Origin of the sequence: Streptococcus alactolyticus (assembly GCF_012277075.1) — a bacterium.
GTDB lineage: Bacteria > Bacillota > Bacilli > Lactobacillales > Streptococcaceae > Streptococcus > Streptococcus alactolyticus.
Map to the genome: position 1 here is coordinate 1 of NZ_JAAXMT010000004.1, position 57,671 is coordinate 57,671.

At 41.4% G+C, this 57,671-nt stretch carries 49 protein-coding genes and 7 pseudogenes (1 of these 56 running past the window's edge); 35 read left to right on the top strand and 21 right to left on the bottom strand.

Annotation, left to right across the window (positions count from 1 at the left end):
* The 4 genes from smc to ftsY (HFK82_RS01185) form a co-directional block, all read left to right on the top strand.
* Positions 1-1,990: chromosome segregation protein SMC (gene smc / locus HFK82_RS01170; protein WP_168260504.1), on the top strand; the 1,990-nt coding region annotated here is incomplete at its 5' end.
* A gap of 161 nt (positions 1,991-2,151) precedes the next feature.
* Positions 2,152-2,952, top strand: coding sequence for a Cof-type HAD-IIB family hydrolase (locus tag HFK82_RS01175; RefSeq protein WP_168260505.1), 801 nt, complete (start codon positions 2,152-2,154; stop codon positions 2,950-2,952).
* A complete protein-coding gene (locus HFK82_RS01180; protein WP_168260506.1) occupies positions 2,949-3,767 on the top strand; it encodes a Cof-type HAD-IIB family hydrolase in 819 nt (272 codons plus the stop codon). Before HFK82_RS01175 ends, HFK82_RS01180 begins: the two co-directional genes overlap by 4 nt.
* Positions 3,768-3,817: 50 nt before the next feature.
* Positions 3,818-5,338, top strand: a complete 1,521-nt coding sequence (gene ftsY, locus HFK82_RS01185) for a signal recognition particle-docking protein FtsY (RefSeq protein WP_168260507.1) — start codon at positions 3,818-3,820, stop codon at positions 5,336-5,338.
* 46 nt (positions 5,339-5,384) lie between these two features.
* Here ftsY (HFK82_RS01185) and HFK82_RS01190 read toward each other — a convergent pair.
* A pseudogene (locus tag HFK82_RS01190) lies at positions 5,385-5,798 on the bottom strand (TIGR03943 family putative permease subunit); the annotation flags it as partial.
* 36 nt (positions 5,799-5,834) lie between these two features.
* On the opposite strand from HFK82_RS01190, the pseudogene ftsY (HFK82_RS01195) reads away from it, so the two are divergent.
* Positions 5,835-6,611: pseudogene (gene ftsY / locus HFK82_RS01195) on the top strand (signal recognition particle-docking protein FtsY); the annotation flags it as partial.
* A 46-nt stretch (positions 6,612-6,657) separates the two neighbouring features.
* On the opposite strand, the pseudogene HFK82_RS01200 reads toward ftsY (HFK82_RS01195), so the two are convergent.
* Positions 6,658-7,071: pseudogene (locus HFK82_RS01200) on the bottom strand (TIGR03943 family putative permease subunit); the annotation flags it as partial.
* A gap of 43 nt (positions 7,072-7,114) precedes the next feature.
* Here HFK82_RS01200 and HFK82_RS01205 point away from each other — a divergent pair.
* Positions 7,115-7,405 (top strand): annotated as a pseudogene (locus HFK82_RS01205) (signal recognition particle-docking protein FtsY); the annotation flags it as partial.
* Between the two features lie 46 nt (positions 7,406-7,451).
* On the opposite strand, the gene HFK82_RS01210 reads toward HFK82_RS01205, so the two are convergent.
* From HFK82_RS01210 to HFK82_RS01220, 3 genes are read right to left on the bottom strand one after another with little or no spacing between them, the layout of a single operon-like run.
* Positions 7,452-8,264, bottom strand: a complete 813-nt coding sequence (locus HFK82_RS01210; protein ID WP_168260508.1) for a TIGR03943 family putative permease subunit — start codon at positions 8,262-8,264, stop codon at positions 7,452-7,454.
* Complete coding sequence (locus HFK82_RS01215; RefSeq protein ID WP_154455025.1) at positions 8,261-9,166, bottom strand: permease; 906 nt, start codon at positions 9,164-9,166, stop codon at positions 8,261-8,263. The genes HFK82_RS01210 and HFK82_RS01215 overlap by 4 nt, the downstream gene beginning before the upstream one ends.
* A gap of 4 nt (positions 9,167-9,170) precedes the next feature.
* Complete coding sequence (locus HFK82_RS01220; RefSeq protein WP_154455026.1) at positions 9,171-9,305, bottom strand: SPJ_0845 family protein; 135 nt, start codon at positions 9,303-9,305, stop codon at positions 9,171-9,173.
* Positions 9,306-9,442: 137 nt separating this feature from the next.
* Between HFK82_RS01220 and HFK82_RS01225 the strand changes: the two genes are divergently transcribed.
* From HFK82_RS01225 to HFK82_RS01260, 8 genes and pseudogenes are all read left to right on the top strand, one after another.
* Positions 9,443-11,575, top strand: a complete 2,133-nt coding sequence (locus tag HFK82_RS01225) for a Tex family protein (protein ID WP_154455027.1) — start codon at positions 9,443-9,445, stop codon at positions 11,573-11,575.
* On the top strand, positions 11,562-11,993 hold the full coding sequence (locus HFK82_RS01230) for a SprT family protein (RefSeq protein WP_167829299.1): 432 nt from the start codon (positions 11,562-11,564) through the stop codon (positions 11,991-11,993). The genes HFK82_RS01225 and HFK82_RS01230 overlap by 14 nt, the downstream gene beginning before the upstream one ends.
* Before the next feature lie 106 nt (positions 11,994-12,099).
* Positions 12,100-12,585 carry a hypothetical protein gene (locus HFK82_RS01235; protein WP_168260509.1) on the top strand — a complete coding sequence of 162 codons (486 nt, stop codon included), beginning with the start codon at positions 12,100-12,102 and terminating at the stop codon, positions 12,583-12,585.
* A 124-nt stretch (positions 12,586-12,709) separates the two neighbouring features.
* Positions 12,710-12,985: a PspC domain-containing protein gene (locus HFK82_RS01240; protein ID WP_168260510.1), complete on the top strand. Its 276-nt coding sequence runs from the start codon at positions 12,710-12,712 to the stop codon at positions 12,983-12,985.
* 242 nt (positions 12,986-13,227) lie between these two features.
* The gene (gene hprK, locus HFK82_RS01245; RefSeq protein WP_168260511.1) at positions 13,228-14,160 is read left to right on the top strand and encodes an HPr(Ser) kinase/phosphatase; all 933 of its coding nucleotides are present in this window, start codon (positions 13,228-13,230) and stop codon (positions 14,158-14,160) included.
* Positions 14,157-14,945 (top strand): prolipoprotein diacylglyceryl transferase, encoded by a 789-nt coding sequence (gene lgt / locus HFK82_RS01250; RefSeq protein WP_168260512.1) that lies wholly within the window; start codon positions 14,157-14,159, stop codon positions 14,943-14,945. The genes hprK and lgt overlap by 4 nt, the downstream gene beginning before the upstream one ends.
* A gap of 20 nt (positions 14,946-14,965) precedes the next feature.
* The gene (locus HFK82_RS01255; RefSeq protein ID WP_154455032.1) at positions 14,966-15,385 is read left to right on the top strand and encodes a DUF948 domain-containing protein; all 420 of its coding nucleotides are present in this window, start codon (positions 14,966-14,968) and stop codon (positions 15,383-15,385) included.
* A pseudogene (locus tag HFK82_RS01260) lies at positions 15,382-15,807 on the top strand (YtxH domain-containing protein); the annotation flags it as partial. The gene HFK82_RS01255 and the pseudogene HFK82_RS01260, both read left to right, overlap by 4 nt.
* 199 nt (positions 15,808-16,006) lie before the next feature.
* Here HFK82_RS01260 and HFK82_RS01265 read toward each other — a convergent pair.
* Positions 16,007-16,306, bottom strand: a complete 300-nt coding sequence (locus tag HFK82_RS01265) for a DUF3270 domain-containing protein (protein WP_168260514.1) — start codon at positions 16,304-16,306, stop codon at positions 16,007-16,009.
* 228 nt (positions 16,307-16,534) lie between these two features.
* Here HFK82_RS01265 and HFK82_RS01270 point away from each other — a divergent pair, with 228 nt between their 5' ends.
* Both HFK82_RS01270 and HFK82_RS01275 read left to right on the top strand, forming a co-directional pair.
* Positions 16,535-17,461: a peptidase U32 family protein gene (locus HFK82_RS01270; RefSeq protein ID WP_154455035.1), complete on the top strand. Its 927-nt coding sequence runs from the start codon at positions 16,535-16,537 to the stop codon at positions 17,459-17,461.
* A 137-nt stretch (positions 17,462-17,598) separates the two neighbouring features.
* A complete protein-coding gene (locus HFK82_RS01275) occupies positions 17,599-18,888 on the top strand; it encodes a peptidase U32 family protein (protein ID WP_154455036.1) in 1,290 nt (429 codons plus the stop codon).
* Between the two features lie 20 nt (positions 18,889-18,908).
* Here HFK82_RS01275 and HFK82_RS01280 read toward each other — a convergent pair whose 3' ends face one another.
* Positions 18,909-19,250, bottom strand: coding sequence for a hypothetical protein (locus HFK82_RS01280; protein ID WP_154454163.1), 342 nt, complete (start codon positions 19,248-19,250; stop codon positions 18,909-18,911).
* A gap of 105 nt (positions 19,251-19,355) precedes the next feature.
* Here HFK82_RS01280 and HFK82_RS01285 point away from each other — a divergent pair, with 105 nt between their 5' ends.
* A complete protein-coding gene (locus HFK82_RS01285) occupies positions 19,356-19,568 on the top strand; it encodes a YdbC family protein (RefSeq protein WP_168260515.1) in 213 nt (70 codons plus the stop codon).
* Between the two features lie 39 nt (positions 19,569-19,607).
* Here HFK82_RS01285 and HFK82_RS01290 read toward each other — a convergent pair whose 3' ends face one another.
* Positions 19,608-20,162, bottom strand: a complete 555-nt coding sequence (locus tag HFK82_RS01290) for a biotin transporter BioY (RefSeq protein ID WP_168260516.1) — start codon at positions 20,160-20,162, stop codon at positions 19,608-19,610.
* Between the two features lie 98 nt (positions 20,163-20,260).
* Positions 20,261-20,422, bottom strand: coding sequence for a hypothetical protein (locus HFK82_RS01295; RefSeq protein WP_168260517.1), 162 nt, complete (start codon positions 20,420-20,422; stop codon positions 20,261-20,263).
* 147 nt (positions 20,423-20,569) lie between these two features.
* Between HFK82_RS01295 and HFK82_RS01300 the strand changes: the two genes are divergently transcribed.
* The 3 genes and pseudogenes from HFK82_RS01300 to HFK82_RS09245 form a co-directional block, all read left to right on the top strand.
* Positions 20,570-21,208, top strand: coding sequence for a type ISP restriction/modification enzyme (locus tag HFK82_RS01300; RefSeq protein ID WP_206148142.1), 639 nt, complete (start codon positions 20,570-20,572; stop codon positions 21,206-21,208).
* 69 nt (positions 21,209-21,277) lie between these two features.
* The gene (locus HFK82_RS01305; RefSeq protein ID WP_168260518.1) at positions 21,278-22,060 is read left to right on the top strand and encodes a TspO/MBR family protein; all 783 of its coding nucleotides are present in this window, start codon (positions 21,278-21,280) and stop codon (positions 22,058-22,060) included.
* Positions 22,061-22,101: 41 nt separating this feature from the next.
* Positions 22,102-22,519 (top strand): annotated as a pseudogene (locus HFK82_RS09245) (nucleotide-binding domain-containing protein); the annotation flags it as partial.
* Between the two features lie 261 nt (positions 22,520-22,780).
* Here HFK82_RS09245 and lysS read toward each other — a convergent pair.
* Positions 22,781-24,271 carry a lysine--tRNA ligase gene (gene lysS / locus HFK82_RS01315; protein WP_168260519.1) on the bottom strand — a complete coding sequence of 497 codons (1,491 nt, stop codon included), beginning with the start codon at positions 24,269-24,271 and terminating at the stop codon, positions 22,781-22,783.
* Positions 24,272-24,436: 165 nt separating this feature from the next.
* On the opposite strand from lysS, the gene HFK82_RS01320 reads away from it, so the two are divergent.
* Positions 24,437-25,339: an HAD family hydrolase gene (locus HFK82_RS01320; protein WP_168260520.1), complete on the top strand. Its 903-nt coding sequence runs from the start codon at positions 24,437-24,439 to the stop codon at positions 25,337-25,339.
* A 42-nt stretch (positions 25,340-25,381) separates the two neighbouring features.
* Here HFK82_RS01320 and HFK82_RS01325 read toward each other — a convergent pair whose 3' ends face one another.
* The 4 genes from HFK82_RS01325 to pepF form a co-directional block, all read right to left on the bottom strand.
* Complete coding sequence (locus HFK82_RS01325; RefSeq protein WP_154454182.1) at positions 25,382-25,999, bottom strand: histidine phosphatase family protein; 618 nt, start codon at positions 25,997-25,999, stop codon at positions 25,382-25,384.
* Between the two features lie 32 nt (positions 26,000-26,031).
* Positions 26,032-26,505, bottom strand: coding sequence for an aminoacyl-tRNA deacylase (locus HFK82_RS01330; protein ID WP_168260521.1), 474 nt, complete (start codon positions 26,503-26,505; stop codon positions 26,032-26,034).
* 128 nt (positions 26,506-26,633) lie between these two features.
* Entirely contained in the window at positions 26,634-27,515 is an 882-nt protein-coding gene (locus tag HFK82_RS01335; protein WP_168260522.1) for a glycoside hydrolase family 25 protein, read from the bottom strand.
* Between the two features lie 100 nt (positions 27,516-27,615).
* Positions 27,616-29,412, bottom strand: coding sequence for an oligoendopeptidase F (gene pepF, locus HFK82_RS01340; RefSeq protein ID WP_168260523.1), 1,797 nt, complete (start codon positions 29,410-29,412; stop codon positions 27,616-27,618).
* A 227-nt stretch (positions 29,413-29,639) separates the two neighbouring features.
* Here pepF and ppc point away from each other — a divergent pair, with 227 nt between their 5' ends.
* The 4 genes from ppc (at position 29,640) to tpiA (ending at position 36,298) form a co-directional block, all read left to right on the top strand.
* On the top strand, positions 29,640-32,465 hold the full coding sequence (gene ppc, locus HFK82_RS01345) for a phosphoenolpyruvate carboxylase (protein ID WP_168260524.1): 2,826 nt from the start codon (positions 29,640-29,642) through the stop codon (positions 32,463-32,465).
* A gap of 172 nt (positions 32,466-32,637) precedes the next feature.
* A complete protein-coding gene (ftsW, locus tag HFK82_RS01350) occupies positions 32,638-33,927 on the top strand; it encodes a cell division peptidoglycan polymerase FtsW (protein ID WP_168260525.1) in 1,290 nt (429 codons plus the stop codon).
* 237 nt (positions 33,928-34,164) lie between these two features.
* Positions 34,165-35,361, top strand: coding sequence for an elongation factor Tu (gene tuf, locus HFK82_RS01355; protein WP_154454187.1), 1,197 nt, complete (start codon positions 34,165-34,167; stop codon positions 35,359-35,361).
* Between the two features lie 178 nt (positions 35,362-35,539).
* Positions 35,540-36,298, top strand: a complete 759-nt coding sequence (tpiA, locus tag HFK82_RS01360; RefSeq protein ID WP_154454188.1) for a triose-phosphate isomerase — start codon at positions 35,540-35,542, stop codon at positions 36,296-36,298.
* Between the two features lie 93 nt (positions 36,299-36,391).
* On the opposite strand, the gene HFK82_RS01365 is transcribed toward tpiA, so the two are convergent.
* From HFK82_RS01365 to HFK82_RS01380, 4 genes are all read right to left on the bottom strand, one after another.
* Positions 36,392-37,627, bottom strand: a complete 1,236-nt coding sequence (locus HFK82_RS01365) for an aminoacyltransferase (protein ID WP_168260526.1) — start codon at positions 37,625-37,627, stop codon at positions 36,392-36,394.
* Positions 37,627-38,841 carry an aminoacyltransferase gene (locus HFK82_RS01370; protein WP_154454190.1) on the bottom strand — a complete coding sequence of 405 codons (1,215 nt, stop codon included), beginning with the start codon at positions 38,839-38,841 and terminating at the stop codon, positions 37,627-37,629. Before HFK82_RS01370 ends, HFK82_RS01365 begins: the two co-directional genes overlap by 1 nt.
* The gene (yidA, locus tag HFK82_RS01375; protein WP_168260527.1) at positions 38,841-39,650 is read right to left on the bottom strand and encodes a sugar-phosphatase; all 810 of its coding nucleotides are present in this window, start codon (positions 39,648-39,650) and stop codon (positions 38,841-38,843) included. Before yidA ends, HFK82_RS01370 begins: the two co-directional genes overlap by 1 nt.
* A gap of 116 nt (positions 39,651-39,766) precedes the next feature.
* Positions 39,767-41,065, bottom strand: a complete 1,299-nt coding sequence (locus HFK82_RS01380) for an HD domain-containing protein (RefSeq protein ID WP_168260528.1) — start codon at positions 41,063-41,065, stop codon at positions 39,767-39,769.
* A gap of 177 nt (positions 41,066-41,242) precedes the next feature.
* On the opposite strand from HFK82_RS01380, the gene HFK82_RS01385 reads away from it, so the two are divergent.
* The 5 genes from HFK82_RS01385 to ftsX all read left to right on the top strand — a co-directional run bounded on the left by HFK82_RS01385 (position 41,243) and on the right by ftsX (position 47,604).
* A complete protein-coding gene (locus tag HFK82_RS01385) occupies positions 41,243-41,629 on the top strand; it encodes a YwiB family protein (RefSeq protein ID WP_154454193.1) in 387 nt (128 codons plus the stop codon).
* A gap of 203 nt (positions 41,630-41,832) precedes the next feature.
* The gene (locus HFK82_RS01390; RefSeq protein WP_168260529.1) at positions 41,833-44,514 is read left to right on the top strand and encodes a cation-translocating P-type ATPase; all 2,682 of its coding nucleotides are present in this window, start codon (positions 41,833-41,835) and stop codon (positions 44,512-44,514) included.
* 331 nt (positions 44,515-44,845) lie between these two features.
* Positions 44,846-45,941, top strand: a protein-coding gene (gene prfB, locus HFK82_RS01395; RefSeq protein WP_154454195.1) for a peptide chain release factor 2 whose coding sequence is annotated in 2 segments (ribosomal slippage) — positions 44,846-44,917 and positions 44,919-45,941 — 1,095 coding nt in all. Because the reading frame shifts where the segments join, the coding sequence is not laid out codon by codon here.
* A 48-nt stretch (positions 45,942-45,989) separates the two neighbouring features.
* Positions 45,990-46,682 (top strand): cell division ATP-binding protein FtsE, encoded by a 693-nt coding sequence (gene ftsE / locus HFK82_RS01400; RefSeq protein ID WP_154454196.1) that lies wholly within the window; start codon positions 45,990-45,992, stop codon positions 46,680-46,682.
* On the top strand, positions 46,675-47,604 hold the full coding sequence (ftsX, locus tag HFK82_RS01405) for a permease-like cell division protein FtsX (protein ID WP_168260530.1): 930 nt from the start codon (positions 46,675-46,677) through the stop codon (positions 47,602-47,604). The genes ftsE and ftsX overlap by 8 nt, the downstream gene beginning before the upstream one ends.
* Positions 47,605-47,646: 42 nt before the next feature.
* Here ftsX and HFK82_RS01410 read toward each other — a convergent pair whose 3' ends face one another.
* Positions 47,647-48,282: an MBL fold metallo-hydrolase gene (locus HFK82_RS01410; protein WP_168260531.1), complete on the bottom strand. Its 636-nt coding sequence runs from the start codon at positions 48,280-48,282 to the stop codon at positions 47,647-47,649.
* Between the two features lie 115 nt (positions 48,283-48,397).
* Between HFK82_RS01410 and HFK82_RS01415 the strand changes: the two genes are divergently transcribed.
* From HFK82_RS01415 to HFK82_RS01435, 5 genes are all read left to right on the top strand, one after another.
* Positions 48,398-50,881: a bifunctional DnaQ family exonuclease/ATP-dependent helicase gene (locus HFK82_RS01415; RefSeq protein ID WP_168260532.1), complete on the top strand. Its 2,484-nt coding sequence runs from the start codon at positions 48,398-48,400 to the stop codon at positions 50,879-50,881.
* Positions 50,882-50,911: 30 nt separating this feature from the next.
* Positions 50,912-51,382: a cell wall elongation regulator TseB-like domain-containing protein gene (locus tag HFK82_RS01420; protein WP_168260533.1), complete on the top strand. Its 471-nt coding sequence runs from the start codon at positions 50,912-50,914 to the stop codon at positions 51,380-51,382.
* On the top strand, positions 51,379-52,572 hold the full coding sequence (locus HFK82_RS01425) for a pyridoxal phosphate-dependent aminotransferase (RefSeq protein WP_168260534.1): 1,194 nt from the start codon (positions 51,379-51,381) through the stop codon (positions 52,570-52,572). The genes HFK82_RS01420 and HFK82_RS01425 overlap by 4 nt, the downstream gene beginning before the upstream one ends.
* 53 nt (positions 52,573-52,625) lie before the next feature.
* Entirely contained in the window at positions 52,626-53,972 is a 1,347-nt protein-coding gene (gene asnS / locus HFK82_RS01430; protein WP_154454202.1) for an asparagine--tRNA ligase, read from the top strand.
* 134 nt (positions 53,973-54,106) lie between these two features.
* Positions 54,107-54,487 (top strand): RidA family protein, encoded by a 381-nt coding sequence (locus HFK82_RS01435; protein ID WP_154454203.1) that lies wholly within the window; start codon positions 54,107-54,109, stop codon positions 54,485-54,487.
* 46 nt (positions 54,488-54,533) lie between these two features.
* Here HFK82_RS01435 and HFK82_RS08805 read toward each other — a convergent pair.
* Positions 54,534-57,077, bottom strand: a pseudogene (locus HFK82_RS08805) (acyl-CoA dehydratase activase-related protein); the annotation flags it as partial.
* Between the two features lie 63 nt (positions 57,078-57,140).
* Positions 57,141-57,671: the final stretch of an acyl-CoA dehydratase activase gene (locus HFK82_RS08810; RefSeq protein ID WP_239472475.1), read on the bottom strand. 1,242 nt of this gene lie beyond the right edge of the window; only the last 531 of its 1,773 coding nucleotides appear in the window; its start codon lies off the right edge, out of view; it ends in the stop codon at positions 57,141-57,143.

Consider the following 57,671-nt stretch of genomic DNA (forward strand, 5'->3'; position numbering starts at 1 on the left):
AGGTGGCATTATTGGTGCGGTGAGTGAGCACTTGACCTTTGACAAACATTACCAGACGGCACTTGAAATTGCCCTTGGAGGAGCAAGCCAGCACGTCATTGTAGAAGATGAGGCATCTGCGAAACGTTCCATTGATTTTCTGAAGAAAAAACGTCAAGGGCGGGCAACTTTCTTACCACTCACAACCATTAAGCCAAGACACCTATCTGCTCAAAACCGTTCACTACTAAAAGGTAGTCAAGGCTTTTTAGGTGTAGCCAGCGACTTGGTTGCTGTGGAGTCACGTCTAGATACCATTTTCCAGAATTTACTGGGAACGACGGCTATTTTTGATACAGTAGACCACGCCAATCAAGCAGCCCGCCGTTTGCATTATCAGGTGCGTTTGGTAACCCTAGATGGAACCGAAATCCGTCCAGGCGGTTCTTTTTCAGGTGGTGCCAATCGTCAAAATAACACGATGTTCATCAAGCCTGAATTGGATTACCTTGTGGTTGAATTGGGAGAATTGCGAAGCTTGCAGTTGCAACAAGAAAAGCAGGTTCAATCCTTGCAAGAACGCTTGAAAGCTCAACAAGAACGCCTGAAACAATTAAAAGCAGACAGCGAACAGACACGATTTGCAGAGCAAAAGGCAGAGCTGGAATACCAGCAATTGGCAGAACGTTTGACTGATGTTAAGCAACTTTACCAACGTTTGCAAGCCTCAGAAGGTGCGCAAGACGATGTGGCCTTGCAGGAACAAAAAGCCAAACTGGAAGCTGATTTGCAGGCTATTGCTGAACGTAAAGAAGCCTTGAACCTTGAAATTGAGCAGATTAAAGAAAACAAGCAAGCCACCACGCAAAAAGTAGCCAGCCTGCGTCAGCAATTGTCACAGGAAACCTTAACAGAGCGTGATTTATTGAGTGAGCGAAAATTTGAGTCTGCCAATAAAACTCGCCTCGAAGTGACTTTGGTTGAAAAGAAAGAAGAAATTGAGCGCTTGGAGCAATTTTTGGCAACGACCAAAGACGACAATCAGTTGGAACGCTTGCCTATTTTGCAAAAGCAACAAGAAGCTGCTCAGGCCAAAAAATCAGAGCTTGACAAACAACTGGTTAGCCAACGCTTCGAATTGGAAGACTGCGAGGCACAGCTGGAAGAATTGGCTAATTTGATGACGCGTGAAAATCAGAAAAACGAGGATTTGATTCGTCAGCAAGCTAGCCTAGAAGCTCAAATCAGCCAAGTATCTAGCCGCCTGCGTCAATTTGCTCAAGACTTATCTGAGGATTACCAATTTACCTTGGAGGACGCCAAACAAGCCAGCCAAGCCATTGAGGACATGCCACGTGCTCGCCAATGCTTGCAAGATTTGCATCGTCAAATCAAGGCTTTGGGGCCTGTCAATCTGGATTCTATTGAGCAATATCAAGGAGTCAAGGAACGTCTGACCTTCCTAAACACGCAAAAAGACGACTTGATTCATTCCAAAGATTTGCTTTTGGGAACCATCAACGATATGGATGACGAAGTGAAAACGCGTTTCCAAACAACTTTCAATGCCATTCGTGAGTCCTTCAAACTAACCTTCCGCCAAATGTTTGGTGGTGGTTCGGCTGAATTGTCTTTGACGGATGACAATGTGTTGACCGCTGGGGTTGAGATTTCAGTGCAACCACCCGGCAAAAAAATCCAATCTTTGAATTTGATGTCAGGGGGAGAAAAAGCCCTGTCTGCTTTGGCTCTGCTCTTTTCAATCATCCGCATCAAGACCATTCCGTTTGTGATTTTGGATGAGGTAGAGGCTGCCTTGGACGAAGCCAATGTCAAACGTTTCGGGGATTACCTAAACCGTTTTGACCAATCCAGCCAATTCATCGTGGTAACCCACCGTAAGGGAACCATGGCTGCCGCAGATAGCATTTACGGCGTTACCATGCAAGAATCAGGCATTTCCCGCATCGTTTCGGTCAAATTAAAAGAGGCTGAAAACCTTGTGGACTAGCCTTTACAAAGAGAATAGAATGAATCCCAGCTGCTAACAGTTGGGGTTTTTAGGTCAATAGGGGTGTTAGATGTAAAAGTTTTAAAAGAATGCTGTATTCACAAGAAAATTAGAGTGTTTTTTGATAAAATAGGCTTATACGATTCTTTAGGAGTGTAATAATGATAAAGTTAGTAGCAACAGATATGGACGGTACGTTTTTAAACCGACAAGGTTCTTTTGATAAGGTAAGGTTGTGTGCTGTTTTAGATGATTTTGCTCAAAAAGGGATTTTATTTGCGGCAGCCAGTGGTCGTCCACTTTTGGCTTTGGAAAAAATGTTTGCGGATTACCATCATCAGATGGCTTTCATCGCTGAAAATGGTACCTTGGTCAAGGCTGATGGTTCTATTATCTTTGAATCAGGCCTCAGCAAGCCAGCTTATTTGGACATCATTGATACTTTATTGGAAAATCCCTACCTGTCAGGCTACGATTTTTTGTTATCAGGCGAAAAAGGAGCGTATTTGCACCAAAAAGCGAGCGATGAATACGCTCACTTCATTAGCCACTATTATGAAAATGTTCAACGTGTGCCAAATCTAGCACACATAGAAGATGCTATTTTGAAAGTAACGGCGAATTTTTCAGGTGATACGGTGCGTCAAGGTGAGGCTTGGTTTAATCAACGAGTGGATTTTGCGCGAGCTGTTACCACAGGGTTTAAATCGGTGGATATCATAGATAGTCGTGTCAACAAACGCACGGGTCTGGAAGCCCTTTGCCAAGCTTTTGAGATTGATAGCAGTGAAGTGCTTGCCTTTGGAGATAACCTCAACGATTTTGAAATGATGGGATTTGCTGGCACAGCCATCGCCACACAAAATGCCCGCCCAGAAATCAAAAACATCTCGGATGAAGTCATCGGAGATTGTGATGAAGAGGTTGTCATGACTTACATGGAAAGGTTGGCTAAACCATGACAGAGATAAAATTATTGGCTTTGGACTTGGATGGCACGCTTTTTGACAGTCAAAAGGTGGTGTCAGAGGAAAATAAACAAGCCTTGCGTGCAGCACGTGACAAGGGGGTAAAAGTTGTCATCACAACAGGTCGCCCCTTAAAAGCTGTTGAGGATTTGTTGGACGAATTGGATTTAATATCAGATGAGGATTACATCATCACCTTCAACGGCGGTTTGGTGCAAAAAACCAATGGGAAGATTTTGGATAAAAGCCAACTGACACGCGAGCAATTGCGGCGTTTGCATGGGGCCTTGGAACCTCTAGGTTTGCCTTTTGACGTGCTTAGTGATGGCATCGTGTACAGTCTTCCTAGTCAGGGCAATCATTCTCATTACCCGCAGGCCAACCCAAAACTTACCTTTGTGGAGTTAGATAGTTTTGATGAGATTCCAAAAGATGTTATTTACAACAAGGTGGTCAGCGTGACCGATCCTGAATTTTTGGATAAGCAAATTTTGCAGCTGCCAAAAGACTTGTATGAGGCATTTGAAATCTTTAAATCACGTGAGATTATTTTGGAAATGATGCCAAAAGGCGTTCACAAAGCAGCGGGCTTGCAGCAATTGATTGATCATCTAGGCTTCTTGCCTGAACAAGTGATGGCTATGGGGGATGAGGAAAATGATCTTTCCATGCTTAAATGGGCTGGCCTAGGTGTTGCCATGGCTAATGCTGTTCCTAAAGTCAAAGCCATCGCAAACCACACAACCACCCGCACCAATGAAGAATCAGGTGTTGCAGAAACTATCGAAGAATACATTTTAAAGGCGTAAATAGAAAGGAAGCGATAGGGCATCGGCTCTGTTGCCTTTGGTAATAGAATATGGGATTATTTGACCGTTTATTTAGAAATCGACGAAAAGACGAGGAAGTTGAAGACAAGCAGGTTGAGGAAACTGTTGTGGAAACCGAGGAGGTGACTGACACCCCTGAGGAAGGAAAAACAGAAGAAACAAGCACAGAAGCCTCTGACCTCACCTCAACAACAGAAGACACACAAGACGAAGCAGTGGAAGAAACAGAAGAAACGGATTCTACCCCAGCTGAAACTATCTTAGAAACTGTTGAAATCACGGAAGATGAGGATAATTCAGCAGATTTTGAGGAAACTGTGGAAACCCTTGCGGAAAACGAAGAAATGGTTTCAGAACCTTCTGAGGAACTTTCAGAAACAAAAGAAGTCATTTCTGAATCAACTGAAGAAGTTGCTGAAAAGATGACTTCTGACTTATCAGAAGATCTTTCTGAAAATGCAGCAGAAGCTGACCCGCATTTTTCAAATGTCATGGCGGATTATTACGCTAAAAAAGCTGCAGCTAAGGAAGCCTTGGAACGTGGCGAAAGCATCTCATTTGAGCCAATCAGCACACGTCAAGAAGAGCCAGAAGCAGAACCTGAAGTGGTGGCAGAGCCTGTTGAAACGGAAGAAGAAAAATACAACCGCAGCCTTAAGAAAACCCGTACTGGTTTCAGCGCGCGTTTGAATGCCTTTCTGGCCAATTTCCGCCGAGTGGACGAGGAATTCTTTGAAGAATTGGAAGAAATGCTGATTTTGTCTGACGTGGGTGTCAATGTGGCAACCCAGCTTACGGAAGAGTTGCGTTATGAGGCAAAATTGGAAAATGCCAAGAAAGCTGATGATTTAAAACGTGTCATCATTGAAAAATTGGTTGATATTTACGAAAAAGATGGCGTCTTTAATGAAAAAATCAATTTCCAAGACGGTTTGACCGTTATGCTCTTTGTCGGTGTTAATGGTGTCGGAAAGACCACTTCTATCGGGAAATTAGCTTATAAATACAAGCAAGAAGGCAAAAAAGTCATGCTGGTTGCCGCGGATACGTTCCGTGCAGGTGCGGTGGCTCAGTTGGTTGAGTGGGGACATCGAGTGGACGTGCCAGTTATCACAGGACCTGAAAAAGCTGACCCAGCTTCAGTCGTCTTTGACGGTATGGAAAAAGCTGTCGCTGAAAACGTTGATATTCTTATGATTGACACGGCAGGACGTCTGCAAAACAAAGACAACCTCATGGCTGAGCTTGAAAAAATAGGGCGTATTATCAAGCGTGTGCTTCCTGATGCGCCGCATGAAACCTTGTTGGCTCTTGATGCCTCAACAGGTCCAAATGCTCTCAGCCAAGCCAAAGAATTTTCAAAATTCACACCTTTGACGGGGCTTATCCTTACCATTATTGACGGAACAGCCAAGTGTGTTGTTGTTCTTGCCATTCGTCAAGAATTAGAAATTCCTGTTAAACTCATTGGTTTTGGTGAAAAACTCGATGACATCGGTGAATTTGATTCAGAAGACTTCATGCGTGGTCTTTTGGCAGGCATTATCTAAGAAGAACAAAAAAAATTCCTACAACCTTAGTTGTAGGAATTTTTCGTTAAAAGACGCGGTAAACATAAGGATTCTTAGGTTCGTTTGTCTTTTTCATCTCGGTAATGTGTAAAACAGGCAAGGTCTGCTCAGGCGTTTGATTGTACTCAAGGCTGATAGTACCTGTGGCTGTAATCCACGTGTTATTTGGGTAACTCATGTCGTTACCTGTTGTCAATAAGCCATAAACACCAGAGGCAGCAATACAGTGAATGATACCAAAACGGAATAAGAATTGATACCCCTCGTGTCCAGGCGCGTTGTAAACAAAGCCAGTGTAGGTGATTTCGCGTCCCGTGAAGGCGTCAGGATAGACGTAGATAAGTTCCATGACTTCCATGTAGTTATCCGTCGTGATTTTAACAGGTCCTGTACCCTCGTATTGTTTTAATTCCTTTTGCATTTCTTTTTTATAAGCAGCGTAATAACTTTCGTATAGCATACATTATACGAAGTTATACGAGTGGCAACCCAGCTTACGGAAGAGTTGCGTTATGAGGCAAAAGTGGAAAATGCCAAGAAAGCTGATGATTTAAAACGTGTCATCATTGAAAAATTGGTTGATATTTACGAAAAAGATGGCGTCTTTAATGAAAAAATCAATTTCCAAGACGGTGTGACCGTTATGCTCTTTGTCGGTGTTAATGGTGTCGGAAAGACCACTTCTATCGGGAAATTAGCTTATAAATACAAGCAAGAAGGCAAAAAAGTCATGCTGGTTGCCGCGGATACGTTCCGTGCAGGTGCGGTGGCTCAGTTGGTTGAGAGGGGACATCGAGTGGACGTGCCAGTTATCACAGGACCTGAAAAAGCTGACCCAGCTTCAGTCGTCTTTGTCGGTATGGAAAAAGCTGTCGCTGAAAACGTTGATATTGTTATGATTGACACGGCAGGACGTCTGCAAAACAAAGGCAACCTCATGGCTGAGCTTGAAAAAATAGGGCGTAGTATCAAGCGTGTGCTTCCTGATGCGCCGCATGAAACCTTGTTGGCTCTTGATGCCTCAACAGGTCCAAATGCTCTCAGCCAAGCCAAAGAATTTTCAAAATTCACACCTTTGACGGGGCTTATCCTTACCATTATTGACGGAACAGCCAAGTGTGTTGTTGTTCTTGCCATTCGTCAAGAATTAGAAATTCCTGTTAAACTCATTGGTTTTGGTGAAAAACTCGATGACATCGGTGAATTTGATTCAGAAGACTTCATGCGTGGTCTTTTGGCAGGCATTATCTAAGAAGAACAAAAAAAATTCCTACAACCTTAGTTGTAGGAATTTTTCGTTAAAAGACGCGGTAAACATAAGGATTCTTAGGTTCGTTTGTCTTTTTCATCTCGGTAATGTGTAAAACAGGCAAGGTCTGCTCAGGCGTTTGATTGTACTCAAGGCTGATAGTACCTGTGGCTGTAATCCACGTGTTATTTGGGTAACTCATGTCGTTACCTGTTGTCAATAAGCCATAAACACCAGAGGCAGCAATACAGTGAATGATACCAAAACGGAATAAGAATTGATACCCCTCGTGTCCAGGCGCGTTGTAAACAAAGCCAGTGTAGGTGATTTCGCGTCCCGTGAAGGCGTCAGGATAGACGTAGATAAGTTCCATGACTTCCATGTAGTTATCCGTCGTGATTTTAACAGGTCCTGTACCCTCGTATTGTTTTAATTCCTTTTGCATTTCTTTTTTATAAGCAGCGTAATAACTTTCGTATAGCATACATTATACGAAGTTATACGAGCGTATTATCAAGCGTGTGCTTCCTGATGCGCCGCATGAAACCTTGTTGGCTCTTGATGCCTCAACAGGTCAAAATGCTCTCAGCCAAGCCAAAGAATTTTCAAAAATCACACCTTTGACGGGGCTTATCCTAACCAAGATTGACGGAACAGCCAAGGGTGGTGTTGTTCTTGCCATTCGTCAAGAATTAGATATTCCTGTTAAACTCATTGGTTTTGGTGAAAAAATCGATGACATCGGTGAATTTGATTCAGAAGACTTCATGCGTGGTCTTTTGGAAGGCATTATCTAAGAAGAACAAAAAAAATTCCTACAACCTTAGTTGTAGGAATTTTTCGTTAAAAGACGCGGTAAACATAAGGATTCTTAGGTTCGTTTGTCTTTTTCATCTCGGTAATGTGTAAAACAGGCAAGGTCTGCTCAAGCGTTTGATTGTACTCAAGGCTGATAGTACCTGTGGCTGTAATCCACGTGTTATTTGGGTAACTCGTGTCGTTACCTGTTGTCAATAAGCCATAAACACCAGAGTCAGCAATACAGTGAATGATACCAAAACGGAATAAGAATTGATACCCCTCGTGTCCAGGCTCGTTGTAAACAAAGCCTGTGTAGGTGATTTCGCGTCCCGTGAAGGCGTCAGGATAGACGTAGATAAGTTCCATGACTTCCATGTAGTTATCCGTCGTGATTTTAACAGGTCCTGTACCCTCGTATTGTTTTAATTCCTTTTGCATTTCTTTTTTATAAGCAGATGAGGTGAAATACAAGCTGGTATCAGGTTTGAGGTATTGAACGGTGGTGCCGTCCTCGCTGACTGTTCCAGTAGAGCCAGCCGCTAGGGGAAAATGGTAACCCTTGGCAGATACCGTTGTCGAATCAAGGGTGACTGTCGGAATCAACAAACCAATCAAAACAGGAATAGCTAAAATAATAGGACTAGCGAATTTGGCCAATTTGCCTTGCAAATGACTGTGGAGCTTCATATTTTTCACCCAAATGACCAGCTGGACAATGGCTAAAACAAAGGAAAGCACCATGGAAATATAGGCTAAATAAGCGTAGTGAGTATTGATGTATTGGTCCAATTTTCCTGAGAGTTGGAGGTACATGGACAATTCAAAATACCCCACAAGAATGATAAAACGAATCATGCTATTACCCCCACCACCAAACAATAAACAATGATAATTGCTGTTGAAACGCTAATAAATTGGATGATAAAAGAGGTTTTGAAAGAATGCAGCATCATCATGAGGTTTTTGATATCCACCATAGGTCCAATCAAGAGAAAGGCTAAAATAGGTGCCGTTCCAAAAGTGGACAGTAGAGATGCTCCGATAAAGGCATCCGCCTCGCTACAAAGGGACAAGATGAAAGCCAGTAGCATCATGACTAAAATTGCCGTCAAAGCATTGCCCCCAATTTGTGTCAACAGACGTGTTGGCAAATAAATTTGCATTCCTGAGGCTACCAAGGTCCCAAAAACCAAGTAGCGCCCAGTGTCGAAAAATTCATCAATCGCGTGAGCTAGGGCGAGGAAAATTTTGCGGTACCAGGTTTCGCCAGAATAATCGTGGAAATGCGTTGGTTTGGCATTGGCTTTGAGGATGTTTTCATCTACCACAAAACCAAGCATGATACCAAGCGTCAAGGCAACGATAATGGCCCCCAGCAACCTCAGCCATAAAAAGCGCCAGCTATTTCCAAAAGCCGAATAAGTGGCAAAGAGGACGATGGGGTTGATGATAGGTGCTGTTGCCAAGAAAGGAACAGCGGTGTAACTCGGTACTTTTTTCTCTAAAAAGCGCGTAATGATGGGCACAATCCCACATTCACACGAGGGAAAAATAAAACCAATAAAGGTTCCAAACAAGATGCGTAAGAAACGATTGCGGGGCAAAAAACGCTGCACCAAATCAGGTGTGATGTAAACTTCAATAAATCCCGACAAAATCGTTCCCAACAAGACAAAAGGCAGCGCCTCAATGATAATGGAGATGAAAATCGCAAACCATTGCAAAACGCTGGTTGGTAACTGATTAAAGATAGCCATAAGATTAATCAGTCACTTTCTTGTCTTTTTTGTCATCTTGTGCCTTGTCTTTTTCAGGGTCACTGGAAACCTTTGGCAAACTAGCAAAGTTGGAAAACATACTTTCCAAATCGTCTTGTCGTTTGTGTGTAATTGCCATAATGAGAAAAACCTCGTTTCTAAAATAATCACCCCCTATTATACTATCAAACCTTAAATAGCACAAAAACGGAGTTGCCCCGCTTGTTCAAAAGTCTTAGGGGCTTTTTTAGGACTTTGTGATATAATAAATCTACTATGAAAAATGAAAACATCACACCTATTGCCCAAGAAATGGGTATCAAGGAAGGGCAAATTGCCAAAGTTTTGGAATTAACTAGCGAAGGCAATACCATTCCTTTTATTGCACGTTACCGTAAAGAAATGACTGGTAACTTAGATGAAGTCCAAATTAAAACCATTATTGATTTGGATAAGAGCATGACGGCTTTAGCAGAACGCAAAGCCACTGTTCTCGCTAAAATTGACGAACAAGGGAAATTAACACCAGAATTGAAAACAGCTATTGAACAGGCTGAAAAATTGGCTGATGTTGAAGAATTGTATCTCCCTTACAAAGAAAAACGCCGTACCAAGGCAACGATTGCGAGAGAAGCAGGGCTATTTCCTTTGGCTCGCTTGATTTTGCAAAACAAACCGTCCTTGGAAGAAGAAGCCAAAGCCTTTTTGACAGAAGGTTTTGACACACCCGCCAAGGCGCTTGCAGGGGCTTGTGATATCCTCATCGAAGCTTTTTCAGAGGACAATCAAGTACGTTCGTGGGTTTACAATGAGATTTGGTCTTATAGTTCGATTGTTTCAAGCGTCAAAGACGAAGCAGCTGACGATAACAAGACTTTCCAAATCTACTATGATTTTTCAGAAAAAGTTGCGAAAATTCAAGGCTACCGCATTCTTGCCCTCAATCGTGGGGAAAAACTTGGTATTTTGAAAGTCGGCTTTGAGCATAATGTTGATAAAATGATTCGTTTCATGGGGGCACGTTTCAAACAAAAAAATGCCTACATTGATGATGTCATTGCCAAAACCATCAAGAAAAAAATCCTTCCAGCCATGGAGCGTCGTGTTCACAATGAGTTAACTGAAGGCGCGGAGGATGGGGCTATCCAACTCTTTTCAGAAAACTTGCGTCACCTCTTACTCGTGTCACCTCTTAAAGGCAAAATGGTGCTTGGGTTTGACCCTGCCTTTCGTACAGGTGCCAAATTAGCCGTGGTGGACCAAACAGGGAAATTGCTGACGACTCAAGTGATTTACCCCGTTCCACCAGCCAGCCAAGCTAAGATTGACCAATCAAAACAGGACTTAGCAGACCTCATTCGCACTTATGGCATTGAAATCATCGCCATTGGAAATGGGACAGCCAGCCGTGAAAGCGAAGCTTTTGTGGCACAAGTTTTGAAAGACTTCCCTGAAGTGTCTTACGTGATTGTCAATGAAAGCGGAGCTTCTGTGTATTCAGCGTCAGAATTGGCTCGCCACGAATTTCCTGATTTGACCGTTGAAAAACGCTCTGCCATTTCCATTGCCCGTCGTCTGCAAGACCCTTTGGCAGAACTGGTGAAAATTGACCCTAAATCTATCGGTGTTGGGCAATACCAGCACGATGTTAGTCAGAAAAAATTGGCTGAAAACCTTGATTTTGTGGTGGATACCGTGGTTAACCAAGTCGGTGTTAACATCAATACTGCAAGCCCAGCCTTGTTGGCCCACGTTTCAGGTTTGAACAAAACCATTTCAGAAAATATCGTGAAATACCGTGACGAACACGGACGTATCACCTCACGTGAGGAAATCAAAAAAGTCCCTCGCTTGGGAGCCAAGGCCTTTGAACAAGCGGCTGGTTTCTTGCGTATCCCGGGGGCTGACAATATCCTTGACAATACAGGGGTTCACCCAGAGTCTTACAAGGCTGTTGAACGTTTGTTGCAAGAACTGAACATTACAGATTTGGATGAGTCAGCCAAAGCCAAACTCCAAGCCGTTTCAGTACCATCAATGGCAGAAACGATTGGCATTGGGCAAGAAACGCTCAAGGACATTATCGCCGACCTCTTAAAACCAGGTCGTGACTTGCGTGATGATTTTGAGGCACCTGTCTTGCGTCAGGACATTTTGGATATTTCTGACCTTGAAATCGGTCAAAAATTAGAAGGAACCGTTCGCAACGTTGTGGATTTCGGGGCCTTTGTGGATATTGGTTTGCACGATGACGGTTTGATTCACATTTCGCAAATGAGCAAATCCTTTGTCAGCCACCCAAGTCAAGTCGTTTCCGTTGGCGATATCGTCACCGTTTGGGTGTCAAAAATCGACAAAGAACGTGGCAAAATCAATCTTTCTTTGGTAGATTTGCGTGAACTTGACTGATTTTGTCAAAGCCGTGTCGCAAGAAGATTTTGGCAAGTCTTTTAACCATGTTGCCGTTTGGAACACCAAGCTCAGAAGCAGTGGCGGCCGCTTTTTCCCCGCTGACGGTCATTTGGACTTTAACCCCAAAATCTACGATACTTTTGGCTTAGATGTTTTTCGGAAAATCGTTCGGCACGAACTTTGCCATTACCACCTGTATTTTGCTGGAAAAGGCTATAAACACGCTGATGCTGATTTCAAAGATTTGCTAAAAGCCGTCGATGGCCTGCGCTATGCCCCCTCCCTCTCACAAAATGCTCCTGCCAACCATTACCGCTGCCAACAGTGTGGACAAGACTACCACCGAAAGCGCCGTATCAACACCCAAAAATACCGCTGCGGCCGTTGTCAAGGCAAGTTGCTTATGATAAAATGAGAATTTCATGTGCAAATAATGAACCACATTAAAAGCTTAAGGAGGATTTAATGGAAGATATTTTTGTTGGGCTGACCCTTATTGGTTTAGTAGCTGCTTGGTGGTTTTGGAAGAAACAACCACAACTCAGACCGTAGCTAGTCAAGTTTCATCTGTTTCTACCACCATTTCAACGTCTTCTAGTTCTTCCACAGTTGAATCTTCAACTTCTTCCTCAAGTTCTAGTAGTACAACCGAAAGTAGTTCTTCGTCTGAAGAATTCAAGAAATTTGATACCGAAGCTGGTAAACAATTTGCTGAATATCTAAAACAACAACTAGATGCTAACTATGCAGATGTAGGTTATACTTTTACAGTAACTGGGGATAACTCTACGGTAAATGTTAATGTGTTACAAGATTTTAAGTACGAACCTGAAAGTGAGATTCAAAGAATGGCAGATGCTCTCTTGAGTTTTAAAAACGGAAAATTCTATACTTGGGCAACTGAAAATGGCTATAATTATAACGATACACCATATTTAATCATGAATGCTGAAGATGGGACACCTCTTGCCTCACAAGGAATTTCTGGATATATGAAAGTAAAATGATATTTCTAAATAAAGATTAATACTTATGTCCAACCGATAAAAAATAAAATCAGTCGTAGGGCTGATTTTATTTTGTTGAAAGTGTTATATAATGATTGTAGTAGAGTAGAGAGGAAGTGAAGAGATGAAATCAGTACTCTATAAAAAGCGCGAAAACAAGATGGTTAGTGGGGTTTGTTCCGGAATTGCCGATAAGTTCGGTTGGGACTTGCCTTTGACACGTGTGTTGACCGCTTTGCTCATTTATTTTTATGGCTTTGGTCTTGTACTATACATCCTTTTAGCCATCTTTCTTCCCTACAAAGAAGACATGACACAAAATGATGTGAGAACGGGTCCACGTCGGCGCAAGGACGCTGAGGTGATTGACGAGGATAATGACGACGATTGGATTTGGTAATCCCCTCACCTGATAAACAGATGGGCTAAGGCGGTTTCTACTAGCGTGGGACTGACTTAGTCCATTTTTGGTAAATATAAGTGTCATCGCTTACTTTTAGAGGTGATTGTGATATAATAAAAAGAAAAGGAAAAAGGGTGGAACACGAACGAAAAGCGCAGCTCCCAGCCCTAACCGTTCAAAATCGCTGGGATTGAAAAAAGTGTTGTGTTTTCGCAAAAAAGTGTTCCAGGTATGAAAACATGACTGTTACTGTCAAAATGTTAGTGGACAAGGTCAAGCTAAAAGTTGTCTATGGTAATGATGAACTCTTGGCCAAGGAAATTACAACGGCTGACATTTCAAGACCAGGTCTTGAAATGACGGGATATTTTGATTACTACTCTCCCGAACGTTTGCAATTGTTGGGGATGAAAGAATGGACCTATCTCATGAAGATGACCTCGCACAACCGTTACCAAGTCTTGACGGAGATGATTAAGCCTGAAACGCCAGCTATCATTGTAGCGCGCAAATTAGAAGTTCCTGAGGAAATGTTAGCTGCTGCTAAGGAAAAAGGCATTGCGATTTTGCAAAGTCACATCCCAACCAGTCGCTTGTCAGGTGAAATGTCTTGGTACTTGGATTCTTGCCTTGCTGAAAGAACCAGCGTTCATGGCGTGCTTATGGATATCTACGGCATGGGTGTCTTGATTCAAGGGGATTCAGGTATTGGAAAAAGTGAAACAGGTCTTGAATTGGTCAAACGTGGTCACCGTTTGGTTGCGGATGACCGTGTGGACGTCTTTGCCAAAGATGAAGAAACCTTGTGGGGTGAGCCAGCTGAGATTTTAAGGCACTTGCTAGAAATCAGAGGTGTTGGTATCATCGACGTGATGAGTCTGTATGGTGCTAGTGCCGTTAAAGGGTCATCACAAGTCCAATTGGTCATCTACCTAGAAAACTTTGAGTCAGGCAAGGTCTTTGACCGTCTTGGTAATGGCAATGAAGAAATTGAATTGTCAGGCGTTAAAATCCCGCGCGTGCGTATTCCTGTTAAAACAGGTCGTAACGTATCAGTTGTTATCGAAGCTGCCGCTATGAATTACCGTGCCAAACAAATGGGATTTGATGCGACCAAGACCTTTGAAGAGCGTTTGAGCAAGCTGATTAGTCAAAATGAGGAGAACGAATGATAAATCCCATTGCTCTTCAGTTAGGACCGTTCAGTATTCATTGGTATGCCATCTGTATCGTTTCAGGAATGCTTCTTGCTGTCTATTTAGCCATGCGAGAGGCACCTAGACGGCATATTTTGCCAGACGCTATCTTGGATTTCATCTTAATCGCCTTTCCTCTAGCCATTATCGGCGCACGACTCTACTACGTTGTTTTTGACTGGTCGTATTATGCCAGCCAGCCGCCAAGTGAAGTGTTTGCCATTTGGCACGGTGGATTAGCGATTTACGGTGGTTTGATTACAGGTGCGATTGTGCTTTTTGTGTTTTCTTACTATCGTGCCATCAATCCGCTGGATTTCTTGGACATTGCCGCTCCTGGTGTTATGATAGCCCAAGCTATAGGGAGGTGGGGAAATTTCGTCAATCAAGAAGCTTACGGAAAGATAGTCAGTCATTTGAATTACCTTCCCAATTTTATCCAACACCAAATGTATATTGATGGGGCTTATCGGGTGCCAACTTTCTTATACGAATCAGTCTGGAACCTGCTTGGCTTTATCCTTATCCTGAGTGTCAGACACCAACCACATTTCTTAAAACGGGGGGACATTACTTTCTTCTATCTGATTTGGTACGGTTGCGGTCGTTTCGTGATAGAAGGCATGCGAACAGATAGTTTGATGTTCTTTGGCATGCGTGTATCGCAGTGGTTGTCTGCTATTTTAGTAATCGTAGGACTCTTTTTCATGGTATGGCGCAGATGTCATCAAAAAGATATTCCTTATTATCAAGAAGCATAGAAAGTCAGTTAGGAGAAGAAATGTTAGAAGTAGCACTTTTAATTATTGCTATTGCATTTGCTATATTAGTTGGTGTTTTGATACCAATTGGCATTAAATTGTATCGGACAGTAGATGCGATTAATGAAACTATTGATGAAACCAAACAAACCATTACTGTCTTGACCAGTGATGTCAATGTGACACTCTATCAGACCAATGAATTGTTGGCTAAAGCTAATGTTTTGGTCGAAGATGTCAATGGTAAGGTAACAACCATCAATCCATTATTTGTAGCGGTTGCTGATTTATCTGAGACGGTGTCTGATTTAAATGGACAAGTTCGCCATTTAACGCAAAGAGCTTCTCAGGCATCATCAACAGTCACAAAAGCCAGTACTGCCCTTGCCATTGGTAGAGCAGCTACCAAATTATTTCAAAGAAGAGGAGAAGAATCATGAGTAAACTATTGAAGAATGTTATTGTCGGTATCGCTTCTGGTGCAGCTGTTGCGTATTTCTTGACATCTGAAAAAGGTAAAGAATTGCAACAAAAATCGAAAAAAGCTTACGATGCTTACAAAGAAGACCCAACAAAATACAACCAAAAAGCAAAAGACAAAGCGACTGAATACACAGATTTGGCCGTTGATACCTTTAACGATTACAAACAAAAATTAGAATCTGGTGAATTGACCACAGAAGATATCTTGGGAGCTGTTAAAGAAAAAGGACGAGCCGTAGCAGAATACACAGGTGAAAAAGTATCAGAAGTCGCTTCTAAAGTATCAAAAGCCGTTGAAGAAACAGAAGCAGCTCATCATGATAAAACAGGTGCTGAAGTCGATGACATCATCATCAACTACGCTCCAAAATCACAAGAAGACACAGATGCTGAAACATCATCTGACGATGAATCTGTAAAAGTGAAAGTGGACCCTGAAGAAGAAGCAAAAGCTGATTCATCAGCTGAAGCAGACGAAGATAAAGCCAACTAAAAAAGGCCTAGGCCTTTTGGTTCATTAAAAAACTCCTGAGATAGCTGGTCAAGAAAACTTGAACATCAGCGCTCAGGGAGTTTTTTTATTCTTTTGTTCTGTTTTTGATAGACCGAATCATGCGCGGAACCCCTACAATGGTCGCTAGGCTAATAAGAGAGGCAAATAAGAATGACCAAAGAGGAGCTAAATGCAAAGCAAGTAAAAAGAATGACACAATAACCGTTAAAACGGCAAAAGATGCGATACGTGCAAAGAAAACCAATTCTTGAAAACGTTCATTCTCATGGTCTATATACTGAAAGGTTTTAAATTTTGGGCTAGAGTTTTGCTTTTGCTGCAAATCCTCTTTCTGCTCATGATGTTGTTTTAATGGTGTCGGCATATCCCTCTCCTCTAATTACCTAGCTATCATAACATAAAATGAAAGCTTTGTCATCTTTTTCCAAAACTTGACTAATGTTTCAAAATATGTTTAAAATAGTTGTTGCTCTTTTTAGGAAGCAATCTTTGATTTATCGACTTTTCAACCGTAAAGAAGGGATTTTTTGCCATTGGGATTTGGATAAATTATTATGACTAATCGTTATAGGAGTGGTATAATTAAAACATTATGGAAAAAATAATTATTACTGCGACGGCAGAATCTATCGAGCAGGTTAAAGAGCTCTTAGAGGCTGGTGTTGACCGCATTTATGTGGGAGAGGAAAATTTTGGCTTACGTCTTCCCCATAATTTCACTTACGATGAATTGCGTGAGATTGCAGGGCTTGTTCACGAGGCAGGTAAAGAAATTGTCATTGCTTGCAATGCCTTGATGCACCAAGACATGATGGTGGCTGTTCGCCCTTATCTTGACTTTTTGAAAGAAATCAAAGTGGATTACTTGGTATCAGGCGACGCTGGGATTTACTACATCAACCAGCACGAAGGCTATCATTTCAAAATGATTTACGATGTGTCCGTCTTTGTTACATCAAGCCGTCAAGCCAATTTCTGGGGTGATCACGGTGCCAGTGAAATCGTGTTAGCAAGGGAAATTCCGTCTGCGGAGTTGTTTAAAATGTCTGAAAACCTCCGTTACCCAGCAGAAATTCTCATGTATGGTGCAACGGTTATTCACCATTCAAAACGCCCTTTGTTGCAAAACTACTACAATTTCACGCATATTGATGATGAAAAAACGCGTGAACGTGGCTTGTTCTTAGCTGAACCAGCTGACCCAGAAAGTCACTATTCGATTTTTGAGGACAAACACGGCACACACATTTTTGATACGGACGATATCGACATGATGCCTAAATTGCCAGAGTTGCTAGAACACGGCTTCACACACTGGAAATTAGATGGTATCTATTGTCCAGGTCATAATTTTGTTGAAATTGCTAAGATTTTTGTTCAAGCGAAAAAACTGGTTGAGGCTGGCGAATTGACACAAGATAAAGCTTTCTTGCTGGATGAAAGCATTCGCCAATGGCATCCAAAAGGACGCAGCCTTGGAACTGGCTTTTACGATTTTGACCCGTCAGAGGTCAAATAATACAAATTCTGTTGTCTTGCCATGATTGAGTTACTATTTCAGGGCGTGACAAGACAACCCAACTACATTTTACGGAGAAATTGGTCTTAGACTAATCTTCTCACTACATTTACTATCTTGAAAATAGGAATTACAGAATGTCACAAAAAAAATTAAAACGTCCAGAGGTGTTAGCACCTGCTGGAACACTTGAAAAATTAAAAGTTGCTGTTGATTACGGTGCCGACGCTGTTTTTGTCGGTGGTCAAGCTTATGGTTTGCGTAGCCGTGCAGGAAATTTCACCATGGATGAACTCCGTGAAGGGATTCAGTACGCTCACGAACGTGGGGTAAACGTCCACGTTGCAGCCAACATGGTCACACACGAAGGCAATGAAGCAGGAGCAGGCGCATGGTTTAGAGAACTCCGCGATATGGGCTTGGATGCGGTAATTGTATCTGACCCTGCCTTGATGGTTATTTGCTTGACAGAAGCACCAGGATTAGAAGTACACGTATCAACTCAAGCGTCAACCACTAACTATGAGTCATTTGCTTTCTGGAAAGAAATTGGCGTGACGCGCGTGGTTTTAGCCCGCGAGGTGTCTATTGCCGAAATCGAAGAAATTCGCCAACACACTGACCTTGAAATTGAAGCCTTTGTTCATGGGGCAATGTGTATCGGTTATTCAGGGCGTTGTGTTTTGTCTAATCACATGAGTCACCGTGACGCTAACCGTGGTGGCTGCTCACAATCTTGCCGCTGGAAATACGACCTTTACGATATGCCATTTGGTCAAGAACGTCGCAGCCTAAAAGGCGAAATTCCAGAAGAATTTTCAATGTCAGCTGTGGATATGTGCATGATTGAGCACATTCCTGATTTGATTGAAAATGGTGTGGATAGCTTCAAAATTGAAGGTCGTATGAAATCAATCCACTATGTATCAACCGTTACAAACTGCTACCGCGCAGCCGTTGATGCTTATTTGGAAAGTCCTGAAAAATTTGAAGCCATCAAAGATGATTTGATTGACGAATTGTGGAAAGTCGCTCAGCGTGAATTGGCAACTGGTTTTTATTACAAAACACCAACAGAAGACGAGCAGTTATTTGGTGCTCGCCGCAAAATCCCACAATACAAATTTGTTGGAGAAGTTGTGTCATTTGATGCCGGAACAATGACAGCAACCATTCGCCAACGTAACGTTATCCTTGAAGGAGATGTGGTCGAATTTTACGGACCAGGTTTCCGTCATTTTGAAAACACCATCAAAGATTTGCATGACGCCGACGGCAATAAAATTGACCGTGCCCCAAATCCAATGGAATTATTAACCATTACCGTCCCACAAGAAGTACGCCCAGGCGATATGATTCGCTCGTGCAAGGAAGGGTTGATTAACCTTTACCAAAAAGATGGGTCTAGCAAAACGATTAGAGCATAATAGATAGCAAAAAAGAACGACTAAAGCGAAGTCGTTCTTTTCTCTTGGTTGTGGTTTTCTTGTGATTGTCTGACTGTTGGCGGCACTAAAGTCAGATGCTTTATCGCATCAATCGGAATAATCGCTGAAATGTTGTGTTTAATATTTTTTAAAATCAATTTATTATGGGCAGTGTCCCATTTGACCAAATCGCCAGTAAAGCTTTTTTCCTCATAAATCGCATGCAAAGCCAAGTGTTTTTCCTGCGCTTCTTGAATGGTTTGAGAGAGCTTGTGGAAAATCAGCTGGTTATCTCTAGGCTGACCTTGAAAGTCCATATAGGTTTTGGTGTATTTTTTTAATGCGTGAATCAGATTTTTCATAGTGCTTTACCTAAAAAATTGTTAAAATGATTATACACCATTTTTGGTGAAAAAGAAACACGCCTTGCTGAAGTTTTTACGAATATCATTAGTAGGAGGTCCTTTATGGCAGAATTTAAATTTAAAATTGTTGAACACTTGCTTACCTTGTCTGAGAGCGATAAGGGATGGACGAAAGAGCTTAATCGCGTGAGTTTTAATGGCGCAGAGCCTAAATTTGATATTCGTTCATGGAGTCCTGACCATCAAAAAATGGGAAAAGGCATTACCCTTACCAATGACGAATTCAAGATTATTCTTGAAGCTTTTCGTCAATAAAATGTGTGATTATGTTTAGAAAAGGCTGGGATTTTTATCCTAGCCTTTTTCGATTGCTTGAAAATATGGTAAGTGTTGCAGTGAGCGTCTTAAAGTTTGGCTGATGAGGCTAATAACGACTATTTTTCCTAATTCAGGAAGAAGGAAAGGCAGGACACCTGTTAGCCAAGCAGCTTTCCAAGTCATGTCAGCTAGAAAATGCAGCCCTATAACGCCACAGACAAATGCCAAGGCATCCCCAAGGAGATTGCTTATGAAAATACCTGCTAAAGACGAGTGTCTTTGACAAAGGTAAGAAGTAACGCAGGCATAAGCAATAAATCCCCACAAAAAGCCAGCTGTCGGAGTGACAAAAGCACTAATCCCCCCAGCACCCCCAGCAAATACAGGTAGGCTAATAGCCCCCAATAGCCAGTAAACAAGAATGCTCAAACTGGCATCACGAAAACGAAAGGTTGATGCTACCAGCCCCACGGCAAGTGTCTGCAAGGTAAAAGGTACCGTACCAATTGGAATGGTAATCTGTGACAGGACAGCGATTAAAGCTGCTCCAAATGCGGGAAAAACAAGGGTTAATGCTCTGTTACTTGACATAAAGACCTCTTTCTTTTTAAAAATAGTAAACCTATTTTAATTATATGGTTTACTAAAATTGTAACCAAAGAAATAGACGATGTCAAGTGCTGCATCGTCTATTTCTTTTTAGTGTTTCGTGTTTTTAAATAAAATGAGCAACCGATGATAGCAAAAGTAATGCCCAAAATGATAAAAGTACTTTTACGGGGTGTGTCTGCTAGTAAGCCATAAGCTAAAAAGATAGCAGCAGATAGGAAATAAATGGTGTGTCTAGACATGGCAACTCCTTTGATTGATGAATTACTCCTATTTTAGAATAAAGCGATGCGCTTTGCAATGGCTAAGATCAAAAAACTAGTCAAAAACCGCTATTTTCTTTATAATAAAAATGAAACCGCAATCATAAGGAGAGAATAGGTGAAAACATGACAAGACTAGCGTATCGATATTATATTTTTGATTTTTATGACACCTTTGCTTATGTCTATGGGCTACTTAATTCTCGTGAGTATCAGGAAAAGTATGCCAATGACTTGAAGAAAGACTTGGCTCGGATTCCGATTGTTAAGCATAAAGAAAAGTATGTTGAAGTTGGTAAGGCTTTGATGGACTTGCACCTCAACTATGAAGAAGTACCTGTCTATGATGATGTGGAGATTCAGTTTTCTGCTCAGCCTTCTTACAAGGTTACTAAGATGAAATTCATCAAAAAAGGTGACCGCTCTGCGATTGTATTTAATAACGAAATCACCATTAAAAATATCCCTGAGAAAGCTTATGAATATATGGTCAATGGACGCTCAGCAATCGAATGGATTATGGACCAGTATCAGATTAAAACCGATAAGAAATCAGGCATCACAGATGATCCGAATGACAATGCCGTTATGGAAAGATTCTACAATACGCTCAAACACGAATTCTATTATCTCTACAAGTTTGATTCAAATGACATTCTTGACCAAAAGCTCTATGAATTCGTTTATGGGAAATATAATCACGTAAGACCACATCGTGCAAACGGTGGACTTACACCTTATGCTGCACGATGTCGTGCAGCGTAAGAAATTTTATACACTAGTGTTACAAAAATGCTTGACTAGGTCAAAACATATATGAATAGGAGAATAAAAATGAAAGAAAGAAAAAAAGCAATTATAAATATATTACTATTATTTTTAACACTTGTAATAAATGCCCTCGGAGCCCTCGGCCTAATCAATGGCTATTCACAAAAAGAGGTATCTGACAGATATTTGACCCTGATAACTCCAAGCCCAACTACATTCAGTATTTGGAGCATAATTTATATTCTTGTAATTTTATCATGTATTTTAATGATAATTAGAAGTGATAATGATTACTATAAAAACGTTATAAATAGAATTACTTCGCTCTTCCGCTTTTCCAGTTTATTCAACATACTATGGATTATATCATTTTCTTATCTACAATTAGAATTGTCAGTTATTTTTATTGTTGCCTTTTTATTTTCGCTATCATTAATATTAGAAAAATTATTATCAATAAAATCTAAAGGGCATTTTATAATACCTTTATCATTTGGAATATATGCCGGTTGGCTTTTTATAGCAACAGTTGTAAACATATCTGCAACTTTGGTTAAACTCAATTGGAATGGATTTGGAATATCTGACACTTTGTGGGCTTTTACAATCTTAATAGTAGCTGTAGTGATTGTATTTCTAGTCAACGTAAAAAATAAAAACGCTGTATTCCCTTTACCGATAGCCTGGGCTTATTTTGGAATCAATAATTTTCTTAAATCAAGCCAAGGCTTTTCGGGATCGTATCCTATATTAGAAAAAGCATCTATAGTAGGGATGATTTTACTTATAATGATATCAATTTTTAGATTTTATAAAAACAATTACAAAATTATTCCTACCACTTAAACTTAGTTTTTCTATTAACATTGACCTAGTCAAGCATTTTTGTAAATTCTATCAGTCATCATCAAAATTCAAAATGGAGTGAACATTTAATAAAACCTGTATCCATAAAGACAAGCTATCTGCTTAAAGGATTCAGATGGAGGGAAATTAAAAGCGGAACAAAATTAAATAAACATGGTAGTCTTAAATTTGAAGTACAAGCTAGTGATTTAAAGGATTATGACATTTGGTGGCAGGTGACAAATACAGGTAGAGAAGCTGAATTAGCAAACTCTTTACGAGGTGGCTTTTACAATTCGGAGTTAGTCGAGGGTAAAAGAGTTAGAAAAGAAAGGTACACTTTATACTGGGAGACATTATGTTGAGGCCTATCTAGTCAAGAATGGAATTTGTTATGGGAAAAGTAATCCGTTTGAGGTTATTATAACTGATAAATTTTCAATCGAATTCATAACATGACAAAAAATAGCTGGCGCTTTAATTGGCTCTTATAAAACTTCCTCAAAAAATAAGTCTTTTTCGAAAAAACAAAACTGACAGTGGAAATTCTGCTGTCAGTTTTCTTGTCTCAGAATGAAAAAACTTTGCTTGGAAAAGTCCAAGAGAAGCAATAAGCCTTTATAGGATTTTACAACCCTGTAAATAATTTCTGGTAAATTTTTGGTAAGTTGGTATATTTTCTATCCAGAAAGCCCATCAAATCAAGGTTTTTAGAACACTTTATTTCATTGTTGGGAAGAGTAGGACGTCACGAATAGTTGTTGTATCTGTGAGGAGCATAACCAAACGGTCGATACCGATACCAAGTCCGCCTGTTGGTGGCATACCGTATTCAAGGGCTTCTACGTAGTCGTAGTCGATACCAGTCGCTTCGTCGTCACCAAGTTCTTTGGCTTTGGCTTGAGCTTCAAAACGTGACAATTGATCAATTGGGTCGTTAAGCTCTGTGAAGGCATTGCCGTATTCTTTGGTCATGATGAAGAGTTCGAAACGGTCAGTGAAACGTGGGTCTTCAGCATTTTTCTTAGCTAGTGGTGATACTTCTACTGGATGTCCGTACACAAAGGTTGGTTGAATCAATGTTTCTTCGACAAATTCTTCAAAGAAGGCGTTGATGATGTGACCAACTGAAGTGAAGTGTTTTTCAACAGGGACATTTTTTTCTTTGGCAATGGCTTGGGCTTCTTCAAGAGTCATGTCTTTCCAGAAATCAACACCAGTGACTTCTTTAATCGCATCCACCATGTGCACACGTTTAAATGGTTTGTCAATAGCGATTTCAGTACCTTGATATGAGATAGGACCTTCGCCTTTAACAGCTTTAGAAACGTGTTGGATGATACCTTCTGTCAAGTCCATGATGTCATGGAAATCAGCGTAAGCTTGGTAAGCTTCGATAGAAGTGAACTCAGGGTTGTGAGTGGCATCCATACCTTCGTTACGGAAGATGCGTCCGATTTCGTAAACTTTTTCCATACCACCAACGATTAAACGTTTCAAGTGAAGTTCTGTCGCGATACGAAGCACCATGTCAATGTCTTGGGCATTGTGATGAGTGATGAATGGACGAGCTGCAGCACCCCCAGCTTCATTGTGAAGGACAGGTGTTTCCACTTCTAAGAAACCAAGTCCATCAAGGTAATGACGGATTTCAGAGATGATTTTTGAGCGTGTTACGAAGCGGTCAAAGCTTTCACGGTTTGAAATCAAGTCAAGGTAACGTTTACGGTATTTGGTTTCAACGTCTGTCAAGCCGTGGAACTTTTCTGGAAGTGGACGAAGAGATTTAGACAAGTGAGTGATGTGAGTGGCTTTGATAGTCAATTCACCCATGTCTGTACGCATGATTTCCCCTTCAACACCAAGGAAGTCACCAAGGTCTGCTTTTTTGAAAATTTGGTAGTTTTCTTCTCCAACAGCGTCTTTGCGGACGTATATTTGGATTTGACCATCACGGTCTTGGATATGAGCAAATCCAACTTTACCCTTACCACGCTTAGTCATTAGTCGCCCAGCGATAATAGCTGTTTGGTTAATATCGTGAAGCTCTTCTTTGGTCTTGTCTGCGTATTTGTCTTTGAGTTGGCCAGAAGTAGCTGTGCGTTCAAAGCGTTTACCGAAAGGATCAATCCCTTGTTCAGCCAAATGTGCCATTTTTTCACGACGCACGATTTGTTGGTCATTTAATTCTTCGATGTGTTCGTTTGACATGTTTCCCTCCAAGTAAATAGTCTTTTCTATTGTATCATAAATCAAGCTATAATACACTTTATTTTATCGGCGAAGTTAAGAAAGTGTTTTCGTGTCCTTGATTGAAAATAAGGCTAAAAAATAGTATAATATGTGGCGGTAAATAATTAGAGAGAAAAGAGAACCATGATTACTTCAATTGTTTTTGACGTCGATGATACTATTTATGATCAGCAAGCGCCTTATCGTATTGCGGTTGAAAAGTGTTTCCCTGACTTTGATATGAGCAAGATTGGCCAAGCTTATATCCGTTTTCGTCATTATTCGGATGTAGGTTTTCCGCGCGTGATGGCTGGCGAATGGACTACCGAGTATTTCCGCTTTTGGCGTTGCAAGGAAACCTTATTAGAGTTTGGTTACCGTGAAATTGACGAGGCAACTGGTGTGGATTTCCAAGAAGTTTACGAGCAAGAGTTGGAAAACATTACCATGCTTGATGAAATGCGCATGACCCTTGATTTTCTAAAAGAAAAAGGGGTACCGATGGGCATTATCACTAATGGTCCAACAGAGCACCAACTAAAAAAAGTGAAAAAACTTGGCCTTTACGATTACGTTGATCCAAAATGTGTCATCGTTAGTCAGGCGACTGGTTTCCAAAAACCTGAAAAAGAAATTTTCAATCTGGCTGCTGAACAATTTGACATGAACCCTGCGACAACGCTTTATGTTGGGGATTCTTATGACAATGACGTCATGGGAGCTTTCAATGGTGGTTGGCATTCGATGTGGTTTAATCACCGTGGCCGTCAGTTAAAACCTGGTACTAAGCCTGTTTATGACGTGGCAATTGATAGCTTTGAGCAATTGTATGGAGCGGTGAAAGTACTCTTTGATCTTCCTGATAATAAATTCATCTTTGACGTGAACGATAAGAAAAATCCAATCTTGGAGCTAGGCATCAACAACGGCTTGATGATGGCAGCAGAACGTCTGCTTGAGAGCAATATCAGCATTGACAAGGTTGTGATTTTGCTTCGTTTGGACAAACAACAAGAAAAAGTCTTGCGTTTGAAATACGCTAGATAATCTAAAAAGACTCTTGAATAGCTTTCAAGAGTCTTTTTTTACTTATTTGTAAGAGGTGTCATTCCATTTGAGGCATGAAAAATGCTCAAAATCTTCGGTTTCCAAAATGGTCAAACTACCATTGTCAAGGCCGCCCTTAGCACGTAAGACAGCTGGTTCATAGCCCAGCAAAGTCCGAATGGAAGCCGTGAAATTTGCCCCGTGCCCCACCAGTAAAACATTTTGGTAGGGTTTGTCTTTTAAAAATTTGACGAAACTTGATACGCGTTTGGTGGTTTGATAAACCGACTCCGCTTCAAAAATGCTGTTGTTGAATTTGGCTAGGTTGTGGCGAAAAGCTTGCATTTGATGTGGATAAATGGCGCTGATTGTCGCAATTTTGTTGCCTTCTAATTTTCCGAGGTGCCATTCTCGCAAGGCTGGTTCAAAAGTGATAGTTTGTGGGTGCTGATTGCGTGACATGATGATTTGACAAGTGTCTTTAGCGCGTTTTAAGTCACTGGAAAACACGGCATCAAAGGAGATGTCTTGCAAATAATCGCCTAATTTTTCCAAATCATGAATGGATTCTTTTAGCAAGGGTGAATCGCCGTTTGCTCCTTGAAAACGTCCTTCAAGGTTCCATTGGGTTTTGCCGTGGCGGACAAAATAACATTTCATAAGGTCATTCTCCCATCTAACACTCAGTGTGACTAAGCTAATAAATCTGCAAATTGAGCATCGACAAAGTCAGCCAAGACTTGGCTATCAATGCGAATAGAGCGTCCAACTTCCCCAGCTGAAACAATCATTTGCCCTAATGTTAAAGCACTGTTGTCAATGAAAATTGGAAAATGGTGTTTTTGGCGAATACCAACGGGGTTATTTGCCCCATGGATATAGCCTGTCGTTTTTTGCAGGTCTTTTTGTGGGATCATGCTCACTTTTTTATTGCCAGATACTTTGGCAAGTTTCTTTTCTGACAGGTGCTCAGTGAGAGGAACAATCCCAATGATAGGACCTGTCTTGTCACCAGTTAAGACTAGCGTTTTAAAAATAGCAGATTTTTGAATGCCCTCAGGCAATTCTCTCTCAAGAGCGTTAATCGCTAAGCTATCGTGTTCAATGTGGGCTTTATCTAAAATTTGGTCCACTAAGGTTTTCTTCATTTTTGCTTTTTTAGACATCATTACCACTTTCTAATGTTAAGAGTAGAAGCGCAGGGCTCCTTGTTAGGTTTATTATAATCAATCTGTTAGCATTTGACAAATTCCCAAGAGATCACACAAAAATAAGACTAGGAATTTTCTTAGCCTTATTTATTGCTATCTTCTTTGTTGTCACTTTTATTATTACTGCCACCAAACAATTTTTTGTAAGTTGATTTTTTGTCTTTGGTCACGGCAATTTGATTTAAATCTAAAGGCGAATTAAAGCCGTTGAGGTAACCTTGCGACGTGTACTGATGGAGGTCATAATCTAAATCGGTCTGTGGTGCGGCATTGTAGTAGCCAGAATCAGAACCATAAGCAGGAATCCACACGGCATCAAAGCCATCAACAGAGATTTCTTGCTCATCCATGAAGTAGGTTCCAATGTAAATCCCAACCTTTTCGGCACCTAAACGTTTGAGCTCTTTAAGAAAAGCTTGGACTCCCTTATTCATGTCAGGCATGGTGGCCTCTTCAACGTCAACCCAGTAAAAAGTAGGCTTATAAGGCGAAGCATTTTCATAGAAAGTCTTGGCCTCTTCCTTCATTTCTTTGACGTTTCTTCCTAAAGCATAACTATAAACCGCTACTGGAACGTCTCGTTTTTGTAGTTCTTTGATGTGGGTCTTAAACGATTTATCAATCCCAGTGGTATAAGCGGCGTTGCTATCTTTACTAATTTGTGATCCCCCGTACACACGAACGATAGCACCAGAAATATTTTTAGACAGAGTATCATAGTCAATTTCGCTTGGAAGTTGCCAACCAGAGATATCGATAATCGGATTAAGAACAAACTCTTTATCATTGTCAGTATCAGAAGTTGATGTAGTGGTACTCGTGCCACTCAAAGTCGGAATAGAAGCCTTTGCTGAAATTAACTGTTGTTCTTTTAGACTGTCTGAGTGCGTTTTACCGATCACGAGAAGGAGCCCTAAAAGGGCGAAGAAAACTACAACAACAATAGGTTTTATTCGTCTTCTCATTACTCATATTTTAGCGTAAAACGGTTTAAAAATCAAAACAATACGTTTTTGTAATACAATTGTCATATTTGCAATGACTTATGGGAATAAATGTCTAAATTTATGCTGTCATGGCTTCGGTGTAGGCGATGATTTGGTCAACGGTTTGGCTTAAAAATTGGATGGTGTCGCGGAGTGGTTGGTCAGTTGAAATGTCTGCTCCGATTAATTTAGCCGTGTCAAGCGGTGTACGTGAGCCACCAGATTTGAGGAAGGTTAGCCAGTCTTGGGCACCATTTGGGTTTTGCTTAAGGTTCAAAAAGCCAGCCGTTGCAATCACAAGCCCTGCAGAATAAGTGTAGCTGTAAAGTCCCATGTAGTAGTGGCTTTGACGCATCCAAGTCAATGCAGCATCGTCATCAATGTCAATGGCATCACCCCAAAATTGGCTGAGAACCTCTTTCATAATGCGATTAAGTTGCTCAGCTCCGAATGTTTTGCCCTCTTCAATAAGGGTGTAAACACGACGTTGGAAGGCAGCCTCTAGCAGATGCGTGATGAAATTGTGAAAATAAGTATCTGTCAAACGGTGGGCTAAGGCAAAGCGTTTTTGACGAGGGTCATCGAACTGCTGTTCCAAATAATCGCTCAGCAACAATTCATTGAAGGTTGAAGGGGCTTCTACATAATAAGTGGACATGTGGGTATTGAAGTAGCTTTGATGGTTGTCAGAAAAGATAAATTGCCCTGAGTGACCAATTTCGTGAATCAAGGTATAGACATCTGACAAACGCCCTGTCCAGCTCATGAGAATGTATGGGTGAACCTTGTATGGGTCTGCAGCATAGCCGCCTGAATCTTTATTGGCATTAGCAGCAAAATCCACCCAGCGCTCTTCTTGGTAGCGGGCAACTTCCTGACTGTATTCCTTACCCAGCGGAGCAACGGATTTCATCACTAAATCATAGGCATCGTCAATGCTGACGTGAGGGTTTAAATCGCTATCCAAATCCAATTTCCAATCAGCAAAGGTCATTTTTGACAAGCCATTCACTTTTGCCACGTGTTTGAGGTATTTTTGTGCAATCGGCGCAAACTCTGTCATAATGAGATCAATTTGGCGGTCAAACATATCGCGGTCCACTTCTTGTTCGGCAAGGAGGTAGTCAAAAACAGAGTCGTACCCCCGCATATCCGCCATGATTTTTTCAGATTTGACCTGTGCCAAATAAGCACTTGCTGCGGCATTTTGGTGTTTTCTAAGCCCAGCTGAGAAAGAGCGGAAGGCATTTTCACGAACATCAGCGTCTTCATGATTTTGATAGAAATTTTCATAAGTGACAAAAGAGTTGCGGTAGGTTTTGCCGTTCACTTCAAAATCGTCCATTTCAAAATCACCTGCACGCATTTTAGTGTAAATGTCTTGCGGTGCGTTGAAAACTTCGGCCAGATTAGTCAAGGTTTTTTCGACTTCTGGTGAGATAAAGTGTTTCTTTTGGATTTTAGCTTGGCGAATGGCTGCGCTAAAATGTGGGTTGGCTTCTAATTCGTCCAAGATAGCTAAATCAGCAGTCGCAAGAGCCGTATCAAAAAAGCTGATTGCCACATTAGCCTTGGTCATAAAGTCTGCCCCTGCCTGTGCGATTTGGGCAAATGATTCATCGCTGAAATCCGTTGTCTGCGGCATAAAAGCGTAGTTATCGATATGGCTCATCTCGATGTAAATCTGCTCAATCTCATACAAAGCACGTGTAAAATCATCAGCAGTTTCCAAGCGTCCCTCGTAATTGCGCTTAAAGACGTTAATATCTTCTAATGTTTTTTCAATACTTCGTAAAAAATCCTCGCGGTCTTGATAGAGTGCTGTCAAATCCCATAATTCATTTTCAGGAAAATCCGAACGTTTTTTCAATTCCATAGGTCATCTCCAATCATTTTAGTTCTTATCCTCAAAAGTATATCAAAAATCTAGAGCTTATCCTAGTAGCACAGGCTATACGGCAAAAAGATTTAAAAAAATCAGAAAATTTATAAAAGCAAGGATAATCATTAGAAAATGGGTTACTTTTCCTTACAAAAAGTGGTATGATATAGGGGTACGTTTGTAACAAAGGATTCCAATCCGAACAAAAAGGAGTGAAGAGAGTGACAGTCAAAAAATTGGAAAATAATAACACTCGGTCGATAATGACAGAAGAAGTCAAAGTGTTAAAACAAATCCTTGACGATACAACCCATCAAATGGTTGGCGATGAGGTGTTTGCCAAAATTCAAAATATCGCCGACTTATCAGCAAGCTCTGAATACGTCAAACTTGAAAAATTAGTAGCTCAATTAACGAATGATGAGATGATCGTCGTATCTCGCTATTTTTCAATTTTACCACTTTTAATCAACATCTCTGAAGATGTGGATTTTGCGTATGAGATTAACTACCAAAACAACATGGGCAAGGATTACCTTGGCAAACTTTCTCTAACGGTTGACATGGTTTCAGAAAGCGACAACGCCAAAGAAATTCTTGAAAACGTGAACGTGGTTCCTGTATTAACCGCTCACCCAACGCAAGTGCAACGTAAAACCGTTTTGGAGTTGACCAACCACATTCATGATTTGTTGCGTAAGTACCGCGATGTTAAGGCTGGTGTTGTCAACCGTAACAAATGGTACACGGATTTACGCCGTTACATTGAAATCATCATGCAAACGGATATTATTCGTGAGAAGAAATTGACGGTTAAAAATGAAATCACCAACGTGATGGAGTATTACAATACCTCTTTGATTCAAGCCATCACAAAATTAACATCAGAATACAAGCACTTAGCCGCTGAAAAAGGCCTTGATTTGGACAATCCAAAACCAATCACCATGGGAATGTGGATTGGGGGCGACCGTGATGGAAACCCATACGTTACAGCAGAAACTCTGCAACTTTCTGCCACTGTCCAAAGTGAAGTTATTCTTAACTACTACATCGAAAAATTAACAGGTCTTTATCGTACCTTCTCACTTTCTACAACTCTTACAGACATCAGTCCTGAAGTGGAAAAATTGGCTGAATTATCAACAGATAAATCGATTTATCGTGAAAATGAGCCTTACCGTAAAGCCTTCCATTACATTCAGTTGAAATTGATTCAAACCTTGTTGGAATTAAAAGCTGGACCAGGCATTTCACAACGTGTCTTGGAAAGCAGCAACAACATTAGTTTTGGGGTTTACACAAGCACCAACAATGCTAGTGTTGTCAGCAAGTATTTGCAAGAGAAATTCTCTCGCGTGTCTTCTGAACTTCAAAATGAAATTCCAAGCTACAAAACGGCCCAAGAATTTAAAGATGATTTACTCTTAATCAAGCAATCATTGTTAGATAATGGCGATGAGGCTATGCTAACAGGTGATTTCAGCGAGTTGCTCCAAGCAGTTGATGTTTTTGGTTTCTACCTTGCAACCATTGATATGCGTCAAGATTCAAGCGTCAACGAAGCTTGTGTGGCAGAATTGTTACGATCAGCAAACGTTGTGGATAATTACAGTGAGCTTCCAGAAGAGGAAAAAATCAAGATTTTGCTTAAAGAACTGATTGAGGACCCTCGTACCTTATCTTCAGCAAATGCTGAGAAGTCAGAACTCCTGCAAAAAGAATTGGCTATCTTTAAAACCGCTCGTTATCTTAAAGACAAGCTAGGCGAAGAAGTCATCAAACAACACATTATCTCACACACTGAAAGCGTGTCTGATATGTTTGAATTAGCGGTTATGTTAAAAGAAGTTGGTTTGATTGATAACCAAAAAGCGCGTGTTCAAATTGTTCCTCTCTTTGAAACCATCGAAGACCTTGAAAATTCACGTGGCATCATGGAAGAATACCTTGATTACGACATCGTGCGCCGTTGGATTGCAGCTAACAAAGGCTACCAAGAAGTCATGCTTGGTTACTCAGATAGTAATAAAGACGGCGGTTACTTGTCATCTGTTTGGACACTTTACAAGGCTCAAAACGAATTGACTCGTATCGGAACAGAACGTGGTATTAAAGTAACCTTCATTCATGGTCGTGGTGGTACAGTCGGCCGTGGAGGTGGTCCATCATATGAAGCCATTACATCCCAACCATTTGGTTCGATTAAAGACCGCATCCGCTTGACAGAGCAAGGGGAAATCATTGAAAACAAATACGGTAATAAAGACGTTGCCTACTACAACCTTGAAATGTTGGTGTCAGCAACCATTGACCGTATTGTAACACGCATGATTACGGATGCTAATGAAATCGATGAGTTCCGTGCAACGATGGACGACATTGTTAGCTATTCAAATACAGTTTACCGTGATTTGGTCTTTGGCAATCCGCATTTCTATGATTATTTCTTTGAAGCAAGCCCAATTAAAGAAGTTTCAAGTTTGAATATCGGTTCACGTCCAGCTGCTCGTAAAACCATCACTGAAATTTCAGGCCTTCGTGCGATTCCGTGGGTATTCTCATGGTCACAAAGTCGAGTGATGTTCCCAGGCTGGTATGGTGTCGGTTCTGCCTTCAAACACTTTATTGACGCTGATGAGGGTAACTTGGCGAAATTGCAACACATGTATGACAAATGGCCATTCTTCCATTCTCTCCTCTCAAATGTAGATATGGTTCTTTCAAAATCAAACATGAACATTGCTTTCCAATACGCTCAATTGGCTGAAGATGAAGACGTGCGTGATGTCTTTAACACCATTCTTGACGAATGGCAACTCACTAAAAATGTTATTTTAGCTATTGAACAACATGAAGATTTATTGGAAACCAATCCATCTCTTCGTGCCAGCCTTGATTACCGTTTGCCATACTTCAACGTCTTAAACTACATTCAAATTGAATTGATTAAACGTTTACGCCACGATGAGTTGGACGAAGATTACGAAAAACTCATTCACACCACTATCAACGGTATTGCAACTGGTTTGCGTAACTCAGGCTGATCATAAAGCAAGATGAAGCAGCACTTCTTGGTTAAGTCCAAGGGGTGCTTTTTTACTTTGGCTCAGACTTTGGCAAGACTTGCTAGACTTTTACTTTTTTTTAGCTTAGAAAGATGGTATAATGGCAGATGGTTATTACATCCAGAGATCATATGTCTTAATAGGAGCGTTTATGAATATTTCGAAGAGGCATTTACTGAATTATTCAATCCTTGTGCCTTATTTAATTTTATCTGTGATTGGTTTGATTGTCATTTATTCGACCACAAGCCCATCCCTTGTCCAATACGGGTTAACCCCTTTTCTGTCAGTTCTTAACCAAGGAATGTATTGGGGCATCAGTTTAGCTGCTATCTTTTTCATTTATAAATTACGTTTAGACTTCTTGAAAAATCCAAAAGTCCTGACAACGACTATGATCGTTGAAGTTGTTCTCTTGTTAATTGCGCGTTTCTTTACGCGAACGGTTAACGGGGCGCACGGTTGGATTGTGATTGGTCCCATTAGTTTTCAACCAGCAGAATACCTGAAAATCATCATTGTCTGGCTGTTGGCTTATACGTTTTCACGGCGCCAGAAAGAAATTGAAATCTATGATTACCAAGCCTTGACCAAGCGGCGTTGGATACCAAGGCGTTGGAGTGATTTAAAAGATTGGCGCGTGTATTCGCTAGGGATGATTATGCTGGTCGCAGCACAGCCTGACCTTGGAAATGCAGCTATCATCGTTTTGACTGGCTTGATCATGTATTCAGTCAGTGGGGTAGCTTACCGTTGGTTTTCTGCTATTTTGATTACCGTCACGACCTTATCAGCTGGATTTTTAGGCTTAATCTTTGCCATTGGTGTGGAAACCATGGAAAAAGTGCCCATTTTTGGTTATGTTGCCAAACGTTTCAGTGCCTTTTTCAATCCTTTTGATGACTTGACCAACGCAGGACACCAGCTAGCTCATTCTTACTATGCCATGAGTAATGGTGGTTGGTTTGGTAGAGGTTTGGGGAATTCCATTGAAAAAGGTGGTTATCTTCCTGAGGCGACAACCGATTTTGTCTTTTCCATTGTCATGGAAGAATTAGGTTTGATTGGAGCAGGACTTATTCTTGCTTTGCTGTTCTTCTTGATTTTACGTATTATGCACGTGGGGATTAAGGCTAAAAATCCTTTCAATGCCATGATTGCACTAGGAATTGGTGGCATGATTTTGATGCAAACCTTTGTCAATATCGGTGGTATCTCAGGCTTGATTCCATCAACAGGGGTTACTTTCCCATTCTTATCCCAAGGGGGAAATAGCTTGTTGGTGCTCTCGGTTGCCATTGGTTTTGTGCTCAATATTGATGCCAATGAAAAACGTGAAGAGATTATCAGAGAAGCAGAAGCAGAACTCCAAGCACAAAACACCAATCACCCCTATGCAGATAATGTCATTGATTTGGATCAATTGTTCCATAATGACTAAATGATTTTTTGACCAAAGCAAGTATTTTGTCTTGCTTTGGTTATTTTTTTGAAAGAAATAACATTGGGAAATCGCTTGATTTTAAGGGATTTACAGGCATTCTTGAAAATTTAGACGCATAAGAAATAGTTAAATGCTTGCAATTCCTTTATAATTTGATAAAATAGTAGGGTAAGGTTAGACTGTATTGCCTACCGTCTATCTATAAAATATATTTTATTGGAGGCTTTTACCCAAATGGCAAAAGAAAAATACGATCGTAGTAAACCACACGTTAACATTGGTACAATCGGACACGTTGACCATGGTAAAACTACTTTGACAGCTGCAATTACAACAGTTCTTGCTCGTCGTCTTCCAAGCGCAGTTAACCAACCAAAAGACTACGCTTCTATCGATGCTGCTCCTGAAGAACGCGAACGCGGTATCACAATCAACACTGCACACGTTGAGTACGAAACTGCTAAACGTCACTACGCTCACATCGACGCTCCAGGACACGCGGACTACGTTAAAAACATGATCACTGGTGCTGCCCAAATGGATGGTGCTATCCTTGTAGTAGCTTCAACTGACGGTCCAATGCCACAAACACGTGAACACATCCTTCTTTCACGTCAAGTAGGTGTTAAATACCTTATCGTCTTCATGAACAAAATCGACCTTGTTGATGACGAAGAATTGCTTGAATTGGTTGAAATGGAAATCCGTGACCTTCTTTCAGAATACGACTTCCCAGGTGACGATCTTCCAGTTATCCAAGGTTCAGCTCTTAAAGCCCTTGAAGGTGACACTCACTACGAAGACATCATCATGGAATTGATGGACACTGTTGATGAATACATTCCAGAACCAGAACGTGATACTGACAAACCATTGCTTCTTCCAGTCGAAGACGTATTCTCAATCACTGGTCGTGGTACTGTAGCATCAGGACGTATCGACCGTGGTACTGTTAAAGTCAACGACGAAGTTGAAATCGTTGGTATCCGTGACGACATCCAAAAAGCTGTTGTTACTGGTGTTGAAATGTTCCGTAAACAACTTGATGAAGGTCTTGCAGGGGACAACGTTGGTGTGCTTCTTCGTGGTATCCAACGTGATGAAATCGAACGTGGTCAAGTTCTTGCTAAACCAGGTTCAATCCACCCACACACTAAATTCAAAGGTGAAGTTTACATCCTTACTAAAGAAGAAGGTGGACGTCACACTCCATTCTTCAACAACTACCGTCCTCAATTCTACTTCCGTACAACTGACGTTACAGGTTCAATCGAACTTCCAGCAGGTACTGAAATGGTAATGCCTGGTGATAACGTAACTATCGACGTTGAATTGATTCACCCAATCGCCGTTGAACAAGGTACTACATTCTCAATCCGTGAAGGTGGACGTACTGTTGGTTCAGGTATCGTTTCAGAAATCGAAGCTTAATTTGAATTAACTAATTAAGTTCCCAGATAACAATTATTTAGTCAGATAGTAATTGTGGAGAGTCCCGTTAGGGGCTCTTTTTTTGTGACTTTCCTCTCTAAAAATAGTGTCGAACCTTTCAAACCTGCAGAAAATATGATAAAATAAGGAGTAAAAAAAAATAGAAGAGGTATGTGAAATGTCACGTAAACCATTTATCGCTGGTAACTGGAAAATGAACAAAAATCCAGAAGAAGCTAAAGCATTTGTTGAAGCAGTAGCTTCTAAATTGCCTTCATCAGAACTTGTTGAAGCTGGTATCGCAGCTCCTGCACTTGACCTTTCAACAGTTCTTGCTGCAGCTAAAGGTTCAGAACTTAAAGTTGCTGCTGAAAACTGCTACTTTGAAAATGCTGGTGCTTTCACTGGTGAAAACAGCCCTAAAGTATTGTCTGAAATGGGAACTGACTACGTTGTAATCGGTCACTCAGAACGTCGTGAATACTTCCACGAAACAGATGAAGACATCAACAAAAAAGCAAAAGCTATCTTTGCTAACGGTATGCTTCCAATCATCTGCTGTGGTGAAACTCTTGAAACTTACGAAGCAGGTAAAGCTGCAGAATTCGTAGGTGGACAAGTTTCAGCTGCTCTTGCTGGCTTGACTGACGAACAAGTTTCTTCACTTGTTATCGCATACGAACCAATCTGGGCTATCGGTACTGGTAAATCAGCTAGCCAAGACGACGCACAAAAAATGTGTAAAGTTGTTCGTGACACAGTTGCAGCAGACTTCGGTCAAGCAGTAGCTGACAAAGTTCGCGTTCAATACGGTGGTTCAGTTAAACCTGAAAACGTTGCAGCATACATGGCTTGCCCAGACGTTGACGGTGCCCTTGTTGGTGGTGCTTCACTTGAACCAGAAAGCTTCCTTGCTCTTCTTGACTTCGTTAAATAATCAAGAAACGTTGAAGCATAATAAATGGCCTGTTTTTAGCAGGTCATTTTTTGTATCAAGAAAACCTTGGAAACCAATTTCCAAGGTTTTCTTTTATTGGCGTCCCAATAATCTTTTTACTTGTTGGATGGCCTTGTATCTAAGCGGTCGAGGGTAATAGCGGAAAGTTCCCATCTTACGTGTGATATAGCCATTGTAGTTTTGTTTGAAGCGTAAAACACCATCTGAACCATCAAAATTTCCAGTGATACCAAGCAAATTATAATTGGTAATGCCGCGTTTGATGGCTTGCAACATAACGTATTCCTGAAGCAAGGCAGGTGCGTAGAATTTATTAAATTCTGGATAAGAGCCTGAGAATAGGTAGACAGCTTCTTGTTTGGTGTAAACAAAGAGGCTACCTGCCAAGGTTACGTGTTGTGTTCCGTATTTGGCAATAAATGCTTTGGCTTCTGCAATACGAACGTCAAAGGTGTCGGATTGGCTGGCTAATTCGCGCAGCTGATTTTGTTTCTTCTCGGAATGAGGATTTTTCTCCAAATCAGCTTTGAGTTTAGCTATTTTTTGCTTAAGTTTGCCTTGGTCATTTTCTAGATGATTTAGATAATCTTGAAAATTAAGGCTTGCTACCATAAATTCACAAGAATCCCCAAAACTGTCGTAAAAATCTTGATAATATTCAAGGGATTTGTCCATGTAATCTCGACGGTCTGAGGTAGCAGAAGTGATTTCTTTAAAAAGAGGCAATTCCTCTCGGTCAAGCTTTCTTAGCGTAATGCCAAAGGTCTTGGCTTTCTTAACCAATGGACGTCCTTTTTTGCTGAAGGATTTGAGCAGGGATTTGTCATCTAAGTCTGTCAAATCCTTGAGGTAATGCCAATCAGGTTCGCCACCAGGGTAGCCAGTCAAAAGCCCGTCATGCTGGTAACCAAGCGAGAGAAAATCCTCTAACAAGGCGGTTTGCTCTTGGTCAGTTGGCTTGCCATCGGTGTCGAATTGTTGGTAAGTGTCGTAGGGTTTCACCAATAATTCAAGGGCACCGTTTTCTTTGGCGTAGGTCTGCAATTCCTGATAAAAGGCTTTTAAATAGCGTTTATCGCGTGAAACGGGACCGGAATTGATTTCCATGTGCAAGCCCCCTGTCATTGGCAAGCTAAAAAGGATAGCAGCTACTTGCAATTGCCCTTGGTCTTTAAAGCCAAGATAGGCAACCTGATAACCACGTTTGCTGAGCAGCTCCGCCATTTCGCTAGATTGCATGAATGATTTGTAGGGAACGCTGTTACAAAAAGTCCTAAAAACGTCTTTTTCAATAATCTCAAGAGGCATTAATGGCCATTTCTCCTTTGTTTGCGAATGTTGTAAGCAAGGTTAGATAGCCCATAAAGAGCACGATTGACAGGAATGTTGAATTCGCCAATGAACTCTTCGATGGTTGGGTTGAAGTTTGTTTTAAATTTGGTTAAACCGTCGTCAAGTGTCCCTTCAACACCACCCATATTTGCCCAAATGATGCCATCAGCGTAGGCATCTTCAAAAGCTTTTGGATAGAGTGAATATTGTGGGTAGAATTTTTTGAATTCATCATTCATACCAGCGTAAAGCATTTCCATGACGTTGCCAAATGATACAGACAAGATACCTGCAATAATGAGTTCATCTGGGTATTTTTGAACGAATTCTTCAAATTCTGCAATGTATTTTGTGACAGAATTCTTTTGTTGGGTTAATTTGGTCAAACGTTTTTTCTGGTTTTCTTTTGTTTCTGCTAAATCTTTTTCAATTTGAGCAAGTTGTTCTTTGTATTCCGCTAGGCGTTTTGGTAAATTAACTTTGGCAAGGTGAAGGTAAGCATCATCACCGTAAGTTTCCATCATTTTGCGGAAATAATCTTCGTTACGAAGAGCAACCCCTTTACGATTTTCTGTAAGAGCAACGACGTCTGCAAAGGCTTTGACATCATCGATGCTTCCACGGCTAGTTATCACACCACGGTGAATCGCATCTTTCATCAAGCGTTTGGTGTGCTTAGGAAATGTTGCAGTCATGTCTTCTTGGGTATAGACATTGGCTTGGTAACGCGGTTGAATGCTTTCAGCAATCGTTGTTGTGCGTCCAGTCCATTCACAACCTGCAGCCTTCAAGTTTTCGATAGCCGTAAGGGTTTCTGCATTTTCTTCCACGTTTTCACCGATTTTGTATTGTTTGAGCAACAAAGCTGGGTCAATTTTGATGAAGAGGGCACGTTTGGTTTTTCCGAATTTTTTGAGTGAGTTGATGACAAAGGCAACTAATTCTTTGTCACTGTAATCCATAATGGGTCCGCGAGGAATGTAAAGCATGGTGAAGCCAAGTGGCAAGGATTTGATGAGAACAGATGCTGATGCCACTAATTGGCCATCTTTGTAGAAACCAAGACGTTCATTGTCCCAGTTGTCCTTGATTTTTGCCCAATTAGATGATTGCAACAGATTGGTTTGGTCACTTGCTTTGGCAAATTGGTCGTGTTCTTCAGCAGAAATGCCGATTTTATAGCTATACATTATTTTAAAACCCACTTTCTAAGGGCGTAAGCAACGCCGCTTTCTTCATTTGATTTGGTGATATATTTGGCAATTTGTTTGAGTTCTGGTGTGCCATTTTCCATGACAACAGGATTGCCGACTGCCTCCAACATGGCTCGGTCATTTTCAGCATCACCGATGGCCATTGTTTGGTCAAGGCTAAGTCCCATTTTTTCAGCAAGGTGTGTGATGGCATTGCCCTTGCTGGCTGTTTTGTTTAAGATTTCCAAATAAAATGGTGTTGATTTCACGATTGTGTATTTGTCGTAAAATTCTTGTGGGATTTTAGCAATAGCTGCATCAAGAATTTCAGGCTCATCGATAAACATCATTTTAATGATTTCCTTGTCGCCCATTTCTTCTGGTGTGCGGTAGTAAATAGGCATATTGACCAAGGTTGATTCGTGCACGGTGTATTTTCCAATGTTACGATTGGCAGTAAAAATCCCTTCTTTGGTAATGGCGTGCATGTGGACATTTAGCTTACGGCTGAGAAATTCAATATCAAGATAGTCATCATAGGTCATGACTTCTGTGATGATGTTCTCACCTGTGGCCGTGTCTTGCACCAAGCCACCATTAAAAGTAATGACATAATCGCCAGTGTCTTTTAAGTTTAAGTCGTCCAGTAAGGTCTGAACACCAGCAATCGGACGTCCAGTAGCGATAACGACCTTAACCCCTTGTTTTTTAGCGTCTCGAACAGCTTCAAAAACCTCAGGTGTGATTTTGCGGTCATTGGTCAGAAGCGTGCCGTCAATATCAACGGCAACTAGTTTAATTGACATAGAGTATGGTATCCTTTCTAATTAGAAGAATCTACCTATATATCTTACTAAAAAGTGCCGTATTTGTCATGGAGATTCTAACAGATACGTCACTTTTTCAGTTTTTAACAATAAGGTTAGTCGTGGTAAGCAAAATGGTCGTTGGTAATGTAACTCATAAATTGCTCTTTGTCCTCAGTAAAGAGGTCATTTGCCTGCAACATTTCCTTTGGAAAATAGAAACGTCTATCACCGTAAGTTGTGCCTGACAAGGTCTTAACGATAGGTGATACGGTTGATAATTCGATGATAGAGCCATCTTTGCGAATCATGTTAATATCTGTTCGTGGTTCTTTTTTTTCAGGGCGGTAAATGTCATAAGGCAAATCAAAATTGGCATGAATACCCGTGTAATACTTAGGGTCAAAACCAACTGAATCAATCAACTTCACCAAGCAATCCAAATGCTTTTCAGCTGTCTCATCAAAGGTGATGGATTTGAAAATTTTACGGTTGACAAATCGACTGGCTAAATCCGCTAAAATATCATCGTCAGAAGCCATCCAAGCTTGAAAATAAGTGTTCATCACGCCATCGTCTAAAGCCAGATAATCCGACAAATCCGCTCGATTTTCCAGAAAAGGAATGAGATTTGGAGCGGTTTTCTTAAAGAAATGGCTGTCTTTTTGATAAAGGCGTTTGGCTCGTTTCAAAAGATTTTGTAGTAAGACTTCCATGCCACGGCTGGCAGGGTGAAAATAAACTTGCATATACATTTGAAAACGACTGACAATGTAGTCCTCAACGGCGTGCATGCCATTGTATTCAAAGACAATACCATTTTTGACAGGACGAATGACACGCAAAATGCGGGTTAAATCAAATTGCCCGTATTTTGTGCCACTGTAATAAGAATCCCTAAGCAAATAGTCCATGCGGTCACAGTCAATTTGGCTAGAAATCAGTTGCACCACTTGTTTATTGGGATAGGTGTGGTTGATGACACTAGCCACTTTTTCTGGAAAATCAGGAGCCACTCGTCGCAAAATAGCGTTGATTTCAGTATCAGAACTGATAATGATTTCCTGAGTGAAGGCTTCATGGTCAGTGCCAAACAATTTTTCAAATGTGTGGGAATAGGCCCCGTGCCCCACATCGTGCAAGAGCCCTGCCACCATGGTTAAAAGATTTTCATCAGTGTTCCAAATGTCGGGAAATTTTTCCTCAAAAATCTCAGTAACACGCCTAGCAATGTCATAAACGCCTAGACAATGCGAAAAGCGGCTGTGCTCGGCACCATGAAAGGTAAAGGCTGTCGTTGGGACTTGCTTGATGCGACGCAAACGTTGAAATTCTGCTGTGTTGATAAGATCATAAACCACGCGGTGATTGACCGTTATATAATTGTGAATAGGATCACGAAATACTTTTTTCATTCATGCTCCCATTATACCAAAAAACGACTGGAAACCCCTAATCAAAGCATGTCAGACTTCTGTGCCCAAAGTTGTCATTCCAAGCGTTAAAAGGTATAATGAAAGAGACTTATCATGTAATAGAAAAGAGGGATTTGCCAGATTGATGGAGCTGTTGATTTGGCAGATGAGAGGATTATGCAATTACAGATTCGCAATAAAATCATCATGGATAACGAGGTGGAGTGGGTTGACGAAAGCTATCCTGTTACCGTAACCCCAAAAAATCAATACCTTTATTTGACTTATGTCAATGAAGAAGATGAGAAAGTTATCATCAAGTGCAATCAAGAGGAATTGGTCATGACGCGTTTTTCCACACCAAAATCCATCATGCGATTTCATGCCCAAAACCCTGCGGTTGTCTTGATTCCTACGCCGCTTGGTATCCAGCATTTTAAAACAGAAACCAGCCATTATGTTTTTGACCCCGACAAGAAAAGTGTTACCTTGCATTATTGTTTAAAAGCCCTTGAGGGAGAGTCTGCTTTGGCTGATTACGAGCTAGAATTGCGCTGGCAATAAGGCTTTGAAATAGGGAAAGCTGGTTGACAAATGCCTTGAAAATTGGTATTATGACCATGTATCAAGGGAGTAGCAGACGGGGATTCCCGTGGCCTAGTCGTCAATACGAAAGAAATTTCCGGCTATGTCTTAAACAGCGAGACTTGTTTTTTAAAACAGGTCTCTTTTCTATTTAGGAAAGAAGACCGAAGGAGGAAACTATTTTGTCTAAAGAACAAAGCAAAGATTTGTTTTATTTGAAGAGCGAGGACGAAACGCTTGACGCCTTGCACACCACCCGTGACGGTTTATCTGCGGCAGAAGCTAAAAAACGTTTAGATGAATATGGTCACAACGAACTTGAAGAAGCCCAGAAACGCTCATTGTTGGCTAAGTTTCTTGACCAATTCAAGGACTTGATGATTATTATCTTGCTTGTTGCAGCTGCCTTATCTGTTATCACTGAAGGAACAGAAGGGCTTACCGATGCTTTGATTATCCTAGCCGTTGTTGTGCTTAATGCGGCTTTTGGGGTTTATCAAGAAGGGCAAGCTGAAGCAGCCATTGAAGCTTTGAAAGATATGTCTAGCCAAGTGGCGCGTGTCAGCCGTGACGGACATGTCGTTGAAATTGATTCGAGAGAATTGGTTCCTGGTGATATTGTCATGTTGGAGGCCGGTGATGTGGTGCCTGCTGATATGCGTTTGTTAGAAGTCGCTTCCTTAAAAATTGAAGAAGCTGCCCTGACAGGGGAATCTGTTCCAGTTGAAAAGAGTTTGTCTATTAAAGTGGCTGATGATGCTGGTATTGGTGACCGTGTCAACATGGCTTACCAAAACTCTAACGTGACTTATGGTCGTGGTGTTGGGGTTGTTGTCAATACAGGTCATTACACCGAAGTTGGTAAAATTGCTGATATGCTTGCCAACGCAGACGAAACAGACACCCCATTGAAGCAAAACTTGAACCAATTGTCTAAGGTTCTTACTTACTTGGTTGTTGGTATTGCTATCGTGACCTTTATCGTCGGGGTATTTGTCCGTGGTGAAGAACCTGTTGAAGGCTTGATGACTTCTGTTGCCTTGGCGGTTGCTGCTATTCCAGAAGGGCTACCCGCTATTGTAACCATCGTCTTGTCAATGGGAACAACAACCCTTGCCAAACGCAATGCCATCGTTCGTAAATTGCCAGCCGTTGAAACCCTTGGTTCAACCGAAATTATCGCTTCAGATAAAACCGGAACATTGACCATGAATCAAATGACGGTTGAAAAAATCTACACTAGTGGCCAATTATTGGACGCTAAAGCAACGATTCCAGCTGATGATAAGACCTTGCGTATCATGAATTTTGCTAATGATACCAAGATTGACCCAGAAGGCAATCTCATTGGTGACCCAACCGAAACGGCCTTGGTTCAATTTGGTTTAGACCACGACTTTGATGTTCGTGATGTGCTTAAAAACGAACCTCGTGTGGCAGAATTGCCATTTGATTCTGACCGTAAGTTGATGTCAACGATTCACGAAGAAGCCGATGGACGCTACTTTGTGGCGGTTAAAGGGGCACCTGACCAACTCTTAAAACGTGTCACTCGCATTGAGGACAATGGCCAAGTTCGTGCTATTACAGATGACGAAAGAGCTACTATCTTATCACTCAATACAGACTTGGCTAAACAAGCCCTTCGTGTATTGATGATGGCTTACAAATACATTCCTGAAATTCCAAGTTTGGATTCCAAAAATGTGGAATCAGATTTGATTTTTGCAGGTCTTGTCGGTATGATTGACCCAGAACGTCCTGAAGCTGCCAAAGCTGTTAAGGTAGCCAAGGAAGCTGGTATTCGTCCTATCATGATTACCGGGGACCACCAAGATACTGCGGAAGCTATTGCTAAACGTCTAGGCATTATCGAAGATGACGGCCAAAACCATGTCTTTACTGGTGCTGAACTCAACGAATTGTCTGACGACGAATTCCAAAAAGTCTTTAAACAATATTCTGTTTATGCGCGTGTGTCACCAGAACACAAGGTGCGTATCGTTAAAGCTTGGCAAAATGAAGGTAAAGTTGTTGCTATGACTGGTGATGGTGTCAATGATGCGCCATCGTTGAAAACAGCTGATATTGGTATCGGTATGGGGATTACGGGTACAGAAGTGGCAAAAGGTGCTTCTGATATGGTCCTTGCCGATGATAACTTTGCGACAATCATTGTTGCTGTTGAAGAAGGACGTAAGGTCTTCTCAAACATTCAAAAATCCATTCAATACCTTCTTTCAGCCAATATGGCCGAAGTGCTTACCATCTTCTTTGCGACCTTGTTTGGTTGGGATGTGCTTCAACCCGTTCATTTGCTTTGGATTAACTTGGTAACCGATACGCTACCAGCCATCGCCTTGGGTGTAGAACCTGCTGAACCTGGCGTTATGAAACACAAACCTCGTGGACGTCAATCCAACTTCTTTGACGGTGGGGTTATGGGAGCTATTATCTATCAAGGTATTTTCCAAACCTTGCTTGTCCTTGCCGTTTATGGTTGGGCAATCATGTTCCCAGAACACTCACAAGCTCACATGGTACACGAAGATGCCTTGACAATGGCCTTTGCGACACTTGGTCTTATCCAATTAGTCCACGCCTTCAACGTTAAGTCCGTTTACCAATCAATCTTTACTGTTGGTGCCTTTAGAAATAGAACCTTCAACCGGGCTATCCCAGTGGCCTTCTTGCTCTTGATGGTAACCATCGTTGTGCCAGGATTTAATCAATTGTTCCACGTTTCTCACTTGAGCGTGGGTCAATGGACTGCCGTTATCATTAGTAGTTTGATGATGCTTGTCTTGACCGAAATTGTCAAAGCTATTCAACGTGCACTTGGACAAGATGAAAAAGCCATTTAGAGATTTCTAAATAATAACAAAAGAATCAGATTGCTTAGCAGTCTGATTCTTTTGTTATGTGACTTTCAGTCCGTCACGCTCCGCAAGGTGCGTGACAAATAAACCACCCGCTATGCGGGTGGTTAGTGGTGTCGTCATGGTGGTGTGATGTTTTGTTATCCATTTGTCATTTTCTTGTTGTGATTGCCAAATGCCTTTTTGGTACTATTGTGTTAGTCTGCTGAATTAGCAGCTAAATAGTCAATAGGAAAACCCTTTCTGGCACCTATAATGGTAATTTTGCTTCCTTTGTGATAGAATAGGAAGAAGTAATGAATAAAGGAGTATGCTCATGGAAGTGGCTGAAATTCGCCAAAAAATAGTAGAAAACCAAGAGAAGTTGACTAGCTTCAGGAGGTCTCTTTGACTTAGACCGTCTGGAAGAAGATATCGCACTTCTTGAAAATAAAATGACGGAGCCTGATTTTTGGGATGACAATATTGCAGCCCAGAAAACCTCTCAAGAACTCAACGAACTCAAGCAAAAATATGACACTTTTAATACCATGCAAGAGTTGTCTGATGAAACAGAGCTTTATTTGGAAATGTTGGATGAGGATAGTTCGGTTCAGTCTGATTTAGAAGAAAGTTTAGAAAAGCTTGATAAAATCATGACAGGCTATGAGATGACCTTGTTGTTATCAGAGCCTTATGACCGCAACAATGCGATTTTGGAAATTCACCCAGGTTCAGGTGGTACCGAGGCGCAGGATTGGGCAGATATGCTCTTTCGTATGTACACCCGTTATGGTAATGCCAAAGGCTTTAAAGTTGAAACGCTTGATTACCAAGCAGGGGATGAAGCGGGTATTAAGTCTGTTACTTTGTTTTTTGAAGGGCCAAATGCTTACGGACTGTTGAAGTCTGAAATGGGTGTACACCGTTTGGTGCGTATCTCTCCATTTGACTCAGCCAAACGTCGCCACACGTCATTTAGTTCAGTCGAAGTAATGCCAGAATTGGATGATACGATTGAAGTGGAAATTCGTGATGACGACATCAAAATGGATACTTTCCGTTCTGGTGGTGCTGGTGGACAAAACGTCAACAAGGTATCAACAGGGGTTCGTTTGACCCATATTCCAACAGGAATCGTGGTGTCGTCAACCGTTGATCGTACTCAATATGGTAACCGTGACCGTGCGATGAAGATGTTGCAGGCGAAACTTTATCAGCTTGAGCAAGAGAAAAAAGCACAAGAAGTTGATGCTTTGAAGGGTGATAAAAAAGAAATCACATGGGGAAGTCAAATCCGTTCTTATGTGTTTACCCCCTATACGATGGTTAAAGATCATCGCACAGGATATGAAGTGGCACAAGTTGATAAAGTGATGGATGGTGACATTGATGGTTTCATTGATGCCTATCTGAAATGGCGTATTGACTAGGAAAACAGTAAGTTTTTTAGGATGATTAAATCGTAAAGGAAAATATAAATGGCACTAATTGAAATGAATGGTGTGGACAAAAAGTATCGCCGATCAACCACTGCCTTGAGAGATATCAATGTAAAAGTCAACCAAGGTGAATTTGTATATATTGTTGGTCCTTCAGGTGCTGGTAAGTCCACTTTTATTAAGTTACTCTATCGTGAAGAAAAAGCGACAGCAGGGACAATCAAGGTCGGCAAATTTGATTTGAATAAATTAAGACGACGTGATATTCCTATGCTACGTCGTAGTATCGGGGTGGTTTTCCAAGACTACAAACTCCTTCCTAAAAAGACTGTGTTTGAAAATGTGGCTTATGCCATGCAAGTTATTGGAGAAAAGCCACGTGATATTAAAAAACGTGTTCCTGAAGTGTTAGACTTGGTTGGTCTAAAACACAAAATGCGTTCTTTCCCACACCAATTGTCAGGTGGTGAGCAACAACGTGTTGCTATCGCTCGTGCGATTGTTAACAATCCAAAAGTCTTGATCGCTGACGAACCGACTGGGAACTTGGATCCTGAAATTTCATGGGAAATCATGCAGTTGTTAGAACGTATCAATCTTCAAGGAACAACCATTTTAATGGCTACTCACAATAAGCAAATTGTTGATACCCTTCGCCATCGTGTTATCGCGATTGAGAATGGTCGCATTGTTCGTGATGAAGAGGAAGGAGAATACGGTTACGATGATTAGAAATTTTTTCCGTCATTTGTGGGAATCCATAAAAAGTTTAAAGCGTAATATTTGGATGACAATTGCTTCGGTTAGTACGGTTGCCATTACCTTGACACTTGTCGGTGTCTTTGCAGCAGTGCTATTAAATGTGGAGCGTTTGGCATCAGGTATTGAAAACAACATTCAAATCAATGTTTACCTTGATGTGGATTCGACAGATAACTTTGAAACTAAGACTAATGAAGCTGGCGAAACCGTCTCAAATGATGCTTACCACCAAGTCTATGACCAAATCAACAAGATTTCAGGTGTTAAGAAGGTTACTTATTCAAGTAAAGATGAACAGCTAGCTAAATTGCAAGAAACCTACGGGGACGATTGGAAACTCTTTGATGGCGATTCTAATCCTCTACAAGATGTTTATATCGTAGAAGCTAACTCACCATCTCATGTTAAAAAAGTAGCTGATAAAATCTCAAAAATCAGTGGTGTTGAATCCGTTGATTACGGTGGTTCAGATTCAGACCAATTGTTCAAAATTGCAAAATACATTCGAACATGGGGATTTGCTGGTATCGTCCTTCTTGTGCTTGTCGCAATCTTCCTTATTTCAAATACTATCCGTATGACCATTATGTCACGTCAACGCGATATTGAGATCATGCGTTTGGTAGGTGCAAAGAATTCTTACATCCGTGGACCATTCTTCTTTGAAGGAGCATGGGTTGGCTTTCTTGGTGCCATTTTGCCATCAGTGATTGTTTACTTTGCTTACCACTATGTTTACGGTGCTTTCAATCCACAATTTGAAATGCAAAGCCTATCATTATACCCAGCGGAAAACTTCCTTCCGTTAGTTATTGGTAGTATGTTCTTAATCGGTATTATCATTGGAGCACTTGGTTCAGTGATTTCAATGCGCCGCTATCTTAAAATTTAAAACAAGAAAACAACTTCTGCTTTTGCAGAAGTTGTTTTTGGTTTAGTTAAAGAAAGGGTTCATGTTTTTTTCATGGGCAATGGTGGTATCAGAGCCGTGCCCTGGATAAACCGCAAAATGATTTGGCAAGGTAAATAATTCTCGCTGAATGCTAGCTAGGAGTTCCTCACTATTTCCAGTTGGCAAGTCTGTTCGTCCGATAGTTTCTCTAAAAAGAGCATCACCACTCAAAACGACGTGGTCATCTGGGAAAATCAGCGATACACTACCATAAGAGTGTCCTGGCGTTGGGCGAACATAAAAATGAAAACCAGCGATGTGATAATCGTCTTCGTACTGGTAGTGATGTTCAGCAGGTTTTAAAATAACATCAGGCAAATCCGCATGGCGCTCCAAACCTGAAAAATTATCCTTTGGTGAATAGAGCCATGACGCTTCTTTTTCAGAAATATAAACAGGAGGATGTCCAAAATGCTCTCTCACCACATCCAAGCTCATAATGTGATCATAATGAGCGTGGGTCAGTAAAATAGCCGCCACAGGGTTGTTCAGTGACGTGATTTTTTCAAGAATCATATCCACATCACTTCCAGGATCGACAACGATAATGGCTTGGTCATTGACCAACAAGTAAGTATTTTCACGCGCAACGCGATTAACTATTCTAAATATCTTCATAAAAAAAGTGTATCAAAATTTTGGTAAAAAGTCATACTAAAAGCCAGCTCGTTTACTGCTCATAAAGCTTCCACACAAATACAAGAAGAGTGGTTTGTGATATAATAGGATTGTTATGAAGCATGAACATTTCCTAAAATACGCTGTTGTGGACTTAGAGGCGACAGGAGCCCATGCCGCAGCAGAAATTATTCAAGTGGGTATCGTGATTATAGAAAATAATCAGATTACCAAGACTTATCAAACGGATGTCAATCCGCATGAACCCTTGTCAGAGCACATTATCCAGCTGACAGGTATTACCGATGATCAATTGGCCAAGGCCCCTGATTTTTCTCAGGTGGCGGGCGAAATTTACGACTTGATAGCAGATTGTGTCTTTGTGGCTCACAACGTCAAATTTGATGCCAATCTTTTGGCGGAACAGCTTTTTTGGCAAGGTTTTGAGTTGCGAACACCGCGCGTGGATACGGTCGAATTGGCTCAGGTTTTTTACCCAACTTTTGAAAAATACACCTTGGAGCATTTGGCTAAGGCCTTGGATTTGGATTTGACAGATGCTCACACAGCTATTTCAGATGCCTATGCGACAGCGCAGCTTTTTTTGCGCTTGCAGGCTAAAATCAATCAATTGCCAAAAGAAGTTTTGGAAAAGCTTTTGCCTTTTTCTGATAATCTGATCTTTGAAACGGGTATGCTCATTGAAGCGGGCTTTTCACAGGCCAAACCGTTTTCGCCAGCGACCTTTCAGATGGTGGGGGATTTGGTTTTACGCCGACCGCAGGCGATAACCGAGCCGCGTTGCCTGTCAGATGATTTTGCGGTTAATGTGGCTCTGCTTGGCCTAGACAATCGGGAGAAGCAGGCTCAGTTTGCTACTTTGGTCAAGGATGAATTTGCCTCATCAGCCGTTTCGTTTTTAGAAGCTCAAGCTGGGATCGGTAAAACCTACGGCTATCTCTTGCCTCTCTTGCATTTGGCACAAGATGAACAGGTGATTGTATCGGTTCCCACCAAAATCTTACAAGACCAAATTATGGCCAACGAAGCCAAACGCATTCAAGATGTTTTTCATATTTCTTGCCAATCCATCAAAGGGCCTAGCAATTACCTAAAACTAGATGCCTTTGTCGAGAGTTTGCATCATCAAGACGACAATCGCCTTATCAATCGCTACAAGATGCAGTTGCTGGTCTGGCTGACCGAAACAGAAACGGGTGATTTGGATGAAATCAAGCAAAAACAACGTTTTGCCGCTTATTTTGACTCCATCAAACACGATGGGGATTTGAGTGAGAAGAGCCTTTACAAAGAAGTCGATTTTTGGCAGGTAACCTATGAAAGGGCCAAGCACAGCAAGCTGTTGCTGGTCAATCACGCTTATTTCTTAGAACGAGTGCAAGACGACAAGGCTTTCGCGGCCAATAAGATTTTGGTTTTTGACGAGGCGCAAAAGCTGATGCTAAATGTTGAGCATTTCTCTCGTCGTCAGCTAAATGTCACTCAGTTAGTGACCTTATTAGAAAAACACCTGACAGCTAAATTGCCTGTGCTGGAAAAACGGTTGCTTGAAAACCTGTCCTTCCAGTTGAGCCATTTGGTGACACGTTTCTACCAAAATCAAGAAACATTTGTCACGACCGAGGCCATGGCAGCTATCGAGCAGACGGTCAAGGAACTTTTGGCGGTCAATCCTCAGTGGCGCCTCAATGGTTTAGAGGATTTGTGTTTGCTATTGTCCCATCATTTTACGGATTTTTGGATGGAGTCAATGCTTGAAAATGACAAGCGCCAAACCTACCTCAATGCCAGTAATGATGAGTTGTTGAATTTTCAAGAGTTTTTGCCTGAAACACGCAAAACCTATATGATTTCAGCAACCTTGCACATCAGTCCCCAAGTCAGTCTAGCGGATTTGCTGGGCTTTGACTCTTATCATTTTGTGAGTTTGGCTCATGAAAAAAGCAGTGGCCAGCGCGTGTGGATTGATGAAGAGATGCCAAATGTCACCCAAGTGTCTGAGGAAGCTTATGCCTTAGCTATTGCTGAGCGTCTTTGTCAGATTCAAAACTTAGGTGAGCAGGTCTTGGTTTTATTTAATGCCAGAGCGACGATGCTTGCAGTTTCAGATTACCTTGATGATAAGGACGTTCCCCATTTGACACAGGATAAAAACGGTATGGCTTATAATGTCAAACGGCGTTTTGAACGCAAGGAAAGTGGGATGTTGTTAGGGACAGGCTCATTTTGGGAGGGGGTTGACTTTGTGCAATCCGATAAAATGATTGAAGTGATTACCCGCCTGCCTTTTGACAATCCTAAAGATATCTTTTTCCAAAAAGTCAGCAATCACTTGCTGGCACAAGCCAAATCACCATTTTACGATTATGCTTTGCCGCTGACGATTTTAAAACTCAAGCAAGCAATCGGTAGAACCATGAGGCGAGAAAACCAGCGCTCAGCTGTTTTGATTTTGGATAACCGCCTTTTAACCAAGTCTTATGGTAAATTGATGACCGATTCCTTAGCAGAAGAATTTCAGCTTTCTTCCCAAAAATTTGCAAAGTCATTAACAGAAATGAAGGATTTTTTGGTATAATAAAAAGGATAACTCAAAGGGGAGAAGTAAATGAAAAAATTAACACCAGTAAAACAATATTTACTTGGTTTTGGCATGGTTTTCTTAGTTCTCTTGATTTCTGCAGGGATGGTTTTATATCTCTCAATGAAACCAAAACTGGATGCAGAACGAACAGCTACCCAGGTCGCTATCAAAGCCGCTAAATTATCAAAAACTTCCTCTGTGGAACTCTATAATGGACCGAACACCTTTTATAGTGTTTATGGCACTACCGAATCAGGTGGTAAGCGCATTGTTTCAGTTGGTGAGGATAACCGAGAGGTTTATGTATATGCCGAAAGTGACGGGATTAGTCGCCAACAAGCCGAAGAAACAGCCGCAAGCAACGGTGCAACAGATATTTCCAAGGTGGTTTTTGGGATTTATGCCAAATCCCCTGTTTGGGAGGTGACGGCTACTAACGGTTACTATCTTGTGAATTTCAAAACAGGTGAGCTTATTAAAAAGGAGGGCGTATGACAAACTTATCAAAACGTGTGTTAAACATGGACGAAAGTGTGACTTTAGCAGCTAGTGCACGTGCCAAAGCCTTAAAAGCAGAAGGACGTGATATTTTATCACTAACCTTGGGGGAACCAGATTTTGAAACCCCTAAAAACATTCAAAAAGCAGCTATTCATTCCATCAAAAATGGGAAAGCCAGCTTTTATACCGTAGCTTCAGGACTTCCTGAGTTGAAAGACGCTATCGGTCAATACATGAAAAATTATTACGGCTACTTTGTTTCTCGTAATCAAGTCGTTGTGGGAACAGGTGCCAAATACATCCTATACACCTTTTTCACAACGGTTCTTGATCCAGGTGACGAAGTGATTATTCCATCACCATGTTGGGTATCTTATGTGGACCAAGTGAAAATGGTTGGTGGGGTACCTGTGACAGTGGCTACGACACAAAAAAATCATTTTAAAGTCACAGTAGAGCAATTAGAAGCTGCTCGCACAGATAAAACCAAAGTGATTTTGCTCAATTCCCCTTCTAACCCAACAGGTATGATTTATACCCGTGATGAGCTAGAAGCAATTGGTAACTGGGCAGTAGCAAATGGTATTTTAATTCTAGCTGACGACATTTATGGTCGTTTGGTTTACAATGGCAATGTCTTTACCCCTATTTCAAGCATTTCTGAGGCAATCAGAGAACACACCATTGTTGTTAATGGCTTGTCTAAAACCTATGCTATGACAGGTTGGCGTGTGGGATTTGCGGTTGGTAATGAAGACATTATCGCTGGTATGGCAAAAGTCATCAGCCAAACCACTTCAAATTTGACCACCGTTTCACAATATGCAGCTATTGAAGCCTTGACAGGCCCACAAGATTCCATTGAAAGCATGCGTCGTGACTTTGAGGACCGTCTAAATACCATTTACCCACTCTTGTGTGAAGTTCCTGGTTTTGACGTGATTAAACCACAAGGTGCCTTCTATCTTTTCCCAAATGTGAAAAGAGCTATGGAATTGAAGGGTTACACAGACGTTACTGATTTTACCAATGACATTCTTGAAGAAGTTGGGGTGGCTTTGGTAACAGGTGCTGGTTTTGGAGCTCCTGAAAATGTTCGCTTGAGTTATGCGACCGATTTGGTAACTTTAAAAGAAGCTGTGAATCGATTGAAATTGTTTATGAAATTGGATTCCAAATTATAATAAAGCATAGTGTCTTGCTCAGATGATGAGAGGAAACATTGGAAAGAGGAAATATGTCTACAGATTACGTATCAATTATTGATGTTAAAGACCATGTTGGCGAAGAAGTGACTATCGGTGCATGGGTTGCTAACAAATCAGGAAAAGGAAAAATTGCTTTCTTACAACTTCGTGACGGAACTGCATTTTTCCAAGCCGTGGCCTTCAAACCAAACTTTATCGAAAAATTTGGTGAAGAAGAAGGAACTGAAAAATTCAATACCATCAAACACCTTAGCCAAGAAACGTCTATCCTTATCACAGGGATTGTCAAAGAAGATTCACGTTCAAAATTTGGTTATGAATTGGACGTCACAGATGTCAAAATCGTAGGGCACTCAGAAGATTACCCTATTACACCAAAAGAACACGGAACGGATTTCCTTATGGACCACCGTCATTTATGGTTGCGTTCTCGTAAACAAATGGCTATCATGCAAATTCGTAACGCTATCATTTATGCTACTTATGACTTCTTTGACAAAAATGGTTTCATCAAGTTTGATAGCCCAATCTTGTCAGGAAATGCAGCAGAAGATTCAACAGAGTTGTTTGAAACAGACTACTTTGGAACACCTGCTTACTTGAGCCAATCAGGTCAATTGTACCTTGAAGCTGGGGCTATGGCACTTGGTCGTGTCTTTGACTTTGGTCCTGTTTTCCGTGCTGAAAAATCAAAAACCCGCCGTCACTTGACAGAGTTTTGGATGATGGATGCTGAGTATTCATTCTTGACACATGAAGAATCACTTGATTTGCAAGAAGCTTACGTTAAAGCCCTTATCCAAGGTGTGCTTGACCGTGCACCACAAGCCCTTGAAATCTTGGAACGTGATGTTGATTTGCTTAAAAAATACATTGCAGAGCCATTCAAGCGCGTGTCTTATGATGATGCCATTAGCCTTCTTCAAGAACATGAAAATGACGAAGATGCTGATTACGAACACCTTGAACACGGTGATGACTTTGGTTCACCACATGAAACATGGATTTCAAACTACTTTGGTATGCCAACCTTTGTGATCAATTACCCAGCAAGTTTCAAAGCTTTCTACATGAAACCCGTTCCTGGTAACCCAGACCGCGTTCTTTGTGCGGACTTGCTTGCTCCAGAAGGTTACGGTGAAATCATCGGAGGTTCTGTCCGTGAAGACGATTACGATGCTCTTGTAGCTAAAATGGATGCTCTTGAAATGGACAAATCAGAATACGAATTTTACCTTGACCTTCGTAAATACGGTTCAGTGCCACACGCTGGATTTGGTATTGGTATCGAACGTATGGTGACTTTCGTTGCTGGTACTAAACACATTCGTGAAGCCATTCCATTCCCACGTATGCTTCATCGTTTGAAACCATAAGGTGATTAACATTAGAATAACAGAAAAGAGCCATTTGGCTCTTTTTTTCTTAGCAAAAAGTTAGTTATAAGATATTTTAATATTCAGAATATTTTGTTATAATAATCCTACTAAATGAAGAAAAGGAGTTCATTATGGCAAAAACCATTCATACAGATAAAGCCCCAGCAGCAATTGGTGCTTACGTGCAAGGCAAGGTCGTTGGTCAGTTCCTTTTTGCATCAGGTCAAGTGCCTTTATCGCCTGAAACTGGGGAAATCATTGGAACGACTATCCAAGAACAAACCCAGCAAGTTTTAAAAAATATTGGTGCCATTTTAGCCGAAGCGGGAACAGACTTTGACCATGTGGTCAAAACAACTTGTTTCCTAAGTGATATCAATGATTTTGTCCCATTTAACGAAGTTTATGCCACAGCCTTTAAAACGGATTTTCCAGCTCGTTCAGCGGTTGAAGTGGCGCGTTTGCCAAAAGACGTTAAGGTAGAAATTGAAGTGATTGCCTACCTTGATTAAAGATAAGAAAATCTCCTACGAGTTCTTTCTCATAGGAGATTATTTGTTAAGAATGATTTGTGAGTGAAGCTTTTTGCATTTTCTTGGCTGTTGTCATCATCAAGCGGATACGGTTTAGTTGGTTCACTTCTGATGAACCTGGGTCGTAATCAATTGGTGCGATGTTGGCCCCTTTGTATTGGCGGCGCAATTCTTTGACCATTCCTTTACCAACGATGTGGTTTGGTAGGCAGCCAAAAGGTTGTAAGCAGACGATGTTTTTAACGCCATTATTGAGCAATTCAATCATTTCACCCGTCAAGAACCAGCCTTCCCCCGTGTGATTGCCGATAGAAATCACTTTTGAAGCTCCCTTGGCAATGTCATAGATGGATTCAATGCCTTCAAAACGTTGGGATTTTTCAAGGGCTTTATTCATTGGTTTTTCGAGAAGGTTGATGGCATCAATGCCGAGTTTGGCAAATCGTTTGGCTTTTTGGCTCATGTTAAGCTCATCAGCCTTCCAAATTTGATTGAACAGTGAATAATTCATAAAGCCAATCAAGTCTGGCACGACCGCCTCGCCCCCTTCTTGTTCAATGATAGCAACGATGTCATTGTTGGCTGTTGGAGCGTATTTGACTAAAATTTCTCCGACAACGCCGACACGTGGTTTTTGACCAAAATCAACGGTTTCAAGGGTGTCAAATTCCTTGATAATGCGTTTCATATTGCGGTTAAATTCAAAGTAAGAACCTGTTTTGATGTTGTGGCGAGCAACTTCAAGCCATTTATCATAGAGGGCATTGGCAGAGCCTGGTACGGCTTCGTAAGGACGCACGCGGTAAAGCACACGCTCAAACAAGTCTCCATACAAAACGCTGATGAGTAGGCGTTTGACAAAGGAATAAGTCAAGTTCCAGCCTGGTGTTTCTTCAGTTCCTTGATTGCCCATGGAAATAGACACCACGGGAACTTGTGCAAATCCTGCGTCTTTTAAGGCTTTACGCAAGAGCGGAATGTAGTTTGTTGCCCGACAACCTCCTCCCGTTTGGGTCATCATGACGCTGGTGTGCTCCAGGTCATATTCGCCACTTTGCAAGGCTTCAATCAACTGACCGATAGAAATGATAGCAGGGTAACAAGCATCGTTATGAACGAATTTGAGGCCGACGTCAACCGCTTTTCTGTCCATGGCTGGCAACACCGCGACCTTGTAGCCAGCTTGTTTAAAGGCTTTTTCGATGAGCCCATTTTGGTGAATAGGTGACAGCATAGGCATCAAAAGCGTGTGCGTCTTTTTCATGTCCTTGGTAAAGACAGGTTCTTGGGGTTCGGTTTCTTCGGCTTGGCTGTCAAATTGCGGTGCTTGGTTGAAGATGTGTTTTAATTGAGCTTTTTGGGCTTTTTTATCTCGTTCTTCAACGGCAGCTTTAAGCGAACGCAAGCGAATACGGATAGCCCCGAGGTTACTTCCTTCGTCGATTTTTAGGACGGTGTAGAGCTTGTTGTGTCCACGCATGATTTCTTCCACTTGGTCAGTAGTCACGGCATCCAGCCCGCAACCAAAACTGTTGAGCTGCACCAGTTCTAGATTTGGATTTTTTGAAACGACTTTAGCAGCAGCATAGAGGCGAGAATGGTAAACCCATTGGTTAACCACGCGCAGTCCTGACACTTCTTCTAAACCAGCCACCATGTCCTCTGTCAAGACATGAAAACCTTCTTGCGTGATAATATTGGCAATACCGTGATTGATTTCAGCGTCAAGGTGGTAAGGGCGACCAGACAAGACAATGGCTTTTTCGCCCTTGGTAGCAAGAGTGGAAAGCAGTTCGTCAGCTTTATCTTGCAAATCTTGTTTGAAATCGGCTAAGGCTTGGTAGCCATGTTCGATGGCTCTTCGAATGTCCTCAAGCGTGATGTCATCGTAAACACGAAAAGCCTTGCTAAGAGATAGCACAACGGATTCGTGGTCTGCTAAATTGACAAAGGGATGGAAATAAGCCACTTCCCCATTGCGAATAGGGTCCATGTTTTTCTCGATAACTTCAGGATAGCTTTGAACAATAGGACAGTTGTAGTGGTTCGGCGCCTTGTTATTTTCAATTTGCTCGTAAATGACACTTGGGTAGAAAATCGCATCCACTTTGCGGTCAATCAAGCTTTGAATGTGGCCGTGTACCATCTTGGCAGGGTAACAAACCGTATCACTTGGAATGGTTTCAATCCCTTTTTCAAACAAGGTTTTGTCTGATTTTGGGGACAATTGCACACGAAAACCAAGGTCGGTTAAAATGGTGTGCCAAAGGGGATAGTTTTCATACATATTGAGCACACGAGGAATACCGATAACGCCATGGACAGCGTCACGTTTTGAGAGAGCTTTAAATTTAAAAAGTTTTTTATATTTGTAATCAACGAGGTTTTCTTTTTGGTTGCTGCGGTCAAATGTGATTTTGGTGACTTTTTCTGCTCCGCGTTCGCAACGGTTACCTGTGACAAATTTGGAACCGTCATTGAAAATGGTCACGGTCAAAGCACAGTTGTTTTCACACAAGCCGCAACGGGTGAATTCTTTTTGGGTGGTAAAGTTATCCAGTTCCTCTAGCCCCATCAAACGTGAGGTTTGGGGTTGGTGTTCCAGTAATGTTTCCGTCATGCGTTCTCTCCTTTACTGTACCGTACTAAAAGCGGGTACCTCGGCGGTTTCATCTTCGTATTTTTCCTGAGCAATGATGGCACAGCCGTAAGCTCCCATTAGACCAGCAATGCTTGGGCGAACCACTTCGCGTTCGCTGACCAATTCAAAGGCACGAAGTACCGCTTCATTGTAGAAGGTTCCTCCCTGAACTACGATTTTTTCCCCTAAATCTTCAGGGCGTTTGAGTTTGATAACCTTGTACAAGGCATTTTTGATGACTGAATAAGACAATCCTGCTGAAATATCTGCCACGGTTGCTCCTTCTTTTTGCACTTGTTTGACTTTTGAATTCATGAAAACCGTGCATTTTGAGCCTAGGTCCACGGGGTGTTGTGCCAATAAAGCAACCTGAGCGAAATCTTTGACGTCGTATTTGAGGGATTTGGCAAAGGTTTCAATAAAGGAACCACAACCTGAAGAGCAAGCTTCATTTAGCTGAATGCTTGAAAGAGCCCCGTCTTGAACGCTCATGGCTTTCATGTCTTGCCCACCAATATCCAA

Coding starts and splice junctions, on each gene's coding strand:
- ftsW (WP_168260525.1), top strand. CDS start 32,638: ATGAATATTTCGAAGAGGCATTTACTGAATTATTCAATCCTTGTGCCT.
- HFK82_RS01210 (WP_168260508.1), bottom strand. CDS start 8,264: ATGATTCGTTTTATCATTCTTGTGGGGTATTTTGAATTGTCCATGTAC.
- HFK82_RS01255 (WP_154455032.1), top strand. CDS start 14,966: ATGTTAGAAGTAGCACTTTTAATTATTGCTATTGCATTTGCTATATTA.
- HFK82_RS01220 (WP_154455026.1), bottom strand. CDS start 9,305: ATGGCAATTACACACAAACGACAAGACGATTTGGAAAGTATGTTTTCC.
- HFK82_RS01325 (WP_154454182.1), bottom strand. CDS start 25,999: ATGAAATGTTATTTTGTCCGCCACGGCAAAACCCAATGGAACCTTGAA.
- HFK82_RS01240 (WP_168260510.1), top strand. CDS start 12,710: ATGAAATCAGTACTCTATAAAAAGCGCGAAAACAAGATGGTTAGTGGG.
- asnS (WP_154454202.1), top strand. CDS start 52,626: ATGTCTACAGATTACGTATCAATTATTGATGTTAAAGACCATGTTGGC.
- HFK82_RS01410 (WP_168260531.1), bottom strand. CDS start 48,282: ATGAAGATATTTAGAATAGTTAATCGCGTTGCGCGTGAAAATACTTAC.
- pepF (WP_168260523.1), bottom strand. CDS start 29,412: ATGGAATTGAAAAAACGTTCGGATTTTCCTGAAAATGAATTATGGGAT.
- HFK82_RS01285 (WP_168260515.1), top strand. CDS start 19,356: ATGGCAGAATTTAAATTTAAAATTGTTGAACACTTGCTTACCTTGTCT.
- HFK82_RS01225 (WP_154455027.1), top strand. CDS start 9,443: ATGAAAAATGAAAACATCACACCTATTGCCCAAGAAATGGGTATCAAG.
- HFK82_RS01385 (WP_154454193.1), top strand. CDS start 41,243: ATGCAATTACAGATTCGCAATAAAATCATCATGGATAACGAGGTGGAG.
- HFK82_RS01290 (WP_168260516.1), bottom strand. CDS start 20,162: ATGTCAAGTAACAGAGCATTAACCCTTGTTTTTCCCGCATTTGGAGCA.
- HFK82_RS01300 (WP_206148142.1), top strand. CDS start 20,570: ATGACAAGACTAGCGTATCGATATTATATTTTTGATTTTTATGACACC.
- HFK82_RS01365 (WP_168260526.1), bottom strand. CDS start 37,627: ATGCCTCTTGAGATTATTGAAAAAGACGTTTTTAGGACTTTTTGTAAC.
- HFK82_RS01180 (WP_168260506.1), top strand. CDS start 2,949: ATGACAGAGATAAAATTATTGGCTTTGGACTTGGATGGCACGCTTTTT.
- HFK82_RS01275 (WP_154455036.1), top strand. CDS start 17,599: ATGTCACAAAAAAAATTAAAACGTCCAGAGGTGTTAGCACCTGCTGGA.
- HFK82_RS01215 (WP_154455025.1), bottom strand. CDS start 9,166: ATGGCTATCTTTAATCAGTTACCAACCAGCGTTTTGCAATGGTTTGCG.
- HFK82_RS01425 (WP_168260534.1), top strand. CDS start 51,379: ATGACAAACTTATCAAAACGTGTGTTAAACATGGACGAAAGTGTGACT.
- HFK82_RS01270 (WP_154455035.1), top strand. CDS start 16,535: ATGGAAAAAATAATTATTACTGCGACGGCAGAATCTATCGAGCAGGTT.
- tpiA (WP_154454188.1), top strand. CDS start 35,540: ATGTCACGTAAACCATTTATCGCTGGTAACTGGAAAATGAACAAAAAT.
- ftsX (WP_168260530.1), top strand. CDS start 46,675: ATGATTAGAAATTTTTTCCGTCATTTGTGGGAATCCATAAAAAGTTTA.
- tuf (WP_154454187.1), top strand. CDS start 34,165: ATGGCAAAAGAAAAATACGATCGTAGTAAACCACACGTTAACATTGGT.
- ftsE (WP_154454196.1), top strand. CDS start 45,990: ATGGCACTAATTGAAATGAATGGTGTGGACAAAAAGTATCGCCGATCA.
- HFK82_RS01280 (WP_154454163.1), bottom strand. CDS start 19,250: ATGAAAAATCTGATTCACGCATTAAAAAAATACACCAAAACCTATATG.
- HFK82_RS01415 (WP_168260532.1), top strand. CDS start 48,398: ATGAAGCATGAACATTTCCTAAAATACGCTGTTGTGGACTTAGAGGCG.
- yidA (WP_168260527.1), bottom strand. CDS start 39,650: ATGTCAATTAAACTAGTTGCCGTTGATATTGACGGCACGCTTCTGACC.
- lgt (WP_168260512.1), top strand. CDS start 14,157: ATGATAAATCCCATTGCTCTTCAGTTAGGACCGTTCAGTATTCATTGG.
- HFK82_RS01295 (WP_168260517.1), bottom strand. CDS start 20,422: ATGTCTAGACACACCATTTATTTCCTATCTGCTGCTATCTTTTTAGCT.
- HFK82_RS01435 (WP_154454203.1), top strand. CDS start 54,107: ATGGCAAAAACCATTCATACAGATAAAGCCCCAGCAGCAATTGGTGCT.
- HFK82_RS01420 (WP_168260533.1), top strand. CDS start 50,912: ATGAAAAAATTAACACCAGTAAAACAATATTTACTTGGTTTTGGCATG.
- ftsY (WP_168260507.1), top strand. CDS start 3,818: ATGGGATTATTTGACCGTTTATTTAGAAATCGACGAAAAGACGAGGAA.
- lysS (WP_168260519.1), bottom strand. CDS start 24,271: ATGTCAAACGAACACATCGAAGAATTAAATGACCAACAAATCGTGCGT.
- HFK82_RS01265 (WP_168260514.1), bottom strand. CDS start 16,306: ATGCCGACACCATTAAAACAACATCATGAGCAGAAAGAGGATTTGCAG.
- HFK82_RS01380 (WP_168260528.1), bottom strand. CDS start 41,065: ATGAAAAAAGTATTTCGTGATCCTATTCACAATTATATAACGGTCAAT.
- HFK82_RS01370 (WP_154454190.1), bottom strand. CDS start 38,841: ATGTATAGCTATAAAATCGGCATTTCTGCTGAAGAACACGACCAATTT.
- hprK (WP_168260511.1), top strand. CDS start 13,228: ATGACTGTTACTGTCAAAATGTTAGTGGACAAGGTCAAGCTAAAAGTT.
- HFK82_RS01330 (WP_168260521.1), bottom strand. CDS start 26,505: ATGTCTAAAAAAGCAAAAATGAAGAAAACCTTAGTGGACCAAATTTTA.
- HFK82_RS01305 (WP_168260518.1), top strand. CDS start 21,278: ATGAAAGAAAGAAAAAAAGCAATTATAAATATATTACTATTATTTTTA.
- HFK82_RS01320 (WP_168260520.1), top strand. CDS start 24,437: ATGATTACTTCAATTGTTTTTGACGTCGATGATACTATTTATGATCAG.
- HFK82_RS01335 (WP_168260522.1), bottom strand. CDS start 27,515: ATGAGAAGACGAATAAAACCTATTGTTGTTGTAGTTTTCTTCGCCCTT.
- HFK82_RS01175 (WP_168260505.1), top strand. CDS start 2,152: ATGATAAAGTTAGTAGCAACAGATATGGACGGTACGTTTTTAAACCGA.